This is a genomic window from Nostoc sp. 'Peltigera membranacea cyanobiont' 232 (assembly GCF_002245985.1).
Taxonomy (GTDB): Bacteria; Cyanobacteriota; Cyanobacteriia; order Cyanobacteriales; family Nostocaceae; genus Nostoc.
In genome coordinates this window covers 1-57,671 of the sequence record NZ_NOLK01000012.1, presented here as the reverse complement: position 1 = coordinate 57,671, position 57,671 = coordinate 1, and the positions used below count along the sequence as shown (strand labels likewise).

The window sequence follows — 57,671 nt, the reverse complement described above, 5'->3', positions numbered from 1 at the left end:
ACCAGATTGCACTCTATAGCACGTAATTCTGACCACACCCAAAAATCTCCCCAATTTTTCACTATTTCGCCAGTGCCACGCCGAAATAAAATCGCTAAAATTAAGTACCCAGAAATCTACTAACAGGAGATAATAATAAACTTACTACCCTCCACTGTTCTTCCATCAACCATTACAGAGCTTGTTCTGACTTGGTTTAGGTAATTCAGTTCACAGTCACAGGGTCGAATTTTGCAAGTTGTTCTGAACCAAACCATGAAAACATCTACCAAATTGCTAACTCGCCTAGACTATTACTACCAGCAAATCAAAACGATCATTCTGACTCGGCAAAATCCGATTACTGGTTTGCTACCTGCGAGTACAGCGATTACAGCCCACGGCGATTATACTGATGCCTGGGTGCGAGACAACGTTTACAGCATTTTGGCAGTTTGGGGTTTAGGACTTGCATACCGCAAAATTGACGACGATCAGGGACGCACCTATGAATTAGAACACAGTGTCATCAAACTGATGCGCGGGTTGCTATTTGCGATGATGCGACAGGCTCATAAAGTAGAGACATTTAAACATACTCAGTCGCTACTGGATGGACTGCACGCCAAATATAATACCGCGACTGGCGACGTTGTTGTTGGTGATGACGAATGGGGACATTTGCAACTTGATGCCACATCCATATTTTTGCTGATGTTGGGGCAAATGACGGCTGCGGGATTGCAAATCATTTATACGATTGATGAAGTGAACTTCGTCCAAAATTTGGTTTACTACATTGGACGAGCTTACCGCACACCAGATTATGGCATTTGGGAACGTGGTAATAAAATTAATCGTGGTAGTGCTGAGTTAAATGCCAGTTCTGTAGGCATGGCAAAAGCGGCTTTAGAAGCTATCAACGGGCTGGATTTGTTTGGTGTGCATGGTAGTCAAGCATCGGTAATTCATGTACTACCAGATGAAATCGCCCGCGCCCGGATTACCCTAGAGTCGTTATTACCGAGGGAATCTGGTTCCAAAGAAATTGATGCGGCGCTGTTAAGTATTATTAGTTATCCTGCCTTTGCAGTGGAAGATTTGGAGTTACGCGATCGCACTTTAAATGATATTATCAATAAGCTTGCAGGTAAATACGGCTGCAAACGCTTTCTGCGTGATGGACACCAAACCGTTTTAGAAGATCATCAGCGCTTGCACTACGAACCATTAGAACTCAAGCAATTTGAGCATATCGAATGCGAATGGCCGTTATTTTTGACTTATTTAGTTCTAGATGGATTATTTCGCGGCGAACAAGAACAAGTTAAAAAATACCAAAGTCTTTTAGAATCATTACTTATAGAACAAGATGGTTTGCGTTTATTGCCAGAACTTTATTATGTTCCAGCAGAAAACATAGAGGCAGAAAAGTTAACACCTCAAACGCAACCACGTTTGCCTAATGAAAATATTCCCTTGGTGTGGGCGCAGAGTTTATATTTTCTTGGGGAAATGTTGAGTGAAGGGTTACTAGCGGTTGGTGATATCGACCCTTTGGGAAGACATTTGTGTGTGGGCAAACAGCGCGATGCATTGGTACAAATTGCCTTGTTAGCAGAAGATGAAGATTTACAAACGAAACTAGAAGTTCACGGAATTGAAGCACAAACGCCTACTCAAGTAGAACCGATTCAAGTGAGAAAAGCTGGAGAATTTTCCGCTATTTATACCCAAATTGGACGTAACGATAAACTTGGTTTAACTGGGCGGCCAGTGCGGCGGCTGCGGAGTTTAACAACATCTAGAATTTTTCGGATTAGCGGTGAAACAATTGTATTTTTGCCTTCATTTTCCGATTCTCAACAGTTTTACCTAACCCTAGATTACCATTTTTTGCTAGATCAAATTAGAAGCGAACTAGCTTATATTCAAAAATATTGGAGCGATTTAGGCCGTCCCACTTTAACTTTAATGTTGACACACACCATGTTAGAAATCGGTTCGGAGGCATTACTAGAATTAATGCAAGAACTGAAAGATGGTGTTTGTAATGGTGTGCGGGTGAAATTAGGGCGGCTAAATCAGCTAATGCTGACGGCTGGAATTCAAAGAATTGATTTTCTACCAAATGCAGAATTTTCGCGATCGCCACTGAAAAATGCTAGCCCACGTTGCTATTATCTAGCTTATCATCCTGAGAAAAACTGGCGTTTAGGACATAGCCAAGAATTTCAAATGGAGTGTGAAACCAACTTTGGGTTATTACTTTCTCGTTTGCGCTCATCAGAAAATATCTATGAGCAAATTGAGTTATTACAAACTTTAACTCGCTTGCAGGGAATAAAATTTGATACGGGGTATGGTGGCCCAGGATATCCTGTCACAGTAGGCGATTTACTCGATGAAGTTTATACCAAAGCTGGAGATTTAGGCATTTGGGCAGTAGTGCGTCGGGCTGCGGGGTTACGCCTTATGGTTGATATCAGCCTATCAGATGCGGTAACGAGTATTTTGGTAAGGGGTAAGCAGATTGCTGTAGGGAAAGCTTACAGTGAAGCATCTTTGATTACCGTACCGATGTCCCACGATGAAATTGCCGATAAAATTAATCATTTTTGTCGTGAGGATATCCGCGATCGCGTCCTCACTCAAGAGATTTTAATCTATGTTGGCATCTTAATTCGCTCAGAACCCGAACTATTTCAGGGACTACTAACGCTGAGAGTCGGCTATCTTATCTTATTGATAACCAGCGAACTAGCGCGGGAATTATACGTTACTCAAGATGAAGCTTATGATTACTTAATGCAACTTTCACCCTTTGATGTGAAAATGCGCTTGCGTCAGGTATTAACTGGATATAGTGGCATGAGTAACCTGTTGCGTCAACAAGAATCACTGCATGTCAAGCAAAAAGAAAGTGATATTGCTTGGGTAGTGTTACCAGCAATAGCAGAAGGGATAGAAGTTCCGCCGGGTGGTTGGCGACGGTTTCGCCAAGCTGAAGGTGCGACGGGGCGTGTACCAAAAGAATTTTTTAAACAGGTTTGGTTATTAATGCAACATTGCAAGGGTCTAGTAATTGGCGATAAACTAGAGCGACGCAATCGTTTAGATAGTGAGATTATGCTGTCGGAAATGACAGCCGGGGAAAGAAATTTTGCTCTGTTGGTTGAGCATTTGCTGAATAAAATAGAAGCTCCAGAATATCGGCAAGTTAATATTGAAGCATTAATTGAATTAGGTGCGATCGCAGCTAATAATCCCAAGCTGGAAATTGAAGGATATATCGTGTTGGATGTGTTGATTGGACATGCTGTGCGATTAGCGTGGCTAGAAAATCATAATCATCGCAGCGATCGCTATGATGAAGATAAAGCGAGTGCGTGGCGATCGTTTTACAACACCTCTCCTAGAGATTGTGCTAATTATATTTTGAAGGCATTTAGATTCTTGACAGAGTTTGTGAAAGATTTTTAAACGCAGATGCGCTTCGCCTTTTCACAGGGTAGAAACGCAGACGATAAGAAAATTCAGATTCTACAACTCCTGTGATCGCTCTTTTAATAACTTTGTGATGTGTCCATTTACTTACTTGACTCTCTGAATTACTTCTTGAGCAAAATCTTTTAGAGAGTCATACAAATCACCATATTTTTGCTTATATGTCAACTTTTCTCCAAAATCTAAATTTTTGGCTAATTGCGCTCTTTCAGCAATTTTAGTTTTAAATATTGATGGAAACTCAGAGCTAGTCATAATCAACTCAACCAATTGATTTTCATTAGCTCTAGATACATTAAATCTAGAGATTAAAGTTCCTAAAGATTTTAAGTTATGCTCATTTTCATTATTAAACTTGTTAATATGTCTTAAGATTAATCTTAATCCACCAATTGACATCCGGTTAGGGGTGCAAGGCAAAATACAAAAATTACTTGCTAAAAATGCACTTTTAATTGTTTTATTAATAGTTGGTGGACAATCAATTAAAATATAATCATATTTTTTGGATAGATTGTTTATAAATTCCTTCAGCAAATCAATCGGTTTTAATCCTAGATTATAATAAAACCCTTCGGGTAATTCTTCTTGAATTTCAAAGAGCATAGGACTGCTAGGTATAAGGTGTAAAGATTGGAATTTAGCTTTTATATTAGAAATATCTTGTTTAGCTATAAAGTCCTCGTTTTTAATATGACTTAGAAAATCTTTAGGTTGTTTAAATAAATAAGGTAAAGTCAACTTATTTCTTTCAAATTGACTAAACCATACATCTTCTGACATTAAAATATTTGTTAAATTACACTGAGGATCAAGGTCAATAACCAGCACTCGTTTACCATACATGGTATCGCCCGCTAAATATTCCGCTAATGCCATGACGATGGTAGTTTTGCCAACTCCACCCTTGAGGTTGCAAATGCTGATCACTTTAGCTGTCATAATTTCTGGTAGATTGACACATTTCATCGCTACATCTCTATCTTTCCCAGAAAATACGCCCAGCTAACAACTAACAATTAACAGGTTCATTTCTATATCGCACTAGCGTACACGTTGGCCAAAAATCCTGATAAATTGCAGGTAAAACAGCAAATAATGCATTAAATAAATATATGATATCTGAACTTTAATGTTGAATTTATAAATGACCTGTAATTCACAAATAGCAGAAGGCTGGCATGGCAAACTTAATTTAGTCTATGCCGATCGCCAGGACACAACCCAGTTAATTTATAATCACCACCAAGCGCCTCTGAAGGTACAACGCCCATTTTATCCAGAAGGGCAAAAAGTTTGTCATAGCGTCATTTTACACACAGCAGGGGGAATGGTAGGAGGCGATCGCTTATCCTCTAACATCCACCTCCAACCCCAAGCCCAAGCCTTAATCACTACGGCTGCTGCAAGCAAGATATACCGCAGCAATGGCTTACAAGCTAGACAAACCATCCAAATGCAAGTTGACGCTGGTGCTTGTTTAGAATGGTTGCCGCAAGAGACAATTTTATTTAATGACGCGATTTATCGGCAAGATTTACTGGTAGAATTAGCAACTGGAAGCAGTTGGTTAGGTTGGGAAATTACCCGATTTGGTCGCAGTGCTAGGGGAGAAAAATTTTTACAAGGAGAATGGCGATCGCATACCGAAATTTGGCAAAAAGGTGTTCCTTTATGGATCGATCGGCAATGGTTACGGGGTAGCGAAGACATTTTCCATAGTCCCCACGGCTTGGCTGGAAAACCAATAGCAGGTAGTCTAGTTTGGGTTGGTGGTGCAGTTTCAGCAGAAATTATCGAAAAAACGCGAAATTTATGGGATGGGCAAGGAGAAGCGGGTGTTACCAGGTTACAACATGGATTATTGTGTCGATATCGCGGTTCTTCTACATCTGAGGTGAGAAACTGGTTTATTGATGTTTGGCAGATGCTACGAGTTTATTTTCTAAATCGTGGTAATTGTATACCAAGAGTTTGGCAGGTTTAAACGAACCGCCAAAATGCCAAGAACGCGAAGAGGAGGTAGGAATGCAATTGACACCGCAGGAAAAAGATAAACTATTAATTTTTACTGCTGCTTTATTAGCAGAAAGACGTAAAGAAAGAGGTTTGAAACTGAATTATCCCGAAGCAGTTGCTTATATTTCTGCTGCTATTTTAGAAGGGGCGAGAGATGGGCAAACTGTAGCTGAATTGATGAGTTATGGTACAACAATATTAACGCGGGATGATGTCATGGAAGGGATATCAGAAATGGTGCATGAAGTGCAGGTTGAAGCTACCTTTCCTGATGGTACAAAGTTAGTGACGGTACATAATCCAATTCGTTAATTTTTGAATTTATTATGATTCCTGGAGAAATTATTACACCAGCAGGTGAAATTGAACTAAATGTTGGTCGTCCAACTGTAAAATTACAAGTGTCAAATACAGGCGATCGCCCCATACAAGTCGGTTCCCACTATCACTTTTATGAAGTTAACAGCGCCTTAAACTTTGACAGAGAACAAGCGCGAGGAATGCGCCTCGATATTCCCGCCGGAACCGCAGTTAGATTTGAACCAGGGGACGAAAAAGAAGTTAGATTAGTCACCCTAGTTGGTAGTCGTCAAGTCTACGGTTTCAACAGCAAAATTAACGGACATTTAGATACTTAAAATAAAATCATTAGATGCTATTCTAATTAAACTAGGTAGGGAATAAATGCTACGTACCTGCGATTGAGTTAGCAACTACCGTTGTAGCTGCAATTAGATGTTGTGAAAAAGTAGCATATCCATTCGGACAACGATTTTTGATAATTGCTAAATCAATCTCAAAAGCAAGTTTCCATCGAATTTGTAGAGGGCGTTGATTGCTACTATTTTCAGAGAGATATGTTGATTGTGCGATCGCATTTTCTAAAATACCTTTTCCACCATCTAATTCTTCTAAATTTTCCAGAGGTTCAAGCTCTACACCTAAAATGCTTGATACTGTTTGAGTGTCTGCCAACAACCACATTTCAAAATTTTTAATCGCTAAACCTCCTGCACTGCGATCGCTAATTTTTTTCTCACTAATATCTAGATGATTATCACGGATTTTATTTAAAGCCCGTTCCAAGTCAATTTGCCTTTGGTGAAGCTTATCATCTGCATCAACCACAATTAGGATCAGATCAACTTCTTCAGGTTTCCACGCGATAATCACCTGTGCTAAATATTTTGGATCTAAAATTGAGTGTCCTACACGCCGTTTAAAGACTCGACTCTCGCTGATGGATGGATGTCTTTGTACAAAATCACAATCAGGCAATCCCAAATTATTAATTTCTCGTCTGATTAAGGTATGAAGTGCCCCTTCTCTATCTCTTTCAATAACTTTTCCACCATCTTCTGGTTTAATATAGGGAATACTTGCTCCGAGTTCTGCTTCTCCCTCAGCCATTAACCCAATACGAATCCCTCGATTCATACCGGATTACCTCCAAAAACATTCGTAAACCAAAGTTCACCTAATGCTCCATCATAAGCTTCTAGGGCTTTTTGGAAGCGTTCCGAATCAATGGGTAAGGCATGAATTTGAGTTTTACCTTCTGTGTCTAACTCAACAGCACGCACTTGGTGAGGTTCGACATAATTTAGCAAAACTGGAGAATGAGTTGTGATTAATACTTGAACAGGTTTACCTGTAATCCCCTCTGTAGAAATTATTTGCAATAATTCCATCATTTTGTGTAACAACCAAGGATGAACTCCGTTTTCTATCTCTTCAAAACAAATAATACTGGGGGTATTTTCTTGATAAAGTGCGGTTAGAAATGCCAAAATTCTAAGTGTACCATCAGATATATCCGAAGCAGGGATATGATGTTCAGAATATCTGTCGATTAATTCCAGTAAAAAAGTTCTATCTTCTCTACGCAGTAAAGAAATTCTCTGTATATTAGGAACAAGCCGTGTCAAACGTTCCTCCAATTCATCAAACCTTTTACGATTACTGAGCAAAATATCAGCTAGAGCATCAACAATTCCCTGTCCTGTTTTATCTATTCCACCAGTTGATGGAATATTATTAGAGAGACTAATTGGCGCAAAATCATAAATACTAACTTTTCTGACTGCCTTGGCTACAGGAGAATCCAAATACTTATTAGAAACTAAAATTTTTCTTAGTTCCAGTGTATACTGATTACTTGCCCTAATTAGATTTCCGAAATAGTCTAGTCTACTAATAGACACTATTCGCTGCGGATAATCAATATGAATTGATATATCATTAAATTCTTCGCTTTCTAGATTTGAGTCTGTATCACCTTGAAAGAAAAGATAATCTTGCTTACCCTGCCAGAATTTTGATTCTATTTTCTGCTGGTTTGGATTTACAGCTATTAAAGATTTAGCGAAAAAAGGTATTAATTCATGAGCATCTGTATTACTTATTAATCTTTCCAAAAAATCAGATAAGACAAATAAAGCTTCACAAATATTTGACTTTCCCGAACCATTCGGCCCAATAAATACAGTTAATGGTTCTAAATCAACTTCGATATCAAAGAGGCTCTTGTAATGCTTAACTCTCAGTTTAGATAACATTCTAACTCAGTTTTATATCTGCCTATGTTCCCAATATAATTCTAGATTTTCGCGGTTATAAATTCGCTTTAACTACCATTAAAATTTATTTCACTACATCTCCGGTTACAACAAAATTATAAATTTATACAAAATTTCCTCTGAATATCTCTAAACTTGCTCAAAAATAATCAAAGTAACACCACCCCCACGAGTGCCATTATGCCTTACAGAATGGATCGCCGCGCCTACGCCGAAACCTATGGGCCCACAGTAGGCGATCGCATCCGACTTGCAGATACAGAATTATTTATTGAAGTTGAACAAGATTTCACCACCTACGGCGACGAAGTGAAGTTTGGCGGCGGTAAAGTCATCCGCGACGGGATGGGACAATCCCCCATTTCTAACGCCGATGGTGCTGTCAATTTAGTCATTACTAATGCCTTAATTCTCGATTGGTGGGGTATTGTCAAAGCGGATATCGGCATTAAAGATGGCAAAATTTTCAAAATTGGTAAAGCCGGAAATCCTTATATTCAAGACAATGTAGATATTATTATTGGCCCTGGAACTGAAGCCTTAGCAGGGGAAGGAATGATTCTCACTGCTGGCGGTATTGATGCCCATATTCATTTTATTTGTCCCCAACAGATTGAAGTTGCGATCGCTTCCGGCATAACAACCATGATCGGCGGCGGTACTGGCCCTGCTACAGGTACAAATGCCACTACCTGCACCCCCGGCCCTTGGAATATTTACCGGATGCTGCAAGCTGCTGATGCTTTCCCCGTCAACTTAGGATTTTTGGGTAAAGGTAACGCCAGTCAACCCCAAGGACTTGTAGAACAAGTAACCGCCGGTGCAATGGGGTTAAAGCTGCATGAAGATTGGGGAACCACACCCGCAGCAATTGATACTTGCCTCAGTGTTGCCGATATTTATGATGTGCAAGTAGCGATTCATACTGATACCCTAAACGAAGCCGGATTTGTCGAAGATACGATCGCAGCTTTCAAAAATCGTGTCATCCACACCTACCACACCGAAGGCGCAGGTGGCGGACATGCACCAGATATCATCAAAGTTTGCGGACAAGCCAACGTTTTACCATCTTCCACCAACCCCACACGCCCTTACACCCTCAACACCTTAGACGAACACCTGGATATGTTGATGGTATGTCATCACCTCGACCCAGCGATCGCTGAAGATGTCGCTTTTGCCGAATCTCGCATCCGTCGGGAAACCATTGCCGCCGAGGATATTTTGCACGACTTAGGCGCATTTAGCATGATTTCTTCCGACTCCCAGGCGATGGGAAGGGTAGGTGAAGTGATAATTCGCACTTGGCAGACATCTCATAAAATGAAGGTGCAACGGGGAAGTCTTAACCCACAAGGAAATGAGCAAAAAGCAGACAACTTTAGAGCAAAAAGATATGTTGCTAAGTATACGATTAACCCTGCGATCGCTCACGGAATTGCTCAATATGTGGGTTCAGTGGAAGAGGGAAAATTAGCAGATTTATGTTTGTGGCGATCGGCATTTTTTGGTGTGAAACCAGAGATAGTGATTAAAGGCGGAATGATTGCATGGGCGCAAATGGGCGATGCTAACGCCAGTATTCCCACACCGCAACCTGTTTATATGCGATCGATGTTTGGTAGTTTTGCTGGGGCGCGTCATGCCACATCATTAACTTTTGTTTCGCAAGCAGCTTTAGAGAAAGAAATTCCCAGCCAGCTAGGTTTACAAAAAGCAGCCGTTGCGGTTTCTGGAACACGCCAATTAAGTAAGCGAGATATGAAGCTGAATGATGCACTACCGCACATTGAAGTAGATCCAGAAACATATCAAGTCAGGGCAGATGGTGAATTGCTAGTTTGTGAACCTGCGACAGTTTTACCAATGGCACAGAGGTACTTTTTGTTTTAATTCATGACCGAGCAACTTACTGATTACGATAGTCCTTGGAAAGAAGTTATTGAGCTATATTTTCCCCGCTTTCTGGAATTCTTTTTCACCCAAGCTTATGCCGAAATCGACTGGACGCGACCTTATGAATTTCTGGACACAGAACTGCAACAACTAGAACCAGATGCAGAAATTGGGCGGCGTTTGGTCGATAAAGTCGCAAAAGTTTGGCTACTGGATGGAGAAGAAGCTTGGGTATTGGTTCATGTGGAAGTCCAAGGGCAATATGACAGCCAATTTGCCGAACGGATGTACACATATAATTACCGTTTGTTTGACCGTCATAAAAAGCGAGTCATTAGTTTAGCAGTTTTAGCAGATGAACAAGCGAATTGGCGGCCTTCTAGCTACAGCTATCAACTGGGCGGATGTCGCGTCAGCTTAGAGTTTCCTGTGGCGAAACTGTTGGACTACGAGCAAGGGTGGGAAACCCTAGAGCAAACAACCAACCCCTTTGGTGTAATTGTGATGGCGCATCTCAAGACCAAAGCAACGCAACGAAACCCACAAAATCGGCTACAGTGGAAACTAAGCCTAGTTAGACGGCTGTATGAACGGGGATATAGCCGGGAAGATATTCGGGAACTATTTCGGTTTATCGACTGGATAATGGTTTTGCCAAAAGAGTTGGCACTTAGTTTTAAAACAGAAGTAAGAAGTTACGAGGAGGCAGATAGAATGCGGTACGTAACTAGTATTGAAAGGCTAGCAAAAGAAGAAGGAATTGTCGAAACTGCGAGAGAAAGCATCATTACAGTCCTAGAAACACGATTTGGAGAAGTGCCAAGCTCCATTGTCGAAGTTATCAATAGCATAGAAGAACCATCTGTGCTAAAAATGCTTTTCAAAAGTGCGATCGCTATTCCTTCCACAGCAGATTTTCAGCAAGTTTTAGATAACCTTACCTCTGGGAAATAAATGCGATCGCTTGTTTGATGGTGAGAGTGCGATCGCAATTCCTTCCACAGCAGAATTTCAGCAAGTTTTAGATAACCTCACATCCCAAAAATAAGTGTAGGCATCGAGCGGCTTGTTGCCAGATATTGCTCTTAAAGATGAGAGTAACATTGCCCTCATCAATTTTTTGTTTTGGAGTTACGATCAAATAGTTAAACGTTGCATCTGATATACAAAATCATGCTACCTTTTAAGAAAAAAATTGTGACTGATGAAGCCATGCGTCCGGTAGCGGTGTTGATTGATTATCAGGACTGGCAGCAAATTGAGAAGATATTAGAAGCTCATCAATCACAACAAAAACAAGAGTTTAATTTAAACCAGTATGTAGGTGTAATTCAACTGACTCAAGACCCTTTGGAGTATCAGCAGCAAATTAGGGATGAGTGGTGTTGACACAACCTTGTTACTTAACTTGTTCAAATTTAAACAGACCGTCGCTACCTTTAACTACTTTGACAGATAACCTTGCTGAGTTCCATAATCCAAAATCTGGCTCATTAAGTAGGTTTTACCCCATTGCAAAGGCGCTCTCAACCGAATTAATCCTCCTGGCCTATTTACTTCTTTGTAACAATCAGCATAAAAAGCTTGATCGAAAAACGGAAATTCCAATTCTGGGGATAGTTCTGGATCTAACAAACCGTTCAAATCAGACGAATTTGCAGCTAAATTCCCGTGTCCATCAGGCAATACTGGTTCTGCCACTGGCAAAGGAGGATGAGCAGATGAGGCGATAAGGGGAAATAATTGTTCGTCTCCCAATTCCCCACTCTCCGACTTTTCCACTCTTCTACTCTCACCGTCTGTCAGTAAACTAAAAATTTCGTGTAAAATTCTGGGAGTATCGGCAGCAGACTTCCACTCTCGCTGCTGAACCTGTTGTAAATAGCCCCGCAAATCATAATTTAGTGGCGCACTCCAAGGGAAGTTGACGCGAATGGGCAAAATCACTGGCTTATGCTGATCGCTGCCATCCTGTAACTGCTTGGCTTGTCTCACCTCTTCTGTCACCATCTCGCTAGTTGCCGATCGCTCAGACAACAGCAACAAAAAGTAATCACACAGTTTTAATTCTTCATCAATACGTTGAGGCCATTTTTCCCCCAGGCGAATACTTTCCCCTGCCATGAATGCTTCGTGTCCAGTAGCTTTGATAGCTTCATAAAAATCTCTAGCAAGGCTCAAGTCTGGATCTTGGCTGCGGTAGCTGATCAAAAATCTAGCGCTTTTGCTGGCTGCTGGCAAAGTTGGCATAGTCGGATAAATATCCAGAAATTTTGACAAATTTGACTATATTATTGCAATTTACGGAATCGAAGTTAGTTTCTACTTTTCTGTAAACGACTTACTAGTAGCTGATACCCTACCTACTGATATATTTGATAGCTAAAATAATGCCGCCATCCTCTGTATTCAGTTCTAGAAGTTTACGAGCCATAATTCAATTAGCTTGTGACTATCTGTTAAAAAGGTAAAGTAGTTTTTAAAACACATTTATATAAATTTCGTGGTAGAAATTTTTTGGAGGAAATTTACTTAAGAGAACTATTTAAAAACTATACCAGTAAACCAGTTTCCCGAAAAATTTACTTTTACCCAATACCTTGCATCTATATGACTTCACAATCTTCTCGTTCTGACAAAATTCTGGTTGTTGATGACTCTCCTGATAATGTGTTTTTGATCAAAACTATTTTGGAAGAAGAAGGTTACACAGTTAGCACAGCAGAAAATGGAATTTCGGCTTTAGCAGAATTGAAAGCTTCTCCTTGTGACTTGGTTTTGCTGGATTTGATGATGCCAGGTATGGATGGATACGAAGTCACTAAATATATTCGTGGAGAGATGAAACTGCCACAATATATCCCCATACTACTGATTACTGCTCACGATGCGCCCAACGTCGCCCACGGATTAGACTTGGGTGCTGATGATTTTATCCGCAAACCTGTAACAGTAGATGAATTGCTGGCACGAGTGCGATCGCTCTTACGTTTGAAGCATAGTATGGATGAACGTGATGAAATTGCCCGTCAGCGAGAAGATTTTGTCTCCCGCCTCACCCACGATTTACGCACTCCCTTGGTAGCGGCCGATCGCATGTTGATGCTATTTCAACAAGGTGCATTGGGGACATTATCACCGCAAATGCAGGAAGTAATCACCATCATGGCCCGTAGTAATATCAACCTGCTGACTATGGTCAATACCTTATTGGAAGTTTATCGTTTTGAAGCAGGTCGCAAAAGCTTGGCATTTCAACCAGTTAATCTGGGACGTTTGCTAGAGGAGGTGACTGGAGAATTAGCACCTCTAGCTCAAGATAAAAAACTGTCGCTAAATTTAGATTTTACTGAAGAGTCAAACACAGTGATGGGCGATCGCTTAGAATTACATCGTCTATTTACAAACCTTATCGGCAATGCAATCAAATTTACCGATTCTGGATCTGTGACTATTAGTTTTACTTCTCAACATCAGTTCACATCTGGAAAACCCAATTCCGTTGAATATATTAGCATTCAGATCGCGGATACTGGCCCAGGTATTCCCAGTGAAGAACAAGCCACCATATTTGAACGATTTCGTCAAGGTAGCCACAAGAGTTCTGGTAGTGGCTTAGGACTCTACCTTGCTCGTCGAATTGTCGAGGCACATCAAGGCATTATTTTGCTGAATTCTGAGTTGGGCAAAGGTAGTGCATTTATTGTCCTTTTACCCACCACAACATGAGAAAATTAGCAATTATAATTTATGAATTACGGAGTATTTTATCCTAATATTTCATAAATTATAACTTTACTAATATCTACCAAGAATTGAAAGTAAATATTCCAATTAGCAAGTCAAACACTAAAAATTGACGAATTCAATCCGCTGAGATAGCAGCACTACATTAAAAACATAGTTTTTTAGGGTACAAAACAATGATTACCACTGAATTATCTAACATTGGCGATATTATCCAGAATCAGCGAGAGTTTTTTGAAACAGGTAAAACTAAAGATGTCGCTTTTCGCATTGAACAACTTAAAAATCTCAAGCAAGCAATAATTGAGCATGAACAAGCAATAGTCGAGGCATTGCACGCAGATTTACATAAACCACAATTGGAGACTTACCTTACAGAAATAGGCGTAGTTAAAGAAATTGATTATGCTATAAAACATCTCAATACCTGGACTAAGCCTAAAAAAGCAGCCGTTTCTTTTGATTTTTTTTCCTACTCAGCGAGGATTTATCCAGAACCATTAGGGGTTGTTTTAATCATTGGCCCTTGGAACTATCCATTTCAGTTAATTATCTCACCGTTAGTAGGTGCGATCGCAGCCGGTAATTGTGCAATTATCAAACCTTCAGAAATTGCTTCTCATACCTCTGGTGTCATTGCTAAGATTATTGCTAAACATTTTGATCCTACTTATATTGCAGTCATAGAAGGAGGTGTGGAAGCTAGTCAAAAACTACTTGCAGAAAAGTTTGACCATATCTTTTTTACCGGGGGTACAGCCGTCGGCAAAATCATCATGGCAGCAGCAGCAAAATATCTCACACCAGTTACTTTAGAATTGGGTGGGAAAAGTCCTTGTATCGTAGATAGTGATATTAATCTTGAACACACTGTCAGACGAATTACTTGGGGCAAATTTATTAATGCTGGACAAACTTGTATCGCCCCTGACTATCTTTTAGTTAATCAAAAAATAAAAAAAGATTTAATAGATGGACTGAAAAAATGCCTAAAAGAGTTTTATGGTGATAATCCTCTAAGCAGTCCTGATTATGCCAGAATTATCAGTCAAAAACACTTTGATAGATTGGTTAATTTTCTCAAAGATGGTGAAGCGATCATCGGTGGAGAAAATCAACCTTCAGAGCGTTATATCGCCCCGACTGTGATTGATAATGTCTCTTTGAAAGATTCTGTAATGCAGGAAGAGATTTTTGGCCCCATTTTACCCATTATTGAATACACTGACATTGCCGAAGCGATCGCCTTGATTAACTCTAGACCGAAACCTCTGGCGTTATACTTATTTTCTCAAAACAAAAACCTCCAAAAGCGAGTTTTGCAGGAAACTTCATCTGGTGGAGTCTGCATCAATGACACAGTGATGCAGGTTGCTGTCTCGTCTTTACCATTTGGTGGAGTAGGAGATAGCGGTATTGGCAACTATCACGGTAAGGCTAGTTTTGATACCTTTTCGCATAACAAAAGTGTATTGCAAAACTCCTTCTGGCTCGATTTAAAATGGCGATACGCTCCTTATGCGGGCAAACTACCACTCGTAAAGAAACTTTTGGGTTAAAAAAGTTAGGAATTATGATTAGAGACGCGATGAATCGCGTCTCTTAAAACGCATAAGCATTGCTGTAACGCTCCTCAGCCCAAGGTTCACCACGGCGATGGTAGCCATTGCGCTCCCAAAAACCAAGTTCTTCACCAGCTAAAAACTCTAACCCATTAATCCACTTAGCACTTTTCCAAGCGTAGAGGTGGGGTACAACTAGCCGCATCGGGCCACCGTGTTCAGATGGAAGGTCTTCACCAAAGACTTTAAAGGCAAAGAAGTTTTCTTCTCGGATGAAATCTTCTACAGAAATATTGGTAGTGTAGCCGCCATAGCAGTGTTCCATAATGTGGGCTACTTTCGGTTCTAATTCAAGCAGACCCATGAAATCTGTAACTTTAATCCCAGTCCATTTGACATCAAGTTTAGACCAGCGCGTTACACAGTGGAAGTCTGCTGTAAATTCGTGTTGAGGTAGCGCCATAAAGTCTGACCAACTAAAGGTAGCAGGTTTTGCCAAACCCCAAACTCTAAACTCCCATTCCTCAATGCTGACTTGGGGAGTTGCACCATAAGTTAATACGGGGAAACCTTTAGCTAAGTGTTGACCAGGAGGGACACGTTCTGCCTCTTCTTTCGCCGGTTTCTGAAAAAATTTTCCTAGCATAGTTGGAGAAAAATAAGTTTTCTCAAAGTGTTTACAAGCTTTTTTCCTGAGTTGCCAACACTACCAGATATTTCACTTTTTATATGGTTACTTAATCATTACTCATCAGTAATGGGTAATGGGTAATGGACGTTCCCAATTACTCACTACCAATTTTTTTCGTTCTAATGAGCTTGTGTAGAGTATCTATGATTCAAAATGCAATCAGGAAAGCTAATAAAAAGCGTTTATCCAGTGTAAGAAGATTGGTGCTGTTTATGCTTTGCCTGACTGGGAAATTATGATTCTTCTTCCTCTTCTTCAGCAGCTGGATAGACAAATGTAGAACGTCCAGTCAAAATTGACTTACCCAAAGATAGGGCTTTCTGAGCTTCGACGACAGCTTTGTGTCTCCAGGTAGCTCGACGTTTATCTCGTTTTGATTTGGAAGTTTTCTTCTTAGGAACAGCCATGTCAGCAGATATCGTGATTCTTGACAACCTTCTTATTCTAGTCCATCCACTGACGTGAAGAACAACAGTAAGTGGTTGAGACTGAAGTAAAACACGGGGACAGAGAGAATTTTTTCAATCTTCCACTCTTTGCGTCTCCGTGTCTAGCTCAACCCGTCATTTTTTGGTTGGTACACTGCTAGCTGCTGTAGAGCTATTGTCAAAGAAAAGTAGCGATCGCGCCGTTTTAAAATAAGTGGCCCAATTTTGAGCATCAGGACGCGATCGCCATTGGGGACGACTAACATCTAATGCCAAAACTGGTGCGATCGCTCCATAATTTTGTACGGAGATAATTATTGAAACATCTGTCACCAAGATATCTTGGTCGAAACTCCTCTGAGCAGCTGCCCTAGCCGCCGCTTCCGCCCTTCGCAGAACGGTTTCATAGTTTTCTTCTGGCAGGCGGTCAATAGCTAGATCGACTCTAGCGGTGTAAGCTCGCACAACCTGGGGTGCGATCGCCTCCGTCAAAAACCACGCAGGAATGGTAGATCCGAGCAAAATTAATAAAGGAATTATCCGGATTTGTCTGGCAATTTGGCTAATAAATGAAAAGGGAGCGATCGATGATGGTAGGTGAGCAGAAATCTTGCTCATGACCTTCTATCTCCTTAGTAACGATCTGTTATTGAAATTAGGTAAAAGGTATTTTCCGACTAACTAACGTAATAAAAATTACATTCTAACTTAAGATTCAATCAGAATCACCTAGAGCATAAGACATCGGTTAGCTTTGTTTTTTTGGCAAAGCCAACCGCAATTTTAAGACCACTTACAATAACTGACAAAGAGCGGGATGGCAAATTACTGGGCGATCGCGATTGGCATCAATCACTATCAGTTATTTCAACCTTTAAGTTGTGCCCAAGCGGATGCTGAGGCACTAGAGGATTTTTTGGTGACAGAGGCAGGCTTTCTCCCCAAACATTGCCTGCTAATGACGGATACTTCGCCGCCAATTGGAGATAGATCGACTTATCCAACTAAAGAAAATATTCTGCTGCTGCTTGAGGATTTGGCAGCGACAAGTTGGCAACCAGAAGACTATCTGTGGTTATTCTTTAGTGGTTATGGAGTCAACTACAAGGGCAAAGATTACTTAATGCCAGCAGAGGGTAATCCCGAACTGGTACAAGAGACTGGCATAGAATTGCGATCGCTAATGCAAAGTCTCCAACTTGCTGACTTGAATGTATTGCTACTACTCGATATCAACCGCGCTTTTGGTACTCAAGCGGATGCTCCTGTTGGTGAAGAAACAATCGAACTAGCCCAAGAACTACAACTTGCGACAATTCTTTCTTGTCAACCAGAGCAATTTTCCCACGAAAGTAGCGAATTAGGTCACGGATTCTTTACAGCAGCGTTGTTAGAAGCTTTGCGTTCTGGTAATGGCAGCAACTTGTCAGATTTAGAAAGCTATCTAAGCCTGATCGTGCCAAAATTATGTCACCACCACTGGCGGCCTGTCCAAAACCCTGCAACGATCATCCCATCAAGGGCACAAGTAATCTTGCCAGAATTGGCAATAGAAAGTGGTTTTAAACCAGAATCGCTGATTTATCCAGAAGAATCTTTTGCTGTCGCCCTTGCAGCCCCTCCTCTCGATGATTACCCTAGAACTTCAGCAGAACGGGGCAGATGGGGAGAAGCTACTGTAAACTCCTCCCAACAGGTGAAGGCTCACAAGGTTGAGAAGCCTAAAGTCCAAGAGTCAGCTACTAGCCTAGTTTCTCAGCCAATGGCAGAAACTTCTTTAGGAGGAAATCCGAGGGGAAGATTTATCCCCAATTCTGCCAAAGGTTACGTCTCTCGATTGCCATTGAATCAGCCAAGTATCCCTTTTTGGAAACAGTTTATCTTGTGGGGCGGAGGCAGCTTGCTAGTCGCAGGTTTAATTGCTGTAGTTTTTCTCCGCAATCAAGAAACTTTTAGAATTAAGCAAATATCAGGCATATCGCCCAATGCTAGCGATCGCCAGGTTATCGAAAATTTACCAAGCGATCCCGCTTCAGTAGTTAGACTTAACAACCAATCTAGCGCCCAAATAACCTCTAATTCCGAGTCTAAAAAGCGGAATCAAGCAGTATTAGACTTGGCAAAAATGTCCCTCAGACAAACTCAGGCTAGCGATTTGAGCATGGCGATCGCTACAGCCCGGAAAATTAAATCCGGTGAACCACTATACGAACAAGCTCAGGAGAATATTAAGATTTGGAGTCGAATGATTTTAGATTTAGCAGAGGGTCGTGCTAAACAGAGACAGTATGCTGCTGCTATTGCCGCCGCTCGATTAATCGTCAAAGATGAAGCCCCCTACGCCAAAGCACAAGCATCAATTAACCTGTGGCGGTTAGAGGGCAAGCAGTATGTGAGTAACAAAACTCTTTTAGATGCAGCTAATGGCTTAATTAAGTCTGGACAGGCATCTACCTACAATCGGGCGATCGAAGTTGCCAAGAAAGTACCCGCAGGTCAACCAGGCTTTGATAGTGCCCAAAAATCAATCAATAAATGGAGTGAGAAAATTTTAGACCTGGCAAAGCGTCGCGCCACCGAAGGAGATCGCAATGCGGCGATTGCGACTGCTACTTTAGTACCAGAAGAAACAGGCGCTTACGAAGACGCTCAAGATGCCATCCAAAAATGGCAAAAGAAATAATAAAAAAATAGTAAAAAATAGCAGGGAGTTAGGAGTTAGGAGTTATATTATTGATCCCTGACCCATTACTCCTGACTCCTCACTTTTCCTTCAACAGTACTGTGATACATCTTCGCCGCATTCATCGGCTAGATAGCACAGCGCTCGGAAACGTAAACCAACCACTTCGTCATATAAGGGGTTGAGTTTGCACATTGGCGGAATGTGAAACAGGGTTTTCCCAAATACTTTGACATCTCGCTCAAAGGGACACTGAGATGGGATGGCTTTACATAAACGGTGAGCTAGTTGGCGATCGCTGACTTGAATGTTTTCTACACGCTGCCGTAAAGGTCGGAGAATATCCCAGTAAGGCTTGGAAATGGAACGGTTTAGCTGGGTTACTTTGTGTTGACTAGTCTCTGCTTGATTGATTGATACCCAGCTAGCCAGAAAAATCTTTTTTGTGGTATTGTCGAATACCTTCATGGTTTATCCTCTGTATTATTGAGGTTATTCACCTTTTTGATGAATATATACAACGTGGCAACGAACTTTCCCGGAAAAATCGCGTCCTGACTGCGATATAATGTAATACCTAATTAGCCACTTAAGTCAGAACCTAATTTATTACTACGTCAAGTTAATCGCAAATTTCTGGGGATCGGTAGTGTAATATTACGATCTTGTTCATAACTTGACATAGTTTAGATTTTAGTAAAGACATCAGTCATTGGATAGGTTTTAGTGTAACATTTACAGAACTTAATATAGGGTCTCTCTAAAAGTTTTTTTGCTAAGTATAAACATCAGTAATACCCTAGAAGGCATTTTTCCGCTCAGTGTTCCCACTTTCTCACGTAAGTGTGTCTTGTTCATTGCTGACTGAATACCGTAGAAATAGTGATTTTTGATCGAGTAGAATCGATTGCATTTCACAAAACTTAGGTTGGCAGTGGCGATTTGAGAATGATATAGTCTCAGAATATTCGTAGGTTGGGTTTCGCAAAGCCTCAACCCAACTGACACATTTTTATTTTTTAGAAAAAACCTACGCAGTATTGCAACCTATCCTATGCAGGATTTTTTGGGCGTAGACGGTAGCGGCTTATCATTAGACATTACTGCCGATGATATTGAGTGTTAATCGCAGTCCTCTAGGTTAATTGGGGGCGATCGCTCTATCAAAGGCAATCGTACTGAAGTTTTCTTTGAGGTATCAAACAGCAGTTTTTTTTGCTTTATCTAACATAGTCATTAACAGCTTTTCACGCTCAAGAGCCGAACCGTCAAATCCTGTAACCTTTCCAAATGAGTCATCTACAATCTTTTTTTTCCCTTGATAGATATGGACATGGATGCCCATTTCCTGGGGTAACTGGCTAGTCCAGAGAACGCCTGGTGTCGATGACCATACCTTGATCTGACAGTCCTGGTAGTCTCTCAGGTCTAAAGTGCGATCGCTCTCAACAAAGTTTGGGTTTTTTGTGAGTTTGTTTGCTAATTCATTGAGGGGACTACTAACGATAGGTGTCTTTGACCAGTTAGAATCAACGCCGCAGTTGCCGCAAAAATGTTTTTTGTGTGGATTTCTAGCAAAGTCACCAAGGTCTAGATGTGGGTGCTGGCATCTGTTACAGTACAGTGTCCCCAGAGGCAGGTTGTTAATCAATGCTTCTAGATATGCTAGTGCTGAGGGTGGAGCAATGACAACTCTTTGTATATTTATCAGTGCATTACCAAATAATGGTGACGATTCACAGGACTTGATCACTACAGATGGAAAGTTACTATCTATACTCTTTTTGCCCTGGAACTGAGGTCTGACATGTACATGAATTAAAACGCCATTAATATCAGGTTCATCTGTAGTGTTGATTGCAGTTGGTAGTGCTGCCCAAATACCTATTCCTCCTGCATAATCATCTGGATTAATCACCAACGGATTTTTTGTGTAATGCATAGGCTGGGTGGAGTTTGAGCATCTTATACCCTCATCACCTTGAACTGCCTGTTGCAAATCAGCTTTGACTCCCCAGTGTACTTGATGGGTGCGACACCACCAGCGCTCTGCCCCATTACGAAACTTGCCACATGGAACTATATCACAGGGCAGGATTACGCCACTACCGCTATCTTCCTCTGGGAACTTTCCTATAACTCTTTCACTAAATGGCACGGCATTACCTAAAGTCCTGTCCTCCGCCCACACAACTGCAAACTCTTCAGTCATGTCATTGAGTGGCCTGGCTAGTTCTTGTTCTTCTACCCCCAATACCTTAATTATTTTATTTTCGCCCTTCTTCTTTTCAGGGCTATAACCCTCCTCAACTAGATGTAAATAAGTAATATTATTTTTAAGTACACGCTTGATACGCATATCCAACCCTTTGTTTAAAACAGTTTCCGTATATGAATCATGCCAGATTTTATTGGTGTTCTAGTTATAGCGATCGCCTCCTAGAACTATAGGCAAGTACTATACCCATAATAAAAGACTCTATCTCACGCCAAAGCGCAAAGACGTTCAGAAAAACTCTGCGTCTTTGCGCTTCTTTGTTAAATTGTTATCTTGCCCTATGATGCTACTTGAGCAGCAGTCCGAGTCCGTCGTCTTCTGCCGTCGGCAACTTTTACAGGTGGCTCATCAGGGATTTGCATCAACAAAGTCACAGATGGCTGACATTGCAATTCCCGACGGATAGAACGTTGCAATTCTCGTTCTAAAGTTCCTTGCAATCCACCCCAATCTATATCTGCTGCTTCACCTTGCTCAGGAGCAAATTCTGTCCAGCGCACAGTGAGGATTTCTTCAATGCGTTGTTTTACCCAGGTTTGTAACAGCGATCGCTCTACACTTGTAACTACACCCCGGAGGTGAGTTTCTGGTTTGGCTAACAGTTTACCATTCCAATCAATGGCAGCTGCAATGGTAATAATGCCTTCTGAAGCCATACGTTGCCGTTCTTGTAAAACTTTGGAACTTACCATACCCGAACTGGTAGTATCCACCAATTCAATACCAGATGGCACTTTCCCAGCGACGCGAATGGCATCTTCAGTCAGTTCGACAATATCACCATTCTGGATAATAATCATATTTTCTGCGGGAATGCCCATACTCTGAGCTGTTTCTGCGTGCTTCACTAGCATCCGATGTTCGCCGTGAAATGGCACAAAGAATTTGGGTCGAGTTAAGGCAATCATCAACTTTTGTTCTTCCTGACAGCCGTGACCGGAGACGTGAATCCCTTTATCCCGTCCATAGACCACTTTTGCACCTTGAATCATTAATTTATCAATGGTGTTGACTACAGCGATCGTATTTCCGGGAATTGGGTTAGCAGAGAATACTACCGTATCTCCTTCGCGGATTTTAATGTGAGGATGTTCTTTGTTGGCGATGCGGGTCATTGCCGCCATCGTTTCACCCTGAGAACCTGTAGTTAAAATTAGTACTCTTTCATCAGGTAGATTGCGGACTGCGTGCAATGGTTGCAGCAGATTATCTTCACACTTGATGTAACCTAAATTACGGGCATGAGCAATCAAGTTGAGCATGGAACGCCCCACAATCGTCACTACACGGTTTTGCTTTTTGGCGATATCCAAAATCATATTGATGCGATGGACGCTAGAAGCAAAGGTTGTGACGAATAATCGTCCAGTGGCTTGACTAAATACTCTCTCCAGATTGGGATAAACTGAACGTTCTGAAGGTGTAAATCCTGGTATTTCGGCGTTAGTGGAATCACTTAGCAGGCAAAGAACCCCTTTTTCCCCATGTTCTGCTAGACGTTGCAAATCAAACTTTTCCCCATCTACTGGGGTATGATCGATTTTGAAATCCCCTGTGTGAATGACTACACCAAGGGGAGTATGAATGGCAACAGTGAAACTATCAGCGATAGAGTGGGTATTGCGGATATATTCCACTAAAAAGTTTTTGCCAATTCGCACTACATCTCGTGGTAGAACAGTTCTAATTTCTGTGCGATCGCGGACTCCTGCTTCTTCCAATTTACCCTCTAGCATTGCCATTGCTAGCCTTGGTCCATAAATCACCGGGATATCAAATTGCTTGAGATGAAAAGCAATCCCGCCGATATGGTCTTCATGACCGTGAGTCACGATCATCCCTTTTATTTTGTGGCGATTTTCCCGCAGATAGGTCGTATCTGGTAAAACAATATTTACTCCATGCATCGCCTCTGTGGGAAAAGCCAATCCCGCATCTAACAGGATAATTTCATCGTCATACTCAAAAAGACAGGTATTTTTCCCAATTTCATGCAAACCGCCCAAAGGAATAATTTTCAAGGCGGAATTATTAGCTTCGTTTTTAGCCATTTTCTCCTGAGATTGTTACTTGTAGTTAATCAAGTTGATAGTTAACGAACTTGTATTTAAGACAACATCATCTGCCTCTTAAGTCAGTCTGAAAGCAATCAAGTTTTAATTGAAATTTTCAATTTTTTATTCAATAAAATCGACTATAAACTGAAGAATTCATAGTATATCTATCAGTCTTAGCACAGGTTTTTAAATTGCAACTTATGAACAATTATGGTCATTGTTTATATGTATCTTTATAAAGCAACGGATTACCAACTCTTAACCAGATGTTGGCTAGATTAAACTAAGTTGTTTCAGAACCGCTTCTAACTTTTGACTTACTTCTAAATCAGCTTCACATAGCGGTGGACGAGTTGAACCAACCTTCCAACCTTGAAGTTCGAGTGCTTTTTTCACTGGAATGGGATTTGAAGTGAGAAATAAAGCCTTAAATAACGGGAAGAGTTGGAGATGAATCTGGCTGGCTATCTCAATTTTACCCGCACGAAAAGCTTGGATCATCTGCTGTAGTTGGTTTCCTACCAGGTGAGAAGCCACACTTACCACGCCCTTTGCGCCGATCGCTAACAAGGGCAAAGTCATGTAATCATCACCAGAATAGATGTGGAATTCTTTTGGTGTCAAGCGGCGAATTTCGCTTGCTTGATCTATACTACCAGTGGATTCTTTAATCCCGATAATATTACTAACCTTAGCTAACCGGGCAACTGTTTCTGGCTGAAGGTTTTGTCCGGTACGACCTGGGACATTATATAACAACAATGGTAAGTCGGGACAGGCTTGTGCTATTGCCTGAAAGTGCGCCTCCAATCCCGCTTGTGGCGGTTTGTTGTAATAAGGAACAACTTGTAAGGAACCATGTACTCCTATCTTAGACGCTTTTTGAGTTGCAGCGATCGCTTCTTTGGTGGAATTTGAACCACAACCTGCGATTACCTTGGCTTTTCCTGCCACGGATTTCAATACTTCGACAAACAACTGGTATTCCTCATCCCAACTCAGGGTAGGCGATTCTCCTGTTGTGCCACACACCACCAATGTATCTGTACCGTTGTTAGCTAGATGCGCTGCCAGTTCTGCCGCTACACCATAATCTACACTACCGTCTGCTTTAAACGGCGTAATCATAGCGGTTAAAACATTGCCAAAATCTCCCACCCTGTTTTCACTCCTGATTACCCATGTTTTTATATCTTGGTGGTTTTCTATTGTGATAAGCTATCTTGCAAATTGCTTTCAAGTGTCATTTGCCTTTTGTCACTTACCAATGACTAATGACTAATAGCTAATGGTTTAAGTAGATTTTTCTCTACTAGTAACTCGGCGATTTGTATTGCATTTAATGCTGCACCTTTGCGAATTTGGTCGCCGCACAACCATAATTCTAAGCCACAGGGATGAGAAATATCCTGGCGAATTCTTCCCACTAAGACTTCATCTTTACCAGTTGCTTCAATTGGCATCGGAAAATGATTAGTTTTCCAATCTTCTACCAATTTCACTCCAGGGGAGGAATTTAGAATTTCTCTGGCTTCCTCTGCACTAAAGGGAGTCTCAAATTCTAAATTAATGGCTTCTGAATGGGCGCGGAGTACGGGAACCCGTATACAGGTTGCAGTAATTCTGATTTGCTGCGTCCCAAATATTTTTCGGGTTTCGTTGACCATTTTCATTTCTTCCTCACAATACCCCAAATCGTTTAATGGTGAGTTATGCGGGAATAAATTAAATGCCAGAGGGTAAGGCAATACCTCAGCAACTGGCGGCTGTCCTTGTAGTATAGCGCTTGTTTGGGTTTTGACTTCTGCCATTGCTCTAGCACCAGCGCCACTAGCAGATTGGTAGGTTGAAGCCACAATGCGTTGCACTGGTTTAACTTTATGCAATGGCCATACTGCCACAGCCATTAAAATTGTTGTGCAGTTGGGGTTAGCAATAATCCCTTGGTGATTAGCTGCGGCTTGGGGATTAACCTCTGGCACTATTAAGGGAACTTCGGGGTTCATCCGAAAGGCGCTGGAGTTGTCAATTACCAGTGCGCCCTTTTCTACGGCAGTTGGTGCCCAAGTTTTAGATGTGGAACCACCTGCACTAGCTAGTACTATATCGACATTTTCAAAGGCGCGATCGCTGACTGGCTCTACTGGGATATTTTCACCTTTAAACTGAAGCGATCGCCCCACACTCCGCTCTGATGCCAATAATTTCAAGTTAGCAATGGGGAAATTACGGCTTTCTAATAACTCCAGCAACTCTGTGCCAACAGCACCAGTCGCTCCCAAAATAGCTAAACGATAGGATTTCGACAAACTTGCTTCCTCCTTTAAGAAACTTACTCTGCAATTTTTTGGAATAATTGACAATTTGTTTATATTTAAATAGCGATCGCAGTCTTAAAAAAATTGGATAATAGATTTAGATTTTCTCTAAATTTAGTTTATCTTCTTACAGATTTAATAAATAATTTATTTGCTTGGTTATTTAAATTAAGTGAATTAATGTTGCATTTGACAACAACAACTGCCATCCGATTTATTTCATTTACATTTATCTAAACTAGATTATTGTATTATACAACAAAGCAAAAGCTAAATTTACCAGAAAACTTCTAGATATACTAGATATATCTGCACTTAGGTGTTTTATCTGCTACAAGGTGAGTTGCCAAGGATGATGAATGTATTATGATGCAAATGTTATAAAATCGGCAAACCATTAAAAAATAAATCTATGCTAGCTAGGCAGCAGATTTACTCTTTTACCACAAGATAGGTAAACTCAGTGCTATAACTTTGAGGTACTAAGCTAGTGGCTGAAAACCAGGATATCACGGTGTTAGCCCACCGAATCATTAATTCCTGACTTTGCTTTCCAGTACTAAATTCAGACTCACTGAAGATTATGGACTGGAGATAGGGATAAAAATCTTCCAAATTCGCAATGATTCAGCAATTATTACAAATATTAGGCAAAAAACCCCAGAAGCTCTTAGCTCTGGGTGTGTCAATAATTGTTATGAGGGTAAATTGTCAAGTCCTTGGTCATTGGCAGTAAACTGGATCTCTGTGCCAGGACACACCATCCATCCTTGGATGTCATGAAGCCTTGTGACAACCTCCCATCCTCCCTAAGAGACATCAAGCCATAAACGCGAACAATTATTGCGTCTTGTGTGTACTAGGAGATTAAAATACCAGAAAACTAGAGACGAAGCATGAAAGTTACCCAGGAAAAACTTCCCGCCAGCCAAATTGGCCTGGAAATAGAGATTACGCCGGAAATTACCAAACAAACTTACGAACAGGTCATTAAAAACTTAGCGAGTACTGCCAATATTCCTGGGTTTCGTAAAGGCAAGGTACCTCGGCCGATATTGCTACAACGGCTGGGTACGACTCGTATCAAGGCAGCAGCACTGGAAGAAATAATTCAAGACGGCATTGAGCAAGCAGTTAAACAAGAAGCTATCCCGGCAATAGGTCAGCCGCAATTGCGCTCCTCTTTTGAGGATTTGATTCAGAATTATGAACCTGGAAAACCCCTGACAATTTCGGCTGCTGTTGATGTAGAACCAGAAGTAAATCTAGTGCAGTACACTGATTTGCTTTTCCAAGCTGAAGAAGTCAAGTACGATCCAGAACAAGTGGACAGTAGCCTCGACAAGGAACGTCAAGAATTAGCGACATTGATTCCTGTGGAAGGACGTGCAGCCCAAATCGGCGATATTGCCGTAGTCGATTTTAAAGGTTCATTCGCCAGAGTTGAGGGTGAAGACGAAACGGCTGAACTAGAACCGATTCCTGGAGCCGAAGCGACTGATTTTCAAGTTGAGTTGCAGGAAGATAAGTTTATTCCAGGCTTTATTGCTGGAATAATAGGGATGAATCCTGAAGAAACCAAAGAAATTGCAGCGCAGTTTCCAGATCCCTATGCTAATGAAGATTTAGCTGGAAAAGCGGCAACTTTCACCGTGACGCTCAAAGAATTGAAGGAAAAGGAACTACCAGAAATTAATGACGATTTCGCCCAAGAAATCAGCGATTTTGAAACCTTAGAGGAATTACGCGCTTCTTTGGTAGAGCGATATCAAAAAGAGGCAGACGATAAAACAAAAGCAAATAAGCAGGAAGCGTTGTTAACGGAACTGCTTAAGCATGTAGAAGTTGACTTACCACTAACCTTGGTTGAGCAAGAAGTGGATGCAATGCTAACCCAAACAGCAATGCGGCTGTCTCAGCAGGGATTGGATGTAAGGAAGTTGTTTACTCAAGATATTATTCCGCAATTGCGGGAGCGATCGCGTACTGAAGCCATTGAACGCATCAAACGTTCCTTGTCTTTGCGGGAAGTTGGTAAACGCGAATCCATCGAGGTAACACCAGAAGAAATCGCAGCCAGAGTCAAAGAACTTTTGGAACAATACTCAGAGGAGCAGGACGTTGATGAAGATAGATTACGCTCAATCGTGGAAAACGAACTACTAACCGAAAAAACCATTGATTGGCTCTTAGAACATTCATCAGTTGAACTTGTACCCGAAGGTTCCTTGAGTCCCGCCGAGGAAGAGGAAGCCGCAGAATCTGATGCTGATGTACCTCAGACAGAGGAAGAAAGCAGCGAACCTTCTACAACAGAAGTCACAGAAGGATAATAAAAAATCCCAAAGCCATAAGTTCACCAGTCCTGAGTTAAAGTACTGGTGAAATGGGTAAGGTAAGGGAGCAGGGACAAAAATAACCAATCCTCAATACCCACTGAGATAAAGTCAAAATAATTTAAATAATGTAATGAATTTTTGGCAATTTGTGACACATGTTATGGACTGAGCTTGATACTGTGTTACACGAGAGGAAGTTATATGAGGCATAATGGTTAACACGTAGCTATAAAAATCCTATTCGTTGAAAAGGCAGCAATTGCTGCTGAAACATCTGTCCTAAATTATCGTCAAAGAAAGCCTGTATGTTTGTATCGCAGTCGGGAAACTACCCCATCAGCAATCAAAGTCGGATAAACATTAACTCCCAGTTGAGCAGCCCTAGCAACATCGTGCCGATGGTGGTAGAACAATCTGGTATGGGAGAAAGGGCTTTCGACATCTACTCCCGCCTGCTGCGAGAGCGGATTATCTTTTTGGGAACGCCAATAGACGATGCCGTAGCCAACTCAATTGTGGCTCAATTGTTATTCCTAGATTCCGAAGACTCAGAGAAAGACATCCAAATGTATGTTAATTCTCCTGGCGGCTCTGTCTACGCAGGGATGGCAATCTATGATACAATACAGCAAATTCGCCCTGATGTTGTTACCATCTGTTTTGGATTAGCCGCGAGTATGGGGGCATTTTTGTTAACAGCAGGGGCTGCCGGTAAGCGAATGTCTCTGCCCGACTCCCGGATTATGATTCACCAACCACTTGGTGGCGCTCAAGGTCAAGCCATTGACATTGAAATTCAAGCCAGAGAAATTCTTTATGTTAAGGCTAAGTTGAATCAGTTAATGGCTCATCATACTGGTCAACCCTTAGAAAGAATTGAAGCAGATACTGAGCGCGACTTTTTCATGTCGGCAGAAGAGGCAAAAAACTACGGTTTGATCGATCAGGTCATTTCCAGGCAAAATCTTCCCACAGCAGGGGAAAACGTCACCATTGTGAAATAAGAGGCTGGTATGTCTAAGTACGACTCCCATTTAAAATGTTCGTTTTGCGGCAAGTCTCAAGAGCAGGTGCGTAAATTAATCGCAGGGCCGGGAGTCTACATCTGCGATGAATGCGTTGACTTGTGTAATGAAATACTAGACGAAGAGTTACTCGATACCAGTGGTGCCGCAGCACAACCTGCACCAAGAGCAGAACCACCTCAAAAACGACGGACTCAATCTTCTAGTATTTCGTTTAATCAAATACCCAAGCCAAGAGAGATTAAAAAGTATCTAGACGAACACGTTATTGGTCAAGACGAAGCCAAAAAAGTGCTGTCAGTAGCCGTTTACAATCACTACAAGCGGTTAGCAGTTATTCAGTCTAAAGGCAATGGCAAGGGTGGGGCGGGGGGGGCGGATGATGCTGTAGAACTGCAAAAGTCCAACATTTTGTTAATTGGCCCGACTGGTTGCGGCAAAACTCTTTTAGCACAAACCCTAGCGAAAATCCTGGATGTTCCCTTTGCCGTCGCTGATGCTACGACGCTAACGGAAGCAGGGTATGTGGGAGAAGATGTGGAAAATATCTTGCTGCGACTGTTGCAAGTGGCAGATTTGGATATAGAAGAAGCGCAACGAGGAATTATTTATATTGATGAAATTGACAAAATTGCTCGCAAGAGTGAGAACCCGTCAATTACCCGCGATGTTTCTGGCGAAGGCGTGCAGCAAGCGTTGCTGAAAATGTTAGAGGGAACGATCGCCAATGTACCACCCCAAGGGGGGCGCAAGCATCCCTATCAAGACTGCATCCAGATTGATACAAGTAATATTTTGTTCGTCTGTGGTGGTGCTTTTGTAGGCTTAGAAAAGGTTGTGGATCAGAGAGTTGGCAAAAAAGCAATAGGCTTTGTGCAACCTGGAGAAGGCCAAACGAAAGAAAAACGGGCAGCAGATACTCTCCGCCATCTAGCGCCGGACGATTTAGTAAAATTTGGCATGATTCCTGAATTTATTGGGCGCGTGCCAATGGTAGCAGTAGTAGATCCGCTAGATGAAGAAGCGCTAATGGCGATTCTCACCCAACCACGCAGCGCCTTAGTCAAGCAGTACCAAAAACTGCTGAAAATGGATAATGTCCAGTTAGATTTTAAACCAGAAGCTTTACGAGCGATCGCTCAAGAAGCCTACCGCCGTAAAACTGGTGCTAGAGCGCTGCGGGGCATTATCGAAGAACTTATGCTGGATGTCATGTACGAGTTACCATCTCGTAAAGATGTGACACGTTGTACAGTAACACGGGAGATGGTCGAGAAGCGATCGACTGCCGAACTGATAATCCATCCATCTTCACTACCTAAGCCAGAATCTGCTTAATAGTCATTCGTCGTTGGTCATTGGTCAAAAACTAAGGAATAATAACCATGTACAAATGACTAATGACAACTGACAAAGGACAAATGACTAATGCCTTATATTAAAGTTCGTGGCGTTGAGCATTACTACGAATGGGTGAAAAAACCATCCGGTTCTTTGGTAAAACCAGTGATGGTTTTCATGCACGGTTGGGCTGGTTCGGCTAGGTATTGGCAAAATACCGCGAATGCTTTATCAGAGCAATTTGATTGTTTACTCTACGATTTGCGCGGATTTGGTCGTTCCGGTGGTAAGCCAACCATAGCTCAAGCAAGTGAAGCTGTTGCTGAGTCTGAGTCCCTGCAAGAAGAATCAGAGGCAATCAGAGAGTTAACTTATGAATTAGAAGAATACGCTGATGATTTGGCAGCTTTGTTAGATGGGTTGCATCTTCAGCGTCCCTATATTAATGCTCACTCAATGGGCGCTTCTGTTGCCACTTTATTTTTTAACCGCTATCCCGAACGAGTAGAACGAGGAATTTTAACTTGTAGCGGCATTTTCGAGTACGACGAAAAATCTTTTAGTGCCTTTCATAAATTCGGTGGCTATGTGGTGAAATTCCGTCCCAAGTGGTTAAGCAAAATTCCATTTGTTGACCGGATGTTTATGGCTAGATTTTTATATAGTTCAATACCACATTCTGAGCGTCAAGCTTTTTTAGAAGATTTTCTCGAAGCAGATTATGATGCGGCTTTAGGGACAATTTTTACTTCCGTTAGTAAGGCTCAATCTGAAGTGATGCCGCTTGAGTTTGCCAAGCTCACAGTGCCGACTCTGCTCGTGGCGGGGGAGTATGACAAAATTATTCCAGCCGAGATGGGGCGTAAAGCAGCTGCACTGAATGACAAAGTAGAATTTGTGATGATTCCTAACACAGCCCATTTCCCGATGTTAGAAGATGCTCCAACTTATATGCAACTAGTGCAAGAGTTTTTGCAAGTTTCCATACCAGAACCACAGGTGTGATGACTTAAACGAACCACAGAGACAAGGCAGCGCGGTCTTCTCCCTTGGCGCTAGCCTCTCCCTTTGGGAGAAGGGGAGACGCTAAGAGCGATAGCGCAGCGTTAGCGAGTCCGCGAGCGTCTGGGGGTTTCCCCCATGAGCGACTGCCGCGCAGAGAACGCAGAGACAGGAAAAATAGAGAGGGTTTTTGGGCTAGTTTTGGATATTTCTCTACTTGGAAGTTCTTGTTAATTTTTTTGTTAAGCGTTCATTGTTGATTGAGATAGTTAGTATCTGTTCTTGCATCAAAGTTAGTTGCAAGAAGTTATTGTTGGATAGCTTGCAAAAATTCGGCAACAGCGTCGTACTGGTCAGGATGCGCGATATATTTTAGCAACAAAGCTGGATCTAAATTCGGTAAGAAACCACTACGGTTTACTTCTTCATATTCGCCAACCGCGTTTAACCGGAATATCTTTATTTGGTCGGATTTCCAGAACCAAACTTCAGGCACTTTCTTGGGTTTGAATAACTCCTTACGGTTAATAGTGCCACTAGTAACAATGATTTCAATAACAATGTCTGGTGTTTCTTTGTTGCTGTCAATGCAGTAAGACTCATCGGGTGTGCCAGAAGCATAGCCAGGTTCTTCGAGAGTGAAGCCACCAAGACCGTAAAACCGGATGCCCAACTCTCTCATGTAAGCTTCTAGCAAGTAGCTGAGAGTTCTTTTTACGTACTCATGTTTTTCACCAATGGGCGACATAATTTCTAATATTCCTGACAAATAAGAGAGTCGGACATTGCGGTTGTCCTTTAACTGTGCCTCTATACCTTTGAATTCCTCCCACGAAACATTAGCTACGGTTACAAGTTTCTCTTGTATGGGATGGTCTAGAAGTGGAATACTCATATCGCCTCTCAATAGTTGCTTTGATTGATCAGTAGGTGAATCGATATAGATGTTTTTACCCCTCTCTTAATTATCTTTGAATTAACTCAAACCTAATTCTCGTTTTAGCAAGTTAATCGAGTTAGTGCCGATATAATTTTCAACCTTAATCAGCTTTGGTGGACGAATAATATCTTCATCAGATGCTTGTACGGCTGCTTGCACTGCCGCAAAACTGGCTTGGTCGCTGATGATGACCTCAGCCCGTTTAACCATTGCCTGAAGTTTATAAGCATCTTTTGGTTGCGAAGTCATTACCAGTAGTTCATCTCCCCGCAGACCGTGGAGGATGACTTCTGCTGCTCGTGCAATCCCGGAACTGAGGCTAACTATGCCTACACAATTTTCTTTTGGTAGGGTTTTCAAGAGGCTGAGTTCTTTGCTGTAGTCGTAGATATCCAGAGGAATTACCCGTGCAGCTTTCGGGGCTGCGATCGCTTCCACGTTACTGATAAAATACCGACTTGTGACTACTGTCGCAGAGGTAGTTTTATCTAACACAGCTGTTAATTCTTCCATTGCTACCAACTGGATTGGGATTTTTAGCGATCGCTCTAATTCATAGACCATCAATTCACCAGCACCCATGTCATAGGATGGCACTGCAACCAGTACCCGCGCACTACAACGCAAGCGCCAGTCAATTTCTGCTAAAAATAGCTCTCTGGCTTGATTGAGCGAACATCCTTGGGTAAGCAGATCGTCAAGTGCTTTCTGGACAACTTGATATGTATCAGGATTTTGTTTGAGAATTGGTGATTGCAGCCTGCTACCGCCCTCATGACCTTGGGGACGAACATAAATTCCTGAACCAGCCATACTTTCAACAAATCCGTCTTCTTCTAGTTGACGGTAAACTTTGCTAATGGTATTACGGTGTAATCCAGTTTGCATTGCCAGCGCCCGTGTGCTTGGCAATTTGTAAGCAGGAGGATATTGCCGGGAAGCGATCGCAAATCGGATTTGATTAAACAGCTGGGTTGATGCGGGAATTTCGCTGTCTGGCTGAATACGGAATTGAATCATCACCAAACCTCCTGAATACTAAGTGCTGAGTTCTGTTAGCGGTAGCGGGGCTTTTAGCCCGTGCTGAGGTTTGAGTATTAAGTATTGCTTTTCTACTCAGCACTCTTTTTGTGTCCAGATGCATTTGCTACATATCAAATATTCTATTTACATACGAAGTTTTTCTGGTAGACATTTCTATTGATAATTTAATTACAAAAAACCTGGGCATACTGGCATAGTTATATCAAATAAACACACGGCCGATCGCACAGCACTGGTAAAAATTATTATGACAGAGCAAGCAATAATTACCACAACGGTTAATCTTTTGCAAGATAATATTCAAGTGTCTGCTTATTTGGCAGAACCAAAAGAACCTGGATCTTACCCAGGAGTCGTGGTATTACAAGAGATTTTTGGTGTCAACGTTCACATTCGGGATGTTACAGAACGAATTGCCAAACTTGGGTATGTAGCGATCGCACCTGCACTTTTTCAACGCACTGCTCCTGGCTTTGAAACCGGATACACACCCGAAGATATTGAAAGGGGCAGAGGTTACGCTATGCAAACTCAAGCATCGGAGTTATCGAGCGATATTCAACTAGCAATTGACTACCTCAAAAATCTCCCCCAAGTCAAAAAAGATAGCTTTGGCTGTATTGGCTTCTGCTTTGGCGGTCATGTCGCATATATTGCAGCCACCTTACCAGATATTAAAGCTACGGCTTCCTTCTACGGTGCTGGAATTACTACGCGCACACCAGGAGGTGGCGCTCCCACTGTCAGCCGCACCAGAGAAATTCCAGGGACTGTCTATGCCTTCTTTGGTAAAGAAGATGCTAGCATTCCACCTGAACAAGTAGATGAGATTGAAAAAGAGTTAGAAAAATATAAAATTCCTCATCGTGTGTTTCGCTACGATGGAGCTGATCACGGATTTTTCTGTGACCTTCGTGCCAGTTATAATCCTAAAGCGGCAGCAGATGCTTGGGAGCAGGTAAAACAACTTTTTGGTCAACTGAACTAAAAACCATCCACCCAAGTCCGTCACTGGTCATTAGTCATTGGTCATTTGTTATTTGCAAAGGACAACTGACAAATGAGAAATGACAATCTAAACTTCAATGGCATTAGCTCAAATAAAAATTAATCTTCAAAAGTCATGAATTCCGAATCGAAACTTTCTCAAACAGCCAATTCGTCATTTACAATGGACGATTTTGCCAAAGCACTAGAAAAACACGACTACCAGTTTCAAAAGGGACAGGTTGTACATGGCAAAGTGTTCCAACTTGACCATGATGGAGCTTATGTTGATATTGGTGGTAAGTCGTCAGCTTTTCTGCCGCGCGATGAGGCTTCTTTGAGAGCAGTTACCGATTTATCGGAGGTGCTGCCATTGCAAGAGGAAATGCAGTTTTTGATTATTCGAGATCAGGATGCAGAAGGTCAAGTCACCCTTTCTCGCAAGCAGTTAGAAATTCAGCACATCTGGGAACGATTGGCCGAAATGCAGGAAAATGCTCAGACTGTGCAAGTACGGGTTATGGGTGTGAATAAAGGTGGTGTTACCGTTGATATTCTTTCTTTGCGGGGGTTTATTCCGCGATCGCACTTGGCAGAGCGTGATAACTTAGAAGCACTCAAAGGTCAAAATCTGACTGTGGGCTTTTTGGAAATTAATCGTAACACCAACAAACTCATCCTTTCTCAACGTTTAGCAACTCGTTCTAGCAACTTCAGCTTATTAGAACTAGGTCAACTAGTGGAAGGCAAAGTTACTGGCATCAAACCTTTTGGTGTGTTTGTTGATTTAAATGGTATGGGGGCTTTGCTTCATATTAAGCAGGTAAGCCAAAAATTCATTGATTCTTTGGAAAAGGTATTTAAAGTTGGTCAGCCAATTAAAGCTGTAATTATTGACTTGGATGAGGGTAAGGGGCGGGTTGCTCTTTCTACCAGAGTTTTGGAAAACTTCCCTGGCGAAGTGCTAGAAAATATGGATGAGGTGATGGCTTCAGCTGAGGCGCGTGCTAATAGGGCTAATAATAAAGCTTCTGAATAGTTTTGAAGTGGACTGTTTGCATAAAGTATAATAATGCGTCACTGATAGCGCCCAAAAATTGATCGATAATCCAAATTGTGGGTTATTTTATTAATTCCCCTGTATCTACAAAGATATGGGGGATTTTAAATTGGGAAAACTTTTACTTTTCTTTATCTTTATCTAATGCTTCCTGGATTGCACGACGGCAAAATTCTGGAGGATCGTCTTTGGTAGATAGTTCTTCCTTCATCGTTTTGGTAATGCGTAGGTTAATCCTTTCTGTTAATGATTCTTCTCTATTTGATTTAATTGGTTGTAAATTTTGTGGGTTCCCTTTAGGATTAGGCATTATTGATAAATATAAATAAGGCTTGATTTACTTGGTGCCAAAACAATAAATTGTTTTTAGCGGTTGCAACAACTTGCCGGAAGTACAACCACTAATATCCAATTTCAAAAAATGGACACTACTATTTTATGTTCACGCGTTCCGAACTTGAAATCAAGACGATAAAAGAATTACGCGATTTGTGTCGTAGATACGGCATCAAACCAACTGGGAATGCAGGATACAAAACCTCGTACATCGTAACTCTGATGGCATTTCCACTTTTAGCGCTGCAACAAATGAAGCAAGGTAAAGGGTTAAAATCCCCTAACTTTAATGCTATCCAAGTAATCAGTTCTGCGATTGAGGAGATGAACTCACCCACAGACGAGCAAGCAGCACTGATTCGCATAACTTTAGAGGGCAGAAAAATGAGCTATCCTGACCGATACCAGCAAGAAAATCTGCTGAACTTGCACAAGGCTAAGATGTCGCTTGAACAAGCTATCGACCTCTTGAGCCAGTAAAACTAATCCTATTTCCCTATCCCCTGCATCTACAAGGATGTGGGGGATCATTTTGAGAGTATTAAGATAAATAAGGTGTGACCTATTGGCTTAGTTGGCGTGAGGATATTTTGAGCATGGTAACAAAGTATAAAAATATGCTCATATCTCTGTTTAAGTATTGCTCAAGGGATTTTGAGCATATATCAAGAATTTCAAGAATTTCAAGAACTATAAACGCTGAAAGTATTCAATTTAGGTATTTATTTATATGTTTCTAGTAACTGGAGCAACGGGAGGAATTGGTCGCAGAGTTGTGCGACTCCTCCGACAACGAGAACAGTCTGTACGGGCATTTGTCCGCCTTACCTCGCGCTACAGCGAGTTAGAACACCGGGGTGCAGAAATCTTTATCGGTGATTTGCTGCACGAAAAAGATATTCAAAAAGCTACTCAAGGTGTGAAGTATATTATCAGCGCCCACGGTTCTGATAGCGATGCTCTATCCTTAGATTACCGCGCCAATATTGAACTGATTGACCAAGCAAAATCCAATGGCGTAGAGCATTTTGTCTTCATTTCTGTACTAGGAGCCGATCGCGGTTATGAAGACGCTCCCGTGTTCAAAGCCAAACGAGCAGTAGAGCGATATTTAGAAGCTAGTGGCTTGAATTACACAATTTTACGCCCATCTGGATTAGCATCTAACTTGCTGCCACTGGTAGAACGATTTCGGGAAACGGGATTGTATCTGCTAATTGGCGATCGCAAAAACCGTACCTCAATTGTCAGCACCGATGATTTGGCAAGGATAGTAGTCGATTCTGTGACAGTCGCAGGCGCTCGTAACCAGATTTTACCAGTGGGAGGCCCGGAAATTTTATTACGAGAAGATATTCCCCGGATTTTTGGTCGGATTTTCGTCAAAGAGCCAGTAATAATTAACTCACCACTATTCTTAATTGATGGGTTACAAGGTGCATTGGGTTTATTTAATCCCCAAATCCAAAAAGCTTTGGGAACTTATCGCACATTGCTAGCAAATGAATTTTTCTGTACAAAAGATGAAATTGCCAATTTAGAGGCGATTTTTAACTTCCAATTAGAGACATTAGACAACTTTTTGCGGCGCTATCTAGCAGTTTGAATTAAACACAAGTCATTAGTCATTAGTGAATAACCAAGGACAAATGACTAATGACAAATAACAAAGGAAAAAATATATGGTAAATGCTGCTCAAGCACGACAGACAAAAGAGCGATTCGCCCAACCAGAGGAACAACTCACTTATGAGTTGGGGAAGGCGGTACAGGAATTGCCACCCCTATACACGAGATTATTAGCTGGAACGATGAGCATCATCGTCTTTGGAGCGATCGCTTGGGCGTACTTCTCGCAAATCGATGAAGTCGCAACAGCACCAGGGGAATTAATTGCTTCCACACAGGTAAGACCAGTGACATCCTTGGGTGGGGGGTCAATTGTCGCTGTGAAAGTGCAAGAAGGCGATCGCGTTACTAAAGGTCAAATTCTGATTCAAAAAGACCCAGACTTGCAGAAAAGCGACGTTTCCCGCCTAGCCAAATCCACAAGATTGATTCAAGACGATTTGCAACGTTTGGATGCAGAACGCACTGGAGGCAAAACTACTGGGACGAAACTGCAAGATGAACTTTTAAACTCCCGCCTGCAAGACTACCAAGCGCGTCAAGCAGGGGCGGAAGCAGAAGCAAATCGCCAAATAGCACTCATCGATCAAGCAAAAGTTCGCCTGACTCGATTGCAAGACAACTTAGTTAATGCCAAAAGCAGCGTTGGCAATGCTCAAACCAACCTGGCCAACGCAGATAGCATTCGGATTAGAATTGAAAGTAATTTGGCACTTGCACAAGAAAGGGAAAAAAGCCTACGCACTCTAATTACTCCTGGCGCTGTACCTCGTGTGGATTACTTGGATGCCCAAGAAAAATTAACTCGTGCAAAGACAGAAATCACCAGAGCGCAAGATGATGTCACCAATGGCCAGAATAAAATAACAGAGGCTAAAGATAAAGTCACATCATTAGAAAAAGATATTGCTGCCCAAGCTCAAGAAATTCGCCAAGCACAACAAGCTTACAACGCTGCACGCAGTCAGGCTCAACGTGTATCATCAGAACGCCAAAGTGAAATTTTAACCCAGTTCAACAAGCGTAAAGAAGAACTGACAACTGTTCAAGGTCAATTAGAACAGGCGAGAAAGCAGCAAGCTTTAGAAACCATTGAAGCTCCCGTTGCTGGTACGATTTACCGAGTCAAAGCCACCAAGGGGCCAGTCCAATCTGGTGAAGAATTGGTATCAATTTTGCCAGAAGGGGAAGAAATGCTTCTAGAGGTGAAAGTTCTCAACCGCGATATTGGGTTTATTCGTCAAGGAATGAAGGCAAAAGTAAAAATGGCGACTTTCCCCTTCCAGGAATTTGGGATTGTGGATGGCGAAGTTATGCAAATCAGTCCGAATGCAATTGTTGATAAAGAATTGGGCTTAGTTTTTCCTACAAGAATTAAGCTAAATAAACATTCAGTGAATGTGCGTGGTCAAGAGGTAGAATTTACACCAGGGATGTCTGCTACAGGTGAAATTGTCACTCGTAAAAAGTCAATTTTGACATTCATTACTGAGCCTGTGACACGGCGGTTCAACGAGGCTTTTTCAGTTAGGTAAATTTGTAGTGTCTGCTGTTTTTATAGCTATTTCAAAAGCTATGCCTGGGTTGATCATTTGCTAAATTCAGGCATTCTTTTACGATAGACGAGCGATCGCTAGTTTTTTTTAACGAACCGCATACCCCTGCGGGGAAGTAAGCTACGCGCAGCGTCTCGTTAGAGAAGGACGCAAAGGTAAGAAAAGAGAGATATTATACTATTTTTAGTTAATAGGTAAATCGCGGAGAAAGTAAAAGCGATCGCTATTCCAATTACTACCTTTTATTCGTCCTAAATAGCCTGTTAAAGGTGAAGAAAGTTCTATAAGAATTTCGTGCATTTCTATTGTTTTTATTGGCTGTGGTGGATATGAACCGAAATATGCACCATGTAGAGATTCAACACCAGCAGATTCTATCCCCGAATTTTGTAGATAATTTTTCACAAGCTGGATAATGTGCGATCGCAACCTTATAGATTGTTCAACTTTATCAATATAAGTATTAATTTTATCTTCAGCTAAACCAAAGGGAGCTTGTTGCAAACACTGTTTTAGTTCTAATAAGTTGATAGAATTTTTGTAGTGTGCTTGCAGTTCAACTAGTTTTTGCAGTGTTTCAGGGCTAATAACATTCATTTGATTTTCGGTAGCTGTTCTTGATGCGTAAAAATTTAATTCTCCGGCGGCTACAATTAATTTAATAGAATTGTCATACTGAAATTTACCAAGATGGTTCATACCTATTTTTAGTAACTGTGCAGGTGTACCATCAGGAACTTTCTCAGTTTTAGTTGCTTTGCACTCTCCTACTATTGGATAAGGTTGTTCAGCGTAAAAATCCATGCCTCCCGCGCCACCCGTCGCATCTGGATTCAAACCTGAACCTGTAAAGCCTAATTTTAGTAATCCTCTACGAACCAATTTTTCAAATGTATGTCCGTCGCTAGAGTTCCCAACTTCAGCAATTTTATGAATCCAAGGTAAGTCTAAATCTAATGGGTTTTTTGGTTTATCACTACTCCAACCCAAAAATGCTTTGATATCGTCGTCTAATTGTTTCGCTGCTGGTTGGCTAATGGTTAGGGATGCGATCGCACTCTGCAATTCTTCCAATTCAGGATGCAGTGAGGGTTCTAGCTTTTCTAATTGGCGTTTGCGTTGGGCGAAGATGCGATCGTTTATTACTGGGTTGACTTCAGAAACATTCAGAGGTTGCGGTAATGCAAGAAACTGGCTACTTGATTTTATCGGGACTTCAATTGATTTAGGCAAATGATATACTCGCAAATATGCCAAAAAAATATTTTGCCTTTGCTTTAGTATTTCCTTTAAAGCTTCTGTTGTCCAAATAGTTAGCTGTGATAAAGTAGCCAAAGTTCCAGCATTATTAATAATTTGACACAGTTCACACTTAGCCCAGGCTTTAAGTAAGACTGTTTCATAAGCTAAAAGGGGTAGTTTTAACTGTTCCTCATTTGAAAGTAAGCTCATTTGCTGAGGCTGTATTAAAACACCCTGACTATTTAGTTGTGCGAATATACTTTGGGCAATAGGTAAGAAATTTGAGCGATAGTACTGTTCAACTGGTAGTAAATTAATTGACGCATCTGCTGGACAAAGGGCAAATTCTCGCCCCGGAGTAATAAATTTATTAGGCATTACTGCAATTATTCTCCCTTGCAACAACGCCTCAATTTCTGGTGCTGGTAAACGTAAAGCTGTATTAATCATTATTCCTGGAATAAATCATCTGAACCAACATTTACTACATCTGCAACCTCTGTTAAGGTGATATTACCACTTTCATTTTCTTCATCAATTACATCTTCAGGAACTTGTCCTGATGGATCGCTGAGAATTTCACGGATAAGATAATTATCAATTGCTATCCGCTTTTTGCGAATAAAATCAATAATTTGATCTTCGCTTAACTCATCATTCTCACGACCTTTCATGACAAAATGTAATGCTAAAAGTGGTTTGATGTCTTCAGGTTTTAATAATACCCATTCACCACCTAATTCAGTTGATAAAAGCTCACTTAAATACTTTTGTGCTTTAGCGGCTCCTTTATTAATTTGCTTAGAACGAATTAAGCACCCACGGGTTAAATCGAATTTTTTGTAGTCGATTAACCGTCTCAATGTAGCTTGGACGAATAATCCTCCAGACTCTTGCAGAACAGCTACGACAATTTTGACATCTTTACTGTTTTCCTTGCCAATAATTTTAAAGTCCAGATAGCCTCTATCAACAGCTTTTACTTGAACATCGACAACTTTTTCAATTTGTACATTCTCTATAGTTTCACCAATGACTACACTAAATCCTAATCGGAGTGCTTGAGCAAGAGTTGCTTTATCCTCCATGTAATCTTGTATGGTAGTTTCTAAAGCCGATATTTGTTGATTATAAACAAGTTCTACAGGGTGTATCTCTATTCCTCCGTTACCACCAGGAACTTTAAAATTGTCAGCACACCATTTCAAAACTTTTCTAACTATTGGTCTTTCTTTACCTAATGCTCTTAGCTTTTGTTCATCAAATGGGTAAAGTGTATGAGGAGGTGTTAAACCATTTTCTTCATAAAACTCTTCAAGCCATCGAGAAACTAAATTAATAACATCATCAGAATTGAGATACTTTAGCTCAATAACTTGCTCTCCAATCCTATCTACAACTGAATCAGCATTTCCTAATCTTTTGACTTCATTAATCCACTGATCAGGAAAGATAGAAGTTAGTAAAACGCCACGCTTAATTTTGTCGCATAAGTCTTTAGCAAAAATGGCAGTTACTTGTCGTCCAGTATACCCGATTTCATTACAGTGGTCAGTTTCCATTTCATCAAAACAAACTACTATTGGTTTGTAATCACCAATTAAGTTGATAATTTGCCGTGCTGTAGTGAAAGATTCAGCCTCTTTATCATCTGCACTCACATTAGCTAAACCCATTGCATCCGCTTTGGACTGTGGTAGGCTTTTACCAGCAAGCCAGCTAATTGCAAAGATTTCATAAGCTGGATCGGGAGATAGTGTCCATAAAATTGCTGTGATAATATCAGGATTTTCTAGATCACGCTTGATACCAAGTACCTTATCTCGTAAAACTTCAACCACCTTTGGATTTTTGACTAATGCCCCAGGAAATTGATTTATTAGCTGTTGAGGTGTATAGTTTTTGTTGAAAGCTTCATTAATTAAAGCTGTTGCTAAGTACTGCCATTGACTAACACCTTGACTACCTATTTGTTTAAGGCTATTGGCTAGAGTAGTTAAGAATTCTGCTTTAATACGGTTTAGGTTACTGCACTGACTCATGTAAACAAATAAAGCACTACCATCAACTTGCAATTGATGGCGGATTCTGCTGATAACATGACTTTTTCCTAAACCTCTTTCTGCTGTAATTGTAATACCAACTACTTTCCTTTGTCCGCTACGAACTTTTTCAACTGCGTCATAGATAGCATCAGAAGCATGAGAATTTAAAGATGGTACATCAGGAAACCCTTGTCCCCAAACATTCTGATCTCTAACTACTAAGCGTCCCTGAAATGGGTTGTTTTTGCTGATAACATTAATTAGATCGCTAGACATAGATTTAAACTAATTGTGTATGAGGGCTAGGAGAGAATTATCAAAAATTACAAAAATTGGTGGATTAGTTTAAACGTTTAGCATAGCAACGCAATCCACTGACTTCAGTCGTTACCGAATCTTCTAGTTTTCCTGGGTCATTGTCTGGTAAACTTCCACCTTGAAGTTGCAAAATATCCTTCTCCTGCATTTCCAACAGCCATTCATTGAAATCTTCACGAGTGATCTGATCGCCTATTTCTCTCCTAATCCGATAAATTGGCACTAGATCATCTAAGTTGTAGTTGTAGTTCAGCTTGTCGTAGACTTCCAACGCCACAGATTTAAATTCGTCGTAAGATGCGATCGCACCCTTCCCATTAACTGGTACATCTGCACTAACTACCGCAACATCAATCTGACTAATCCACTTCACCAGCGCATTCGCCGCCCAAGTTCCGACAATCGTCCCTTCAAACTTAAACTCGCCACTTCTCAAACCATCACGCAATACCTCTAAACCCTTGCCAGATGTCAGAGAATATCCCTTTTTGGAGATTGCGATCGCACCCTCTTTCTGTAATTCCTCGAATACACTCTGATAATCTGCTACCTTCTGGCTTTTGGATACAATTCGCTTAGTCAGTTGACCCTTCTTAACTTCCTGATGCGTTCCTCCCAAATCCCATAAAGCCAAAAGGAGACGAGTGCTAATTTGGGCTGTATTTTTTGATGTCATATTGAGTGTATTTTTTGACAAATGTCAGCATAGTAACTGTATATTTTTAATTTATTTACTCAGAAAAAATAACCGAGAAATTGCTGAATATTTCGGCGTTTCAGCTAAATTTGGTTAATCAAAAATCAACAATATATTTCCTTCGGATGAATGCAGTTTCTCTCAAAGGCAGGATGGAAGACTTGAGAAAATCAACGATCATGACAGTTAAACGCTGTGGCTGGTGCAGTTACAAATCAAGGGGTACATGTTTTTCCGATCTAGGCGAAATAACAGGAATTGCAACTTGGTTTTTGCAACAGCATGGCTCTTAGCAAATAAAGGTGATAACGAAATCCGATGAATACAATATATAAAGAACGTAAAATAGTTTCGCGTCTATTCGCAGTGCTGCTTTCAGCATTGCTAATGGTACCCTTGCTGAGTAGCTGCGGAGGCGGTTCCCAAAAAGCCTCAGTTCCACCACCTGTTGATGATAGTGTTGGTAGAACAGTGAGCGATCGCAACACAAACCAACCTGAAGCTAAGAAGGGATTGGGTACAGGGCAAAAAGTGGCACTTTTAGCAGGGGCTGCGGGACTTTATTACCTCTACAACCAACATAAAAACGCTTCACAAGAAGGAGCGCAAGGTAAATACTATCTTTCCAAGAATGGGCGTGTATACTACCGTGATGCCGAACATCGCGCTCACTGGGTAACTGCACCAGCAGAAGGAATTCGAGTCCCCGAATCTGAAGCACAAAAATATCGGGAATTCCAAGGCTACAACAGAAGTACTACAGGTCGCGATCTCACTGGTATAACTTCATCCGCAGCACCGCAACTCTAGACCAGCCAAGCGTGTGTAAATCTAAAGCGGGTTTCCCGGAGGATAACGCCGATGGCGCACGTCGGAAACACGAACTTAAATCAGGAGACAGATTATGGTAGATGAATTTTTCCGAAAGGCGAAAGATTTGCTTTTGGGGTCGAACAGCGATCAAGCTGAAGAAGATGCCAAATTGCGCGATGGGCTACGCCCCGCCGTAGGCGATCGCAATGTCCGCCCAGCCAGTGAAGATCCCTACGGCGACCCCGCAGATCCAGCATCTTACGGCGATGTCCGTCCAGCCAGCGAAGACCCTTATGGCGACCCCGCAGATATCGCGTCTTACGGCAACGTTCGCCCAGCTAGTGAAGACCCTTATGGCGACCCCGCAGACACAGGGGAGTTTGGTGATGTCCGCCCAGCCAGCGAAGACCCCTACGGCGACCCCGCAGATCGGGATTCCCGCAGTTAATGCCAAATTAATCTCATGGTGTTGGTTTTCATAGGGCGAGCAATTTTGGAATAACAAATAAGGCAGTGGGTTCAAATCCTCTTGCCTTTTCTTTTTGTTGCTATTTCAAACTTAATTAACCCATTACAATCATCATCGATGAATCCGAGAACTTGTATCTTAAATTAGGAATTATTTGCTCGCTTCTTGTTATCCAAAATTTCCTGCGATCGCTCAAGATTTTGACGCACAGATTGAGCCGAAGTATGCAAACACTCTCTTTCTTCATTGCTGAGTGTTAATTCCAATACACGCTTGTAAGCCAAATAAGTCATCACATCCAACGGATTAGTAACGACAACAAAAATAGCATTGAAAGAAATACCTCATACCTCTTGCATAAATCAAAAATACAGAACCCCTCCCAAAAAGCGGGGAGGGATTGGGTGTTAGGGACTTTTGCAAGAGGTCTAAGAGGATGTTTGAAAAGTCCTCTTGTCGGTATTAAAAGTTTTAGATCCCCCTAAATTCCCCTTAAAAAGGGGGACTTTAAGACTCTTATTCCCCCCTTAAAAAGGGGGGTTAGGGGGAATCTAAAAGTGCCTAAAATCACAGTCAAATAATTGTTCATTCAACCTCTAATAAGCGAAGTCAGAATCAATGCTGAATTCTGAATTCCGACTCCTGAATTCTTTTTTATTATTTAAACTCTTCTAGTTGATCTACACGTAACCAAACGTTTGGTGTCGGCACTTTCCCGAACTTAATCAGGGCGTAATCACCTTTGACATCTAGAATTTCGCCCTTGGTTTCAAACAAATAAGAAGGAAAGCGAGTATCACTGGCTTTTGCTTCCAAACTGTTTTCCAGTTTCTCGCGGATCGCGCGAACCATATCTCCCTTTTTAACTGCCATGAATTCTCCTTTCAAATTTATAGATTGTTTTATCTGCATTTTAGGAGAGTTCCGAATTAGAAGTAAAAATTCCTAACTCCTAACTCCCAACTCCCCCTAACGTTTGACACTGTAGGCAAAAATGACTAGATCGCCCAGCCAACCTAATCCGTTGAATTGGCCTACCACAAACTCGACAGGGTTCTCCAGCGCGGTTATAAACCCAGGCAACACCACCATAATTGCCGTTGACACCTTTAACACTTAAGAAGTTACTAAAAGTTGTACCGCCAGCCTGAATACTGGTTTCTAAAACTTGAATTATGGCTGTTCGCAAACGCTCAATTTGCTTTAGCTGTAAATCTATACACAAAGTTTCAGGTAAAATTCCACTCTTAAACAGGGCTTCATCGGCATAAATATTTCCTAATCCCGCCACCACCGACTGATCCAGTAACGCAGTCTTAATTGGACGGCGGCGGTTTTTGAGCTTGCTTGCTAGATATTCAACAGTGAATTCCGGTGAAAATGGATCTGCTGCCAGTTTTGCCAAACCAGTCATAATATTTTCTACAGCAACAGTAGGCGGAACCCACCAAATTTTACCGAAGGTGCGCTGATCGACAAAACGCAATTCCTGCCGCTCCCCAAAGAATAATCTAACCCGCGTGTGCTTATGTAATGGTTCATCTCGATGTAGCCAAAGTAGTTGACCGGTCATTCGCAGATGAACCCCTAGCCAACTGGTTGATGAAGGGGAAGAAAGTTCGGCGAGGAGATATTTACCGCGACGATGCCAAGTAGCTATTGTATTCTGGTTAATTCCATCAACAAACTCACCTACAGAAAACGGGTAGGCGATGGTGCGATTGAGCAGCACATCTCCACCCGTAATTTCTTGGTTAAGGGTCAATTGATTTAGACCCTTTCGGACTGTTTCAACTTCAGGCAGTTCAGGCATTCAAGCTGATTAAGCAGACAATTTTAATGTACTTGGGGGTTCAATAAAGAAGAGATGGGGTAGTAACTTACACAGCCGTAGATGGCTCGTTATTATTACCCAAGAGAAACCGTAAATACCCGCAGGGCGGCTCTCATAGATTAGGGTAGGCTAGGATGAAGAATGAATGAACTGAAATTTCAGACTTCATACCTTCAGACTTAAGACTACCCTTCATCATCGCATCAAACAACCCACTTGTAGCTTTGCTGCTATTTTTTAGGTGGTTTAGCCTTTGGTGCTTCAACCTCGACTAATTCATCCTGAGCAAAGTTGTTGGTATTGATACCAGAGTAATTGACCTTATCAAAGCGGACAATTACAGGGTATTTGATGCCGCTTTGGTCAATGGAAGCCACAGTTCCAAGATCCTGAAACCAGTAGGATTCAGGGCGGAGAATACGTACTTTAGAACCACGTTGAACCATGATTATTTTCCCTTTTAGTTATCAATCGCCAATCTAGAGGGCTAATTGATTTCACTCTACAACCTGAAGGTCGCGACAAGAGTCTTTGTTAAGTTATTTATCTGAATTTGGTATGGCGCATTGGTTAATGGACATTGAATATTAGTTATTCGTATCTCTCTCATCTCGGCCACCCCATACCATATACCAAATTTAAAACTGTATCATACCCTACTTGACAAGGTGGCCATTCTAGCTTACCTTCATTGCGAAACAGTATTTTTGCACAAACTTATGTTTTACTCAATATGAACACGCTCCCCTCGTTCCCTCTGCCGATCCGCAGATCGTTATCTATATAAGTGATATCTAACCAGCCTTGCTGTCGATCGCTGTTTATAGCAACATCAATTGCCGGAAATTTTCTACCTTCTTCAATTTGTTGGATAAAAGTTACCGGAGAATTGTATTCTATTAAACGTTGTAAGCCGATAATAGACCGCTCAAATTTTACTTGGACACGTTGACCGGAAACTGGCTCAAATTTAGCAGCAATGCTGACTAATCCTTCCAAATAAGGTAAGCCATAAATCTCAGCTATGTTGTAAACACTGGTAGTCTCTACCCGGATACACTGATAGATTTGACCTAGTTTGCAAAAAGGTAGACGATCTAAATTTAAAAGAGCCTTGCTATTGGTGTATAGTAATCGCCAATTGCCATCTAGCAAATTACCAGCTTCCACCGGACGGGGTGTAGGATTAAAGTCTTCTAAATTGGCGATCGCTGCTAAGATAGCCTGTTTCTGGGCTTCAGTCGCCAGTAGACCGCGATTAGTACCAGCGATCGCATCCATGAGAGCCGCTTTTCCCATCATCGCCTAGTCACCTCTAAAATCACTCACTTTCCATCAGCATAAACAAGATATTCATAACCTATGTGTAGAACCATAAAATTACTAAGAATCGCTTGACTTAAGCCTAAATAAAAAATTTCTATCTGAATGCGGATTTATCAACCAAAGGGTTGAAAAGATAACTAAATTAATCCGTGTCAAGTGATAGACTCTAAATGTCAACTTACGTAAACCTTTTCTTGTCTTCTTTGATATGTTGAACTCTCCATTACGTGAAGAACCCCGTAACCAGCGAGCCCATGTCATCCCCATCAAGCCAGAGTCCTCTTTATTAGATTGGTTGGAAAATAAGGGTCGGATAATAACACGTGACGTTCACGAACCGGATTTTCAAGATGGCGAAGAAGAAATAAACTCCCTAATGGGTGTAGAAGATGGAATTGGCTACGACCTTGATGATGATGACGATATAGGAATCGCCGAGGATTAGCCTTTTCAGGCTAGGGACTTGGTAGTATCCCTAGCTATTGGTATTCAATTTAATAAGTGTGGAGTGAAGGGAAACTTCTGTGGACGCTAAATTATCTCCTGAGCAAGGACTAAATATTTCTGGAATCGCGCTAGCCTCTCTGTTAGCGGTTGGTCTAGGTACAACAGCATTTTTCTTGGATTCGATGGCCAACAGACTACCTTGGCAAAGTATGTCGTTAACCCTGCCACTGCTGTTGTGTGCCCTGGGTTCAGGTGCTGTAGGCTATTGGGTAATACCTTTACTTCAAGCACTTAAAACTGGACAAATAATCCGCGAAGATGGGCCCCAAGCTCATTTAAAAAAGGCAGGCACCCCCACAATGGGAGGTATATTTTTTATCCCTGTAGGTGTGATTATTGCCTGCATCTTGTCTAACTTTGCTACAGATGTCCTTGCAGTTTCGGCATTGACAATTAGCTACGGATTGATTGGCTGGCTTGACGATTGGCAAATTCTCCGCCGGAAATCAAATAAAGGTATATCTCCCCGAACGAAACTGGCTTTGCAAGTAGGTTTTGCAGCAGTGTTTTGTCTATGGCTGATGTTTAATCAACCTTCTAATATTACGAATATTGCTTTACCTTGGGTAAGCTTCACACTACCATTAGGATTTTTATTTTGGCCCTTAGCAGGTTTTGTGCTAGTTGCAGAAAGTAATGCCACTAATTTAACAGATGGGATTGATGGCTTGGCAGCAGGAACAGTAGCGATCGCACTTTTGGCATTAGGTGCCTTAATCGCACCCACAGCACCTGGATTGATGGTTTTCTGTGCGGCTTTAAGTGGTGGGTGTTTAGGTTTCTTAGCCCATAATCGTAATCCAGCCCGCGTTTTCATGGGAGATACTGGTTCCCTGGCACTGGGAGGAGCATTAGCTGCTGTAGCGCTATTGACAAACACCTTAGTAGCACTGTTCATTCTCAGTGGTATCTTCTTCGTAGAAACTCTTTCGGTGATGGCACAAGTAAGTTATTACAAAGCCACCAAAGGCCCCGATGGCAAAGGCAAACGTCTCTTCAAAATGGCACCCTTACACCATCATTTAGAACTCACTGGCTGGTCAGAATTGCAAGTAGTTGGAGTATTTTATATAATCGCGGCTATTTTAGCTACCATCTGTTTAGTGTAGGGGCAGCCCACCGCAGGCATCACTTCATTCTGAATCAAATCATATTTTGAGAAAATAGTCGAAGACCAAAAAACAACTCCCACATCTTCAGGGAGTTGTTTTTTATACGGGAAAATCTATTATCCATTATCCATAATGTAGAGATGTGAAACTGGACTGGCCTTTATCCCGCTACCCTGAAGCGTTTCTAGATTCTATTTCACCATTTGCAGTTTTATGAATTACGAATTATTTTAATTGTACCTATTTACATACTCAATAACCCGATTCTTGCCTGTTCGCTTTGCCTCAAGCATTGCTTGATTTGCCCGATTCAGAAAATCTGTAACCGTAATTCCTGATTCTGAAACAGCAATTCCAAAAGAAGCGGTAATGCCTTGAAGAATCCGATCGCCGTCCTTTAATTGCATTTGTTCAACATCTAGCCTTAGTTGTTCTACTCGCTTCCTGAGCGTTTCCAGCGTCATATTAGGCATTACAATCACAAATTCTTCACCACCCCATCGGCAAGGAATATCAAAAGAGCGAATAGATTTTAACAGCAGTTTTGCTAATCCCCGAATAACAATATTGGCAGTCAAATGCCCATAGCGCGAGTTGTATGCTTTAAAGTTATCGATATCAAGGAAAATAACACTAAGAGGTTGTCCAGACCGTTCAGCCTCCGCTAGCCTTTGTTCCAGTATGGTTTCCATATAGCTTTGATTGAATAGTTGGGTCATTCCATCCCGCAAATTATCATAAGCTAGACGTTTTTTTATCGATAGATTATTCAGTGCAAAGCCTAATGTTCTAGCAATAATCTCAGTAATTTGCCGATCTTCTGGACTGATTTCTTCAAGAGCATAGAGGTGTAGAATCCCAACTACTTCGCCTTGTCCAAACAATGGGAAGCACAAATGTGCGCCATTAATCGGCTGTATTAAGTGGCTGCACATCAGTCCTGAGTTACAAGGCGATAAAAGGTTTAATTTCCCTCTTCGCAATGCCCAGCATTGAGATATTGAAAATATTTCTTTACTGCTTTTTTCATCTCCCCAAGAACTATTCATCTGAACATAATTCTTGGAATTAGCAATTATATAGATACAACCACTCATGCTAGGAAACAGCTTAGAACAGGTTAAAGCAACAACTTGATACACCTCATCTTCAGACTCACAGCAATAAAGCATATCGGCCATATCTGAGAGATATATAAGTTCCCGTTTTTTTGCCTCTAATTTCAGTGTTCTTTCTTCTAGTTGCCGATTTAGATCGGTGAGCGATCGCTGTGCTTCTATGGATTCTGTAATATCGATACTGATCCCACCGATGCGGCGATCGCCCGTTGCGCCATCGCTAAAGGGAAACTTAAAGGATAGCCAGTAGCATGGCTGTTCATCATCAGCGATCTTTATCTCTTCAATTAACTTTAAAGGGCTTAAAGTCTTCAAAACGACTCGATCGTTTTCCATTACCCGCCGCCCCTCTTCTGGATCTTTCAAGAATTCACTATCCGTTTTCCCCAACCATTCTTGTGAATCTACCGAAAACCTAGACTGTATTTCCTGGTTGTAGTAAAGCACTCTAGATTGCTCATCTTTGATATAGGCTCCAAAGGGGCCCTGATCTAGGAATAGCCTTTGTATCTGCTGGCTGCGTTGAAGTTCGCGGGTATTTTCTTGAGATTTGGCGATCGCCTCTAAAATTTGATAAGCGGTTGGTATTAGGCACAGTAATACACATAATGAGACAAATGCCATTACATCAAGTACGCCCAAGTACAACAGCGACACTGCCGAATCCGGCTCAAAAGCCGCCAAAAAATGATGAAATCCGCAAAATATTACGAATCCACCTGATAATAAAAACGCTGGCCAAAACTTAGAAGGGATAGTTACCTTGGTTTTGGCAAAGAAAATCCCTACTAATATAGGGATGCCAAAGTATGAAAATGCGGTGATGCCATGACCAATTATGCAATTCCAGTAAATAGGCTCCATTGCTGACCTGATATTAACATTTCATCCGTTTTACTATAATTCTGGGTCGTCTCAAGATGTAAGCGTAGAAAGGATGATTTCAGTACTTTATTCCTTAATTTTACGTAGCTTCCTAAAAGGCTACTCATTTCAATCCCTTATATAGCTGACTTACCAAGTGAGTAAGTTCGGGCACAATTAGTTTTTCCATCGCCAGCCGCACAGCATTACTGGAACCAGGAAGCGAGAAGATTAATTTATCTTGATAAATACCAGCAACAGCGCGAGAAGCGATCGCCCGCGAACCAATTTCTTGATAACTTAAAAAACGAAATAACTCACCAAACCCTGGCAAAGTTTTCTCCAGTAACTTCTCAATGGCATCGTAGGTGGTATCTCTTGGTGCAATACCTGTGCCACCATTAAAAATTACAGCATCCAAATTTGAGCTTTTACCCAGATGTTCTATCTGCTCTTGAATTTGTGTTGGTTCATCTTTGATAATCGTGTAGGCTCCGACAGCATAGTTAGCACCAATGAGTAACTGCTGAATTAGTTGGCCACTTTTGTCTGTTTCGGGCTTGCGTGTATCGCTGACAGTAATCACAGCACAAGTTACCGTAATCCCAGGTGAATCTGGATGGGGCTGTTGTGTCATGGGTTAAGCTTTTAACTTTTGATAATGGACAATTGGGCACGGAGAATAGCGCATTCTACATGAAAAAATTACCTATGTCCTGTGCCCTATGCCCTATGCCCTATTTTTCCGCCTTGCTGAGTCCGAGATCGTTTTCTTCAGCATACCGTTCCATAAAGCGCATAAAGCGATCCCATTCTTGGGCAGATTTCATCACATAAATTGCTTCTAATGCTTCCGGTTTCCCGTTGACAAATTTACCCTTAACTTCACGGGTAATTATCTCCCCTTCTTCGTCAATCAAGTACATCCCCGTAATGTCTTCGGTGCTGCCTTGATCTAAAATCTTCGGATTGGTAAAAATAAACGTCGCTGTACCACTGTCACCAGTGCGCGATCGCGTCAAGCGCACCTCTGGAGTTACTTCTTCGTCAAGACCTTTAGAAAACTGGATTTTCGCCATGATCAATGAATTTAAACTTTTGTGATGGTTAATTTAATATTCTCTCATCAATTAGAACACCACGGTCTAGAGGCTACTGTTATTCGTTTTTTTAGTGTATATACTTAAATTGCTTATTTTTACAGTAATAAATTTTATTTTTTTGGTCTAGCTATCAAGTCGTGAGGACAAGGCAGCTTCTTGATAAAAAGGTAAAGTTGGCACATCTTGACGATGAACTGAATAAAATTAAGTTTGCATTGCAATCATCAAACTTATGTAAATATACAGTTATTTGCCTCATGAAAAAGAGGATTTTCTAACCTAGAAAACAAGGAAAACAGATATATCCAGTTAATTGGTGTTTATTTATACTATTTCAAATTTTTGTAGTCGTTATACTCATAGCTTAGGTTCTACCTGGGAATTAGGAAGTGGCTTTGCCACTTCTTTTTATTTATCTAGTAGCCCAGTAAAAAATAAATTAAAAGTTAAAAGTAATTTGTTGAACTTTTAACTTTTACTAGTCGTTATCTCATGTCTGTTTAATTGACCATCAAATAATTAGCCTGTTAATTTATGGCTTTGTAACCTCCAGGCAATTTAACAGAATTCTGGTCATATAGACATGACATTAGTCATTATTCATTTTATCTTGCCATCTCTCGCGCTTGAGCTTGCTCTCCACATCGTGCGATCGCGCATCTTGCCAAGTCCCCCACATTAGGGATTGCTGTTTTTCAACATGGTTAATAAACTGCATGATTGACTGATCTGCTTTGATTGGGGTTTTCAAATCAAACTTAATTGTTTGGAGAATCTTGATGTCACCCATGAGAAAGTACTTAGCTGCAATCTTAGTCAGCCATAGTACAACTCGATTGCATAACCAACCAAAAATTCCTTTACGTTTCTTAGTTATCAATAGAACTTGACCTTCAGTTTTTCCCTCTTCGTAGAGGCGAACTGCAACCATCATGTGGATATGGAAGAAATCAGGGCCAAGTGTCACAATGCCAATGCTACCGTACCAATAGCAAATACTGTAAGTTATGACATTTTTGTAGAAAAGACGGATCAGCTTAATGAACAAGAAATTGTCTTTGATGGGTGTAGTATTACTGAAAATAATCGCATTCTCGTTCAGTTCATGTCTTTCAAAAATAATTTCTAGTGGCAATTTGTGAACTGTATTGAGGTGTTGAGCATCAATCGCATTAATCATCACCACATTGGGGTGACAGTTCAGCAAGAAGTGGGAATGGATGGCTACATGACACTCTTTTTGTTCTAACTCTGGAACAAAAGGTAGAGGTTGTTGTGGTATTTCTCCAGTCCAAACCCAAATCATCCCATACTTCTCAGCAGTGGGCCAAGTTTGTAATTTTAGGGAAGGCGGTGTATCTAAACATGGGATATCAATACACATCCCCTCTGCATCAAACTTCCAGTGATGGAAAAAACAACGGAGTGCATTACCCTCAACTTTGCCTTCAGCAAGGTGAGCGCCCATGTGGGGACAGTAGGCATCAAAGGTAGCTACTCTTTTGTCTTTACCACGGTAAATTACTAGTTCTCTGCCCAAAATAGTGACAGGTTTGACTTCACCTACCCGCAGATTTTGAGAGGGTATTACCCAATACCATCCCTCAACAAAACGCTCTGGATTATTAAAATTTTTAGGTTTACGGGTTGAGCTAAAAGTCTGCGAGTTGAGATTCATTTTTATAGTTTCACTTGAGGTGAAGCATTTGATCTAGAAGTAACATGGAAACTTTTAAAAAACAGTTACTTTCAGTACCAGGACAAACAGCTACCTAATAAACAGATAAAAATCAATAGTCAAAATCTCAACTAAATTCTATGAAGATTCTTAAAATTATGACACCCTAACATAAGCTTATGTAAACTAGTATCCATTTTTAATAGATATTGGGAAAATAGAAGATTAGTAAAATTTATAATTGGATAAAAATTTAAAATACTGATGCCAATTTTTCGCTAAATGCTCAAATGACTTAATAGCTACTAAGGTATAGGAATCATATTTTATTTTTGAACAAAATTAGGTATTGTAGGGTGTGTTAGAACGCACGTAACGCACTATTATCGAAGGTTTGGTGCGTTACGCTGTCGCTAACACACCCTACGCATCCTTTCATAAATCAAATCGTATTTTTATATGTGATAATAGTTACAAGAATTGGGGAAATCTGCCGTGTTAACTCAGAATGAAAAACTGCTTTTAATTGGTCAGGTAACAGATATAAGCGGAATCCCTATCAGGACAATTCGCTATTACGAGAGTTTAGGTTTACTCAAGTCCTCAAGACGAACAGAGGGAGGCTTCCGCCAGTTTTCATTGGATGTGCTGACTCGTCTAGCCTTTATTAAAAGGGCACAAAATCTTGGTCTTAGTCTAGAGGAGATTGGAAATATTCTTCAGGTCTATGACCAAGGACAAGCTCCTTGTGGTGAAATTAAAGAAAAGCTTGAAGACAAGCTCTTGCACATCGATCGCCAAATCGATCAATTGTTAACTTTACGTTCTGAGATAAAGGGATTACTTTCAGGCTGGAAAAATACTAGCGATCGCTATGAAGATACAATTTGTCCTATTATTCAAAACATCCCTGAGTGCTAATTGTTAAAAAGTAAAAATAGAATGAGATCAGGACTCAGGACTTTTATAGAGGAGAAACCACCATAACTCTAATCCAATCAAGGCTAAACCAGCGATCGCAACACCAACTTTCAAGCCCAAAGGTTGCTCAATGCGTTGAAATTGGCTGGCTTGTTCTGACGAGTGGGCTGGCATTTCTGCTAATGTCACACCTGATGTTCCAGTGAGAAGCACTAAAGCTGTCAGGCTTCCCCAAAGCATTTTTTTACTGAACATTTCCTAAATTACCCTGCAATTATGAGAGAGCTTTTGGTTGAAAGTTACGCAATCTCAGAGCATTGCTAACAACAGATAGCGAAGAAAGAGCCATCGCAGCCCCGGCGATAATTGGATTGAGTAACCAACCAAAAATAGGGAAGAGAATTCCAGCCGCAATGGGAATGCCAATGACGTTGTAAATAAACGCAAAGAAGAGATTTTGCTTGATATTGTTGATTGTGGCGCGGCTGAGTTGAATTGCTGTGACAATTCCTTGCAAATCTCCAGAAATTAGGGTGATATCGCTAGCTGTGATCGCTACATCTGTTCCTGTCCCAATAGCAATTCCCACATCAGCCTGTGCTAAGGCTGGTGCATCATTTATACCATCGCCAACCATTGCTACAAGGGATTGGGGACTGGGGATTGGGGATTGGGGATTGGGAAGAATTTTCCCTAGTCCCCAGTCCCTAGTTCCCAGTTCCCCTCTTTGCAAAGATTGGATAATCGCCGCTTTTTGATCTGGACGCACTTCGGCAAATACTCGCTGGATGCCAACTTCTTGAGCGATCGCATCAGCCGTTTTCCGATTGTCTCCGGTGAGCATTACTACTTCTAAACCTAGCTTCTGTAAAGCTTTCACCACTGCTATAGATGAAGGTTTGAGGGCATCGGCAATACCCATGATTCCTTGTAGTTCGCCATCTACAGCAATCAAAATGACTGTTTTACCAGCCGCTTCCCAAGCATCTTTATACTGCTGGAGAGCAATAACATTAATTCCAAGTTCTGTTAACCAGCGTTGTGTACCAATTTGCACAAGTTGATTTGAAACAACTGCTTGTACACCACTACCTGCGTTAGCTATGAAGTTTTGTGCATCTATTAAACTCACTTCTTGAGACTGGGCATATTTCACCACCGCTTCAGCTAAAGGATGCTCAGAGTTCCGTTCCACTGTTGCTGCTAACTGTAAAAGCTTGATTTCATTGCCATTAGCTGTACCGTTAACAGTTACAAAATCTGTAACCGTGGGTTTACCCTGAGTCAAAGTACCAGTTTTATCTAAAACGATGATTTGAATTTTGTGTGCTAGTTCTAAGCTGTCAGCACCCTTAATTAAGATGCCATTTTCTGCACCTTTGCCCGTCCCCACCATCACAGATGTGGGGGTAGCTAAACCCAAAGCACAAGGACAAGCGATAATTAGTACACCCACCGTTGTCATTATTGCTAAGGTGAGGTTGCCAGTGAAATTAAACCAAATGACGAAAGTGGCGATCGCAACGGCAATCACAGCTGGTACAAACCATCCTGTCACCCGATCTGCCAAACGCTGAATGGGTGCTTTAGAACCTTGTGCCTGTTGCACTAGTTTGACGATTTGAGCCAAAAACGTATCATTTCCGACTCGTGTCACCCGAAACTGAAATGCACCCGCACCGTTAATCGTTGCCCCAATCACCTCATCTCCTGGCTGCTTTTTCACTGGCAAACTTTCACCAGTCACCATCGCTTCATCTACCGTCGAAGCGCCTGCAATCACTTCGCCATCTACCGGAATCTTCTCGCCAGGACGGACTAAAATCACATCATTAATTCTGACTTCGGCGATGGGAACATCAACTTCTACACCACCAAGGATAACTCTGGCATCTCTGGCTTGCAATCCGATCAGTTTGCGGATGGCTTCAGAAGTTTCTCCCCTAGCGCGATTTTCTAACAACCGCCCCAATAAAATTAAAGTAATAACAATGGCAGCAACTTCATAATAAACATGAGGTATCAAGCCCTGAGCAATAAAAAATTTCGGGAAAACAGTGACAAATAAAGAATATAGATACGCTGCACTTGTACCCAAAGCAATCAGCGTGTCCATCGTCGCCGTATGGCGCTTGAGAGATTTCCAGCCATTGCGGTAAAAAGATCCGCCACACCACAATATAACGGGTGTTGTCAGCACTAACTGTACCCAAGGATTTTGCAGGAAGTTGGGAATTAAAGGGAAGTTTAGCCCAGTCATCATCGGCAACGACCCCAAAAAGAGGAAAATGCTGATTACACCTCCCATAACTACTTTGAGGAAGAGTTCGCGTTGTAATGCTTGCCTATTCGCTTTTTCGGCATCATCTTCTTCAGAGAGCAATTCTTCCTGGAGTGAGTAAGAAGAGTATCCCGCAGATGCGATCGCAGCTTGAATTTTCTCTAAATTGGCTAGAGAGCGATCGTACTTGATAGTGGCTTGTTCTGCTCCAAAGTTAACGTTGCAGTCAATCACCCCAGGAACAGAGCGAATTGCCTTTTCGATGTTGTTAGCGCAACCAGCGCAACTCATGCCTCGAAGTTTGAGTGTGAGAGTATCCATGCTGGGGACTGGGGGT

53 protein-coding genes are annotated in these 57,671 nt (G+C 41.4%); 24 read left to right on the top strand and 29 right to left on the bottom strand.

The window, feature by feature from the left end; all coding sequences use genetic code 11:
• The first annotated feature begins 255 nt into the window (after positions 1-255).
• Complete coding sequence (locus CDG79_RS06355; protein ID WP_094341387.1) at positions 256-3,462, top strand: glycoside hydrolase family 15 protein; 3,207 nt, start codon at positions 256-258, stop codon at positions 3,460-3,462.
• Between the two features lie 111 nt (positions 3,463-3,573).
• Here the strand turns inward: CDG79_RS06355 and CDG79_RS06350 are convergent, their stop codons facing one another.
• A complete protein-coding gene (locus tag CDG79_RS06350) occupies positions 3,574-4,428 on the bottom strand; it encodes a ParA family protein (RefSeq protein WP_094341418.1) in 855 nt (284 codons plus the stop codon).
• Between the two features lie 205 nt (positions 4,429-4,633).
• On the opposite strand from CDG79_RS06350, the gene CDG79_RS06345 reads away from it, so the two are divergent.
• Genes CDG79_RS06345 through CDG79_RS06335 form a run of 3 tightly spaced genes read left to right on the top strand, consistent with a single transcriptional unit; the run spans position 4,634 to position 6,143 of the window.
• Positions 4,634-5,473 carry an urease accessory protein UreD gene (locus tag CDG79_RS06345; RefSeq protein ID WP_094341386.1) on the top strand — a complete coding sequence of 280 codons (840 nt, stop codon included), beginning with the start codon at positions 4,634-4,636 and terminating at the stop codon, positions 5,471-5,473.
• A 41-nt stretch (positions 5,474-5,514) separates the two neighbouring features.
• Positions 5,515-5,817, top strand: coding sequence for an urease subunit gamma (gene ureA, locus CDG79_RS06340; RefSeq protein ID WP_094341417.1), 303 nt, complete (start codon positions 5,515-5,517; stop codon positions 5,815-5,817).
• A 14-nt stretch (positions 5,818-5,831) separates the two neighbouring features.
• Positions 5,832-6,143, top strand: coding sequence for an urease subunit beta (locus CDG79_RS06335; protein WP_189524901.1), 312 nt, complete (start codon positions 5,832-5,834; stop codon positions 6,141-6,143).
• A 49-nt stretch (positions 6,144-6,192) separates the two neighbouring features.
• On the opposite strand, the gene CDG79_RS06330 is transcribed toward CDG79_RS06335, so the two are convergent.
• Positions 6,193-6,942 carry a hypothetical protein gene (locus CDG79_RS06330; RefSeq protein WP_094341384.1) on the bottom strand — a complete coding sequence of 250 codons (750 nt, stop codon included), beginning with the start codon at positions 6,940-6,942 and terminating at the stop codon, positions 6,193-6,195.
• Positions 6,939-8,063 carry an AAA family ATPase gene (locus CDG79_RS06325; RefSeq protein ID WP_094341383.1) on the bottom strand — a complete coding sequence of 375 codons (1,125 nt, stop codon included), beginning with the start codon at positions 8,061-8,063 and terminating at the stop codon, positions 6,939-6,941. Before CDG79_RS06325 ends, CDG79_RS06330 begins: the two co-directional genes overlap by 4 nt.
• A gap of 201 nt (positions 8,064-8,264) precedes the next feature.
• On the opposite strand from CDG79_RS06325, the gene ureC reads away from it, so the two are divergent.
• The 3 genes from ureC to CDG79_RS06310 all read left to right on the top strand — a co-directional run bounded on the left by ureC (position 8,265) and on the right by CDG79_RS06310 (position 11,372).
• A complete protein-coding gene (gene ureC / locus CDG79_RS06320) occupies positions 8,265-9,980 on the top strand; it encodes an urease subunit alpha (RefSeq protein WP_094341382.1) in 1,716 nt (571 codons plus the stop codon).
• Positions 9,981-9,983: 3 nt separating this feature from the next.
• On the top strand, positions 9,984-10,937 hold the full coding sequence (locus tag CDG79_RS06315) for a transposase (protein WP_094341381.1): 954 nt from the start codon (positions 9,984-9,986) through the stop codon (positions 10,935-10,937).
• A gap of 219 nt (positions 10,938-11,156) precedes the next feature.
• The gene (locus CDG79_RS06310) at positions 11,157-11,372 is read left to right on the top strand and encodes a hypothetical protein (protein WP_094341380.1); all 216 of its coding nucleotides are present in this window, start codon (positions 11,157-11,159) and stop codon (positions 11,370-11,372) included.
• Positions 11,373-11,426: 54 nt separating this feature from the next.
• Here CDG79_RS06310 and CDG79_RS06305 read toward each other — a convergent pair whose 3' ends face one another.
• Positions 11,427-12,233: a toll/interleukin-1 receptor domain-containing protein gene (locus tag CDG79_RS06305; RefSeq protein ID WP_094341379.1), complete on the bottom strand. Its 807-nt coding sequence runs from the start codon at positions 12,231-12,233 to the stop codon at positions 11,427-11,429.
• Positions 12,234-12,593: 360 nt separating this feature from the next.
• On the opposite strand from CDG79_RS06305, the gene CDG79_RS06300 reads away from it, so the two are divergent.
• Together CDG79_RS06300 and CDG79_RS06295 are read left to right on the top strand one after the other, a co-directional pair.
• Positions 12,594-13,712 (top strand): hybrid sensor histidine kinase/response regulator, encoded by a 1,119-nt coding sequence (locus tag CDG79_RS06300; RefSeq protein ID WP_094341416.1) that lies wholly within the window; start codon positions 12,594-12,596, stop codon positions 13,710-13,712.
• A 194-nt stretch (positions 13,713-13,906) separates the two neighbouring features.
• Positions 13,907-15,289, top strand: a complete 1,383-nt coding sequence (locus tag CDG79_RS06295; protein ID WP_094341378.1) for an aldehyde dehydrogenase — start codon at positions 13,907-13,909, stop codon at positions 15,287-15,289.
• Positions 15,290-15,332: 43 nt separating this feature from the next.
• Here the strand turns inward: CDG79_RS06295 and CDG79_RS06290 are convergent, their stop codons facing one another.
• The 3 genes from CDG79_RS06290 to CDG79_RS06280 all read right to left on the bottom strand — a co-directional run bounded on the left by CDG79_RS06290 (position 15,333) and on the right by CDG79_RS06280 (position 17,029).
• Entirely contained in the window at positions 15,333-15,938 is a 606-nt protein-coding gene (locus CDG79_RS06290; RefSeq protein WP_094341377.1) for a sulfite oxidase-like oxidoreductase, read from the bottom strand.
• Between the two features lie 278 nt (positions 15,939-16,216).
• Positions 16,217-16,390, bottom strand: a complete 174-nt coding sequence (rpmF, locus tag CDG79_RS06285) for a 50S ribosomal protein L32 (protein ID WP_094328804.1) — start codon at positions 16,388-16,390, stop codon at positions 16,217-16,219.
• Positions 16,391-16,546: 156 nt separating this feature from the next.
• Positions 16,547-17,029, bottom strand: a complete 483-nt coding sequence (locus CDG79_RS06280; RefSeq protein ID WP_094341376.1) for a hypothetical protein — start codon at positions 17,027-17,029, stop codon at positions 16,547-16,549.
• Positions 17,030-17,228: 199 nt separating this feature from the next.
• Between CDG79_RS06280 and CDG79_RS06275 the strand changes: the two genes are divergently transcribed.
• The gene (locus CDG79_RS06275) at positions 17,229-19,094 is read left to right on the top strand and encodes a caspase family protein (protein ID WP_094341375.1); all 1,866 of its coding nucleotides are present in this window, start codon (positions 17,229-17,231) and stop codon (positions 19,092-19,094) included.
• A gap of 90 nt (positions 19,095-19,184) precedes the next feature.
• Here CDG79_RS06275 and CDG79_RS06270 read toward each other — a convergent pair whose 3' ends face one another.
• The 5 genes from CDG79_RS06270 to CDG79_RS06250 form a co-directional block, all read right to left on the bottom strand.
• Positions 19,185-19,562: a Mo-dependent nitrogenase C-terminal domain-containing protein gene (locus CDG79_RS06270; protein WP_094341374.1), complete on the bottom strand. Its 378-nt coding sequence runs from the start codon at positions 19,560-19,562 to the stop codon at positions 19,185-19,187.
• Between the two features lie 730 nt (positions 19,563-20,292).
• Positions 20,293-21,453, bottom strand: coding sequence for a hypothetical protein (locus CDG79_RS06265; protein ID WP_094341373.1), 1,161 nt, complete (start codon positions 21,451-21,453; stop codon positions 20,293-20,295).
• Positions 21,454-21,650: 197 nt separating this feature from the next.
• Positions 21,651-23,423, bottom strand: a complete 1,773-nt coding sequence (locus CDG79_RS06260; RefSeq protein WP_094341372.1) for a ribonuclease J — start codon at positions 23,421-23,423, stop codon at positions 21,651-21,653.
• Positions 23,424-23,702: 279 nt separating this feature from the next.
• On the bottom strand, positions 23,703-24,587 hold the full coding sequence (gene dapA / locus CDG79_RS06255; RefSeq protein ID WP_094341371.1) for a 4-hydroxy-tetrahydrodipicolinate synthase: 885 nt from the start codon (positions 24,585-24,587) through the stop codon (positions 23,703-23,705).
• Positions 24,588-24,700: 113 nt separating this feature from the next.
• Complete coding sequence (locus tag CDG79_RS06250) at positions 24,701-25,738, bottom strand: aspartate-semialdehyde dehydrogenase (protein WP_094341370.1); 1,038 nt, start codon at positions 25,736-25,738, stop codon at positions 24,701-24,703.
• 905 nt (positions 25,739-26,643) lie between these two features.
• Here CDG79_RS06250 and tig point away from each other — a divergent pair.
• From tig to CDG79_RS06230, 4 genes are all read left to right on the top strand, one after another.
• Complete coding sequence (gene tig, locus CDG79_RS06245; RefSeq protein WP_094341369.1) at positions 26,644-28,080, top strand: trigger factor; 1,437 nt, start codon at positions 26,644-26,646, stop codon at positions 28,078-28,080.
• Between the two features lie 311 nt (positions 28,081-28,391).
• Positions 28,392-29,090, top strand: coding sequence for an ATP-dependent Clp endopeptidase proteolytic subunit ClpP (gene clpP, locus CDG79_RS06240; RefSeq protein WP_094341368.1), 699 nt, complete (start codon positions 28,392-28,394; stop codon positions 29,088-29,090).
• Between the two features lie 9 nt (positions 29,091-29,099).
• The gene (gene clpX / locus CDG79_RS06235; protein WP_094341367.1) at positions 29,100-30,449 is read left to right on the top strand and encodes an ATP-dependent protease ATP-binding subunit ClpX; all 1,350 of its coding nucleotides are present in this window, start codon (positions 29,100-29,102) and stop codon (positions 30,447-30,449) included.
• A 90-nt stretch (positions 30,450-30,539) separates the two neighbouring features.
• Positions 30,540-31,457 (top strand): alpha/beta fold hydrolase, encoded by a 918-nt coding sequence (locus CDG79_RS06230; protein WP_094341366.1) that lies wholly within the window; start codon positions 30,540-30,542, stop codon positions 31,455-31,457.
• Positions 31,458-31,761: 304 nt separating this feature from the next.
• Here the strand turns inward: CDG79_RS06230 and CDG79_RS06225 are convergent, their stop codons facing one another.
• Positions 31,762-32,349: a Uma2 family endonuclease gene (locus CDG79_RS06225; RefSeq protein ID WP_094341365.1), complete on the bottom strand. Its 588-nt coding sequence runs from the start codon at positions 32,347-32,349 to the stop codon at positions 31,762-31,764.
• 81 nt (positions 32,350-32,430) lie between these two features.
• Positions 32,431-33,414, bottom strand: coding sequence for a GntR family transcriptional regulator (locus tag CDG79_RS06220; RefSeq protein WP_094341364.1), 984 nt, complete (start codon positions 33,412-33,414; stop codon positions 32,431-32,433).
• Between the two features lie 271 nt (positions 33,415-33,685).
• Here CDG79_RS06220 and CDG79_RS06215 point away from each other — a divergent pair, with 271 nt between their 5' ends.
• Positions 33,686-34,426, top strand: coding sequence for a dienelactone hydrolase family protein (locus tag CDG79_RS06215; protein WP_094341363.1), 741 nt, complete (start codon positions 33,686-33,688; stop codon positions 34,424-34,426).
• A gap of 135 nt (positions 34,427-34,561) precedes the next feature.
• Entirely contained in the window at positions 34,562-35,464 is a 903-nt protein-coding gene (locus CDG79_RS06210; RefSeq protein WP_094341362.1) for a S1 RNA-binding domain-containing protein, read from the top strand.
• A 142-nt stretch (positions 35,465-35,606) separates the two neighbouring features.
• Here CDG79_RS06210 and CDG79_RS06205 read toward each other — a convergent pair whose 3' ends face one another.
• Positions 35,607-35,795, bottom strand: coding sequence for a hypothetical protein (locus tag CDG79_RS06205; protein WP_094341361.1), 189 nt, complete (start codon positions 35,793-35,795; stop codon positions 35,607-35,609).
• Positions 35,796-35,923: 128 nt separating this feature from the next.
• On the opposite strand from CDG79_RS06205, the gene CDG79_RS06200 reads away from it, so the two are divergent.
• The 3 genes from CDG79_RS06200 to CDG79_RS06190 all read left to right on the top strand — a co-directional run bounded on the left by CDG79_RS06200 (position 35,924) and on the right by CDG79_RS06190 (position 38,985).
• On the top strand, positions 35,924-36,301 hold the full coding sequence (locus CDG79_RS06200) for a hypothetical protein (protein WP_094341360.1): 378 nt from the start codon (positions 35,924-35,926) through the stop codon (positions 36,299-36,301).
• A 250-nt stretch (positions 36,302-36,551) separates the two neighbouring features.
• Positions 36,552-37,427 (top strand): SDR family oxidoreductase, encoded by an 876-nt coding sequence (locus CDG79_RS06195; RefSeq protein ID WP_094341359.1) that lies wholly within the window; start codon positions 36,552-36,554, stop codon positions 37,425-37,427.
• Between the two features lie 76 nt (positions 37,428-37,503).
• A complete protein-coding gene (locus CDG79_RS06190; protein ID WP_094341358.1) occupies positions 37,504-38,985 on the top strand; it encodes an HlyD family efflux transporter periplasmic adaptor subunit in 1,482 nt (493 codons plus the stop codon).
• Positions 38,986-39,189: 204 nt separating this feature from the next.
• Here CDG79_RS06190 and CDG79_RS06185 read toward each other — a convergent pair whose 3' ends face one another.
• The 3 genes from CDG79_RS06185 to CDG79_RS06175 all read right to left on the bottom strand — a co-directional run bounded on the left by CDG79_RS06185 (position 39,190) and on the right by CDG79_RS06175 (position 43,287).
• Positions 39,190-40,698 (bottom strand): DUF1802 family protein, encoded by a 1,509-nt coding sequence (locus CDG79_RS06185; protein WP_094341357.1) that lies wholly within the window; start codon positions 40,696-40,698, stop codon positions 39,190-39,192.
• Positions 40,698-42,569, bottom strand: a complete 1,872-nt coding sequence (locus CDG79_RS06180; RefSeq protein WP_094341356.1) for a P-loop NTPase fold protein — start codon at positions 42,567-42,569, stop codon at positions 40,698-40,700. The genes CDG79_RS06185 and CDG79_RS06180 overlap by 1 nt, the downstream gene beginning before the upstream one ends.
• 64 nt (positions 42,570-42,633) lie before the next feature.
• Positions 42,634-43,287 (bottom strand): hypothetical protein, encoded by a 654-nt coding sequence (locus tag CDG79_RS06175; protein ID WP_094341355.1) that lies wholly within the window; start codon positions 43,285-43,287, stop codon positions 42,634-42,636.
• 339 nt (positions 43,288-43,626) lie between these two features.
• Between CDG79_RS06175 and CDG79_RS06170 the strand changes: the two genes are divergently transcribed.
• Positions 43,627-44,118, top strand: a complete 492-nt coding sequence (locus tag CDG79_RS06170; protein WP_094341354.1) for a hypothetical protein — start codon at positions 43,627-43,629, stop codon at positions 44,116-44,118.
• A gap of 94 nt (positions 44,119-44,212) precedes the next feature.
• The gene (locus CDG79_RS06165; RefSeq protein ID WP_094341353.1) at positions 44,213-44,569 is read left to right on the top strand and encodes a translation initiation factor; all 357 of its coding nucleotides are present in this window, start codon (positions 44,213-44,215) and stop codon (positions 44,567-44,569) included.
• A 164-nt stretch (positions 44,570-44,733) separates the two neighbouring features.
• Here the strand turns inward: CDG79_RS06165 and CDG79_RS42130 are convergent, their stop codons facing one another.
• The 5 genes from CDG79_RS42130 to CDG79_RS06145 all read right to left on the bottom strand — a co-directional run bounded on the left by CDG79_RS42130 (position 44,734) and on the right by CDG79_RS06145 (position 47,726).
• Entirely contained in the window at positions 44,734-44,883 is a 150-nt protein-coding gene (locus CDG79_RS42130) for a hypothetical protein (RefSeq protein ID WP_189524902.1), read from the bottom strand.
• Positions 44,884-45,247: 364 nt separating this feature from the next.
• Positions 45,248-45,463, bottom strand: a complete 216-nt coding sequence (locus tag CDG79_RS06160; protein WP_094332783.1) for an NAD(P)H-quinone oxidoreductase subunit O — start codon at positions 45,461-45,463, stop codon at positions 45,248-45,250.
• Between the two features lie 79 nt (positions 45,464-45,542).
• Positions 45,543-46,403: a DNA-formamidopyrimidine glycosylase gene (locus tag CDG79_RS06155; RefSeq protein ID WP_094341352.1), complete on the bottom strand. Its 861-nt coding sequence runs from the start codon at positions 46,401-46,403 to the stop codon at positions 45,543-45,545.
• A 251-nt stretch (positions 46,404-46,654) separates the two neighbouring features.
• Positions 46,655-46,870, bottom strand: coding sequence for a photosystem I reaction center subunit IV (locus tag CDG79_RS06150; protein WP_094332781.1), 216 nt, complete (start codon positions 46,868-46,870; stop codon positions 46,655-46,657).
• Positions 46,871-47,141: 271 nt separating this feature from the next.
• Positions 47,142-47,726, bottom strand: a complete 585-nt coding sequence (locus tag CDG79_RS06145) for a PAP/fibrillin family protein (protein WP_094341351.1) — start codon at positions 47,724-47,726, stop codon at positions 47,142-47,144.
• A 232-nt stretch (positions 47,727-47,958) separates the two neighbouring features.
• Here CDG79_RS06145 and CDG79_RS06140 point away from each other — a divergent pair, with 232 nt between their 5' ends.
• Together CDG79_RS06140 and mraY are read left to right on the top strand one after the other, a co-directional pair.
• Positions 47,959-48,195, top strand: a complete 237-nt coding sequence (locus CDG79_RS06140) for a DUF3134 domain-containing protein (protein ID WP_094341350.1) — start codon at positions 47,959-47,961, stop codon at positions 48,193-48,195.
• 79 nt (positions 48,196-48,274) lie between these two features.
• Positions 48,275-49,366, top strand: coding sequence for a phospho-N-acetylmuramoyl-pentapeptide-transferase (gene mraY, locus CDG79_RS06135; RefSeq protein ID WP_094341349.1), 1,092 nt, complete (start codon positions 48,275-48,277; stop codon positions 49,364-49,366).
• 233 nt (positions 49,367-49,599) lie between these two features.
• Here mraY and CDG79_RS06130 read toward each other — a convergent pair whose 3' ends face one another.
• The 4 genes from CDG79_RS06130 to CDG79_RS06115 form a co-directional block, all read right to left on the bottom strand.
• The gene (locus tag CDG79_RS06130; protein WP_094341348.1) at positions 49,600-51,351 is read right to left on the bottom strand and encodes a diguanylate cyclase; all 1,752 of its coding nucleotides are present in this window, start codon (positions 51,349-51,351) and stop codon (positions 49,600-49,602) included.
• A 124-nt stretch (positions 51,352-51,475) separates the two neighbouring features.
• Positions 51,476-51,988, bottom strand: coding sequence for a MogA/MoaB family molybdenum cofactor biosynthesis protein (locus tag CDG79_RS06125; RefSeq protein WP_094341347.1), 513 nt, complete (start codon positions 51,986-51,988; stop codon positions 51,476-51,478).
• Between the two features lie 100 nt (positions 51,989-52,088).
• Complete coding sequence (gene psb28 / locus CDG79_RS06120; protein ID WP_094341346.1) at positions 52,089-52,430, bottom strand: photosystem II reaction center protein Psb28; 342 nt, start codon at positions 52,428-52,430, stop codon at positions 52,089-52,091.
• Positions 52,431-53,043: 613 nt separating this feature from the next.
• A complete protein-coding gene (locus tag CDG79_RS06115) occupies positions 53,044-54,132 on the bottom strand; it encodes an aromatic ring-hydroxylating dioxygenase subunit alpha (RefSeq protein ID WP_094341345.1) in 1,089 nt (362 codons plus the stop codon).
• Between the two features lie 495 nt (positions 54,133-54,627).
• On the opposite strand from CDG79_RS06115, the gene CDG79_RS06110 reads away from it, so the two are divergent.
• Positions 54,628-55,053 carry a heavy metal-responsive transcriptional regulator gene (locus tag CDG79_RS06110; RefSeq protein WP_094341344.1) on the top strand — a complete coding sequence of 142 codons (426 nt, stop codon included), beginning with the start codon at positions 54,628-54,630 and terminating at the stop codon, positions 55,051-55,053.
• A gap of 27 nt (positions 55,054-55,080) precedes the next feature.
• Here CDG79_RS06110 and CDG79_RS06105 read toward each other — a convergent pair whose 3' ends face one another.
• Together CDG79_RS06105 and CDG79_RS06100 are read right to left on the bottom strand one after the other, a co-directional pair.
• Complete coding sequence (locus tag CDG79_RS06105) at positions 55,081-55,308, bottom strand: hypothetical protein (protein ID WP_094341343.1); 228 nt, start codon at positions 55,306-55,308, stop codon at positions 55,081-55,083.
• 19 nt (positions 55,309-55,327) lie between these two features.
• A complete protein-coding gene (locus tag CDG79_RS06100; protein ID WP_094341415.1) occupies positions 55,328-57,655 on the bottom strand; it encodes a heavy metal translocating P-type ATPase in 2,328 nt (775 codons plus the stop codon).
• Between the last annotated feature and the right edge of the window lie 16 nt (positions 57,656-57,671).

Coding starts and splice junctions, on each gene's coding strand:
- CDG79_RS06325 (WP_094341383.1), bottom strand. CDS start 8,063: ATGTTATCTAAACTGAGAGTTAAGCATTACAAGAGCCTCTTTGATATC.
- CDG79_RS06315 (WP_094341381.1), top strand. CDS start 9,984: ATGACCGAGCAACTTACTGATTACGATAGTCCTTGGAAAGAAGTTATT.
- CDG79_RS06270 (WP_094341374.1), bottom strand. CDS start 19,562: ATGAAGGTATTCGACAATACCACAAAAAAGATTTTTCTGGCTAGCTGG.
- CDG79_RS06260 (WP_094341372.1), bottom strand. CDS start 23,423: ATGGCTAAAAACGAAGCTAATAATTCCGCCTTGAAAATTATTCCTTTG.
- CDG79_RS06300 (WP_094341416.1), top strand. CDS start 12,594: ATGACTTCACAATCTTCTCGTTCTGACAAAATTCTGGTTGTTGATGAC.
- CDG79_RS06335 (WP_189524901.1), top strand. CDS start 5,832: ATGATTCCTGGAGAAATTATTACACCAGCAGGTGAAATTGAACTAAAT.
- CDG79_RS06115 (WP_094341345.1), bottom strand. CDS start 54,132: ATGAATCTCAACTCGCAGACTTTTAGCTCAACCCGTAAACCTAAAAAT.
- CDG79_RS06275 (WP_094341375.1), top strand. CDS start 17,229: ATGGCAAATTACTGGGCGATCGCGATTGGCATCAATCACTATCAGTTA.
- CDG79_RS06205 (WP_094341361.1), bottom strand. CDS start 35,795: ATGCCTAATCCTAAAGGGAACCCACAAAATTTACAACCAATTAAATCA.
- CDG79_RS06125 (WP_094341347.1), bottom strand. CDS start 51,988: ATGACACAACAGCCCCATCCAGATTCACCTGGGATTACGGTAACTTGT.
- CDG79_RS42130 (WP_189524902.1), bottom strand. CDS start 44,883: ATGACTTATTTGGCTTACAAGCGTGTATTGGAATTAACACTCAGCAAT.
- CDG79_RS06145 (WP_094341351.1), bottom strand. CDS start 47,726: ATGATGGGAAAAGCGGCTCTCATGGATGCGATCGCTGGTACTAATCGC.
- clpP (WP_094341368.1), top strand. CDS start 28,392: ATGTTTGTATCGCAGTCGGGAAACTACCCCATCAGCAATCAAAGTCGG.
- CDG79_RS06160 (WP_094332783.1), bottom strand. CDS start 45,463: ATGGCAGTTAAAAAGGGAGATATGGTTCGCGCGATCCGCGAGAAACTG.
- CDG79_RS06170 (WP_094341354.1), top strand. CDS start 43,627: ATGAATACAATATATAAAGAACGTAAAATAGTTTCGCGTCTATTCGCA.
- CDG79_RS06190 (WP_094341358.1), top strand. CDS start 37,504: ATGGTAAATGCTGCTCAAGCACGACAGACAAAAGAGCGATTCGCCCAA.
- CDG79_RS06350 (WP_094341418.1), bottom strand. CDS start 4,428: ATGACAGCTAAAGTGATCAGCATTTGCAACCTCAAGGGTGGAGTTGGC.
- rpmF (WP_094328804.1), bottom strand. CDS start 16,390: ATGGCTGTTCCTAAGAAGAAAACTTCCAAATCAAAACGAGATAAACGT.
- CDG79_RS06230 (WP_094341366.1), top strand. CDS start 30,540: ATGCCTTATATTAAAGTTCGTGGCGTTGAGCATTACTACGAATGGGTG.
- CDG79_RS06200 (WP_094341360.1), top strand. CDS start 35,924: ATGTTCACGCGTTCCGAACTTGAAATCAAGACGATAAAAGAATTACGC.
- CDG79_RS06175 (WP_094341355.1), bottom strand. CDS start 43,287: ATGACATCAAAAAATACAGCCCAAATTAGCACTCGTCTCCTTTTGGCT.
- CDG79_RS06220 (WP_094341364.1), bottom strand. CDS start 33,414: ATGATTCAATTCCGTATTCAGCCAGACAGCGAAATTCCCGCATCAACC.
- CDG79_RS06105 (WP_094341343.1), bottom strand. CDS start 55,308: ATGTTCAGTAAAAAAATGCTTTGGGGAAGCCTGACAGCTTTAGTGCTT.
- CDG79_RS06345 (WP_094341386.1), top strand. CDS start 4,634: ATGACCTGTAATTCACAAATAGCAGAAGGCTGGCATGGCAAACTTAAT.
- CDG79_RS06295 (WP_094341378.1), top strand. CDS start 13,907: ATGATTACCACTGAATTATCTAACATTGGCGATATTATCCAGAATCAG.
- CDG79_RS06265 (WP_094341373.1), bottom strand. CDS start 21,453: ATGCGTATCAAGCGTGTACTTAAAAATAATATTACTTATTTACATCTA.
- CDG79_RS06185 (WP_094341357.1), bottom strand. CDS start 40,698: ATGATTAATACAGCTTTACGTTTACCAGCACCAGAAATTGAGGCGTTG.
- CDG79_RS06140 (WP_094341350.1), top strand. CDS start 47,959: ATGTTGAACTCTCCATTACGTGAAGAACCCCGTAACCAGCGAGCCCAT.
- CDG79_RS06210 (WP_094341362.1), top strand. CDS start 34,562: ATGAATTCCGAATCGAAACTTTCTCAAACAGCCAATTCGTCATTTACA.
- CDG79_RS06130 (WP_094341348.1), bottom strand. CDS start 51,351: ATGGAGCCTATTTACTGGAATTGCATAATTGGTCATGGCATCACCGCA.
- CDG79_RS06225 (WP_094341365.1), bottom strand. CDS start 32,349: ATGAGTATTCCACTTCTAGACCATCCCATACAAGAGAAACTTGTAACC.
- CDG79_RS06355 (WP_094341387.1), top strand. CDS start 256: ATGAAAACATCTACCAAATTGCTAACTCGCCTAGACTATTACTACCAG.
- CDG79_RS06155 (WP_094341352.1), bottom strand. CDS start 46,403: ATGCCTGAACTGCCTGAAGTTGAAACAGTCCGAAAGGGTCTAAATCAA.
- tig (WP_094341369.1), top strand. CDS start 26,644: ATGAAAGTTACCCAGGAAAAACTTCCCGCCAGCCAAATTGGCCTGGAA.
- CDG79_RS06215 (WP_094341363.1), top strand. CDS start 33,686: ATGACAGAGCAAGCAATAATTACCACAACGGTTAATCTTTTGCAAGAT.
- ureC (WP_094341382.1), top strand. CDS start 8,265: ATGCCTTACAGAATGGATCGCCGCGCCTACGCCGAAACCTATGGGCCC.
- CDG79_RS06150 (WP_094332781.1), bottom strand. CDS start 46,870: ATGGTTCAACGTGGTTCTAAAGTACGTATTCTCCGCCCTGAATCCTAC.
- CDG79_RS06100 (WP_094341415.1), bottom strand. CDS start 57,655: ATGGATACTCTCACACTCAAACTTCGAGGCATGAGTTGCGCTGGTTGC.
- CDG79_RS06305 (WP_094341379.1), bottom strand. CDS start 12,233: ATGCCAACTTTGCCAGCAGCCAGCAAAAGCGCTAGATTTTTGATCAGC.
- CDG79_RS06330 (WP_094341384.1), bottom strand. CDS start 6,942: ATGAATCGAGGGATTCGTATTGGGTTAATGGCTGAGGGAGAAGCAGAA.
- CDG79_RS06290 (WP_094341377.1), bottom strand. CDS start 15,938: ATGCTAGGAAAATTTTTTCAGAAACCGGCGAAAGAAGAGGCAGAACGT.
- CDG79_RS06180 (WP_094341356.1), bottom strand. CDS start 42,569: ATGTCTAGCGATCTAATTAATGTTATCAGCAAAAACAACCCATTTCAG.
- CDG79_RS06195 (WP_094341359.1), top strand. CDS start 36,552: ATGTTTCTAGTAACTGGAGCAACGGGAGGAATTGGTCGCAGAGTTGTG.
- CDG79_RS06310 (WP_094341380.1), top strand. CDS start 11,157: ATGCTACCTTTTAAGAAAAAAATTGTGACTGATGAAGCCATGCGTCCG.
- CDG79_RS06165 (WP_094341353.1), top strand. CDS start 44,213: ATGGTAGATGAATTTTTCCGAAAGGCGAAAGATTTGCTTTTGGGGTCG.
- ureA (WP_094341417.1), top strand. CDS start 5,515: ATGCAATTGACACCGCAGGAAAAAGATAAACTATTAATTTTTACTGCT.
- CDG79_RS06280 (WP_094341376.1), bottom strand. CDS start 17,029: ATGAGCAAGATTTCTGCTCACCTACCATCATCGATCGCTCCCTTTTCA.
- clpX (WP_094341367.1), top strand. CDS start 29,100: ATGTCTAAGTACGACTCCCATTTAAAATGTTCGTTTTGCGGCAAGTCT.
- psb28 (WP_094341346.1), bottom strand. CDS start 52,430: ATGGCGAAAATCCAGTTTTCTAAAGGTCTTGACGAAGAAGTAACTCCA.